The 57671-nt window shown below is 67.1% G+C and carries 55 protein-coding genes and 1 riboswitch (2 of these 56 only partly in view); of the genes, 28 read left to right on the forward strand and 27 right to left on the reverse strand.

Annotated features, from left to right (window positions below; genetic code table 11):
* Together AB0L82_RS24050 and AB0L82_RS24055 are read right to left on the reverse strand one after the other, a co-directional pair.
* Positions 1-2619 carry the 5' portion of an SMC family ATPase gene (locus AB0L82_RS24050; RefSeq protein WP_364640185.1) on the reverse strand. Its footprint begins 777 nt before the window's first position, so 2619 of the gene's 3396 nt are visible here — the first part of the coding sequence; the start codon lies at positions 2617-2619; its stop codon lies beyond the left edge, outside the window.
* 91 nt (positions 2620-2710) lie between these two features.
* Positions 2711-4009, reverse strand: a complete 1299-nt coding sequence (locus AB0L82_RS24055) for an exonuclease SbcCD subunit D (protein WP_364640188.1) — start codon at positions 4007-4009, stop codon at positions 2711-2713.
* 234 nt (positions 4010-4243) lie between these two features.
* Here AB0L82_RS24055 and AB0L82_RS24060 point away from each other — a divergent pair, with 234 nt between their 5' ends.
* Together AB0L82_RS24060 and AB0L82_RS24065 are read left to right on the forward strand one after the other, a co-directional pair.
* A complete protein-coding gene (locus tag AB0L82_RS24060) occupies positions 4244-5392 on the forward strand; it encodes a DNA recombination protein RmuC (RefSeq protein ID WP_364640191.1) in 1149 nt (382 codons plus the stop codon).
* Between the two features lie 77 nt (positions 5393-5469).
* Complete coding sequence (locus AB0L82_RS24065; RefSeq protein WP_364640194.1) at positions 5470-6438, forward strand: DUF6542 domain-containing protein; 969 nt, start codon at positions 5470-5472, stop codon at positions 6436-6438.
* 141 nt (positions 6439-6579) lie between these two features.
* Here the strand turns inward: AB0L82_RS24065 and AB0L82_RS24070 are convergent, their stop codons facing one another.
* Positions 6580-7581, reverse strand: a complete 1002-nt coding sequence (locus tag AB0L82_RS24070) for a 4-hydroxy-3-methylbut-2-enyl diphosphate reductase (protein WP_364640197.1) — start codon at positions 7579-7581, stop codon at positions 6580-6582.
* Positions 7582-7754: 173 nt separating this feature from the next.
* Here AB0L82_RS24070 and AB0L82_RS24075 point away from each other — a divergent pair, with 173 nt between their 5' ends.
* From AB0L82_RS24075 to AB0L82_RS24085, 3 genes are all read left to right on the forward strand, one after another.
* Positions 7755-8489, forward strand: a complete 735-nt coding sequence (locus AB0L82_RS24075; RefSeq protein WP_364640200.1) for a lipid droplet-associated protein — start codon at positions 7755-7757, stop codon at positions 8487-8489.
* 248 nt (positions 8490-8737) lie between these two features.
* Positions 8738-9964, forward strand: a complete 1227-nt coding sequence (gene xseA / locus AB0L82_RS24080; protein ID WP_364640521.1) for an exodeoxyribonuclease VII large subunit — start codon at positions 8738-8740, stop codon at positions 9962-9964.
* Positions 9961-10185, forward strand: a complete 225-nt coding sequence (locus AB0L82_RS24085; RefSeq protein ID WP_364640203.1) for an exodeoxyribonuclease VII small subunit — start codon at positions 9961-9963, stop codon at positions 10183-10185. Before xseA ends, AB0L82_RS24085 begins: the two co-directional genes overlap by 4 nt.
* Positions 10186-10190: 5 nt before the next feature.
* On the opposite strand, the gene AB0L82_RS24090 is transcribed toward AB0L82_RS24085, so the two are convergent.
* Positions 10191-10739: a DUF4245 domain-containing protein gene (locus tag AB0L82_RS24090; protein WP_364640206.1), complete on the reverse strand. Its 549-nt coding sequence runs from the start codon at positions 10737-10739 to the stop codon at positions 10191-10193.
* A 196-nt stretch (positions 10740-10935) separates the two neighbouring features.
* On the opposite strand from AB0L82_RS24090, the gene glpX reads away from it, so the two are divergent.
* Both glpX and AB0L82_RS24100 read left to right on the forward strand, forming a co-directional pair.
* Positions 10936-11979: a class II fructose-bisphosphatase gene (gene glpX / locus AB0L82_RS24095; RefSeq protein WP_364640208.1), complete on the forward strand. Its 1044-nt coding sequence runs from the start codon at positions 10936-10938 to the stop codon at positions 11977-11979.
* 189 nt (positions 11980-12168) lie between these two features.
* The gene (locus AB0L82_RS24100; RefSeq protein ID WP_364640211.1) at positions 12169-13575 is read left to right on the forward strand and encodes a class II fumarate hydratase; all 1407 of its coding nucleotides are present in this window, start codon (positions 12169-12171) and stop codon (positions 13573-13575) included.
* 78 nt (positions 13576-13653) lie between these two features.
* Here the strand turns inward: AB0L82_RS24100 and AB0L82_RS24105 are convergent, their stop codons facing one another.
* Positions 13654-14838, reverse strand: coding sequence for an FAD-dependent monooxygenase (locus AB0L82_RS24105; protein ID WP_364640214.1), 1185 nt, complete (start codon positions 14836-14838; stop codon positions 13654-13656).
* A gap of 103 nt (positions 14839-14941) precedes the next feature.
* Here AB0L82_RS24105 and AB0L82_RS24110 point away from each other — a divergent pair, with 103 nt between their 5' ends.
* On the forward strand, positions 14942-15673 hold the full coding sequence (locus AB0L82_RS24110) for a TetR/AcrR family transcriptional regulator (RefSeq protein WP_364640217.1): 732 nt from the start codon (positions 14942-14944) through the stop codon (positions 15671-15673).
* A 35-nt stretch (positions 15674-15708) separates the two neighbouring features.
* Positions 15709-16131 (forward strand): limonene-1,2-epoxide hydrolase family protein, encoded by a 423-nt coding sequence (locus AB0L82_RS24115; protein WP_364640220.1) that lies wholly within the window; start codon positions 15709-15711, stop codon positions 16129-16131.
* Positions 16132-16200: 69 nt separating this feature from the next.
* On the opposite strand, the gene AB0L82_RS24120 is transcribed toward AB0L82_RS24115, so the two are convergent.
* From AB0L82_RS24120 to AB0L82_RS24135, 4 genes are all read right to left on the reverse strand, one after another.
* A complete protein-coding gene (locus AB0L82_RS24120; protein ID WP_364640223.1) occupies positions 16201-17058 on the reverse strand; it encodes an acyl-ACP desaturase in 858 nt (285 codons plus the stop codon).
* A gap of 161 nt (positions 17059-17219) precedes the next feature.
* The gene (locus AB0L82_RS24125; protein ID WP_364640226.1) at positions 17220-17741 is read right to left on the reverse strand and encodes an esterase; all 522 of its coding nucleotides are present in this window, start codon (positions 17739-17741) and stop codon (positions 17220-17222) included.
* 209 nt (positions 17742-17950) lie between these two features.
* Positions 17951-19243: a PhoH family protein gene (locus tag AB0L82_RS24130; protein WP_364640524.1), complete on the reverse strand. Its 1293-nt coding sequence runs from the start codon at positions 19241-19243 to the stop codon at positions 17951-17953.
* Positions 19244-19580: 337 nt separating this feature from the next.
* Positions 19581-19967 (reverse strand): DUF488 family protein, encoded by a 387-nt coding sequence (locus AB0L82_RS24135; protein ID WP_364640229.1) that lies wholly within the window; start codon positions 19965-19967, stop codon positions 19581-19583.
* 21 nt (positions 19968-19988) lie between these two features.
* On the opposite strand from AB0L82_RS24135, the gene AB0L82_RS24140 reads away from it, so the two are divergent.
* Together AB0L82_RS24140 and AB0L82_RS24145 are read left to right on the forward strand one after the other, a co-directional pair.
* On the forward strand, positions 19989-20261 hold the full coding sequence (locus AB0L82_RS24140) for a hypothetical protein (RefSeq protein WP_364640232.1): 273 nt from the start codon (positions 19989-19991) through the stop codon (positions 20259-20261).
* Positions 20262-20340: 79 nt separating this feature from the next.
* Entirely contained in the window at positions 20341-20691 is a 351-nt protein-coding gene (locus AB0L82_RS24145) for a glutaredoxin domain-containing protein (protein WP_364640235.1), read from the forward strand.
* A 67-nt stretch (positions 20692-20758) separates the two neighbouring features.
* On the opposite strand, the gene glyA is transcribed toward AB0L82_RS24145, so the two are convergent.
* A complete protein-coding gene (gene glyA / locus AB0L82_RS24150; RefSeq protein ID WP_364640238.1) occupies positions 20759-22054 on the reverse strand; it encodes a serine hydroxymethyltransferase in 1296 nt (431 codons plus the stop codon).
* Positions 22055-22171: 117 nt separating this feature from the next.
* A riboswitch (ZMP/ZTP riboswitch) is annotated at positions 22172-22257 on the reverse strand.
* 46 nt (positions 22258-22303) lie between these two features.
* A complete protein-coding gene (locus AB0L82_RS24155) occupies positions 22304-23500 on the reverse strand; it encodes a DUF885 domain-containing protein (protein ID WP_364640241.1) in 1197 nt (398 codons plus the stop codon).
* Positions 23501-23723: 223 nt separating this feature from the next.
* On the opposite strand from AB0L82_RS24155, the gene coaA reads away from it, so the two are divergent.
* Entirely contained in the window at positions 23724-24656 is a 933-nt protein-coding gene (coaA, locus tag AB0L82_RS24160; protein WP_364640244.1) for a type I pantothenate kinase, read from the forward strand.
* Between the two features lie 3 nt (positions 24657-24659).
* Here coaA and AB0L82_RS24165 read toward each other — a convergent pair whose 3' ends face one another.
* Both AB0L82_RS24165 and AB0L82_RS24170 read right to left on the reverse strand, forming a co-directional pair.
* Positions 24660-25253, reverse strand: coding sequence for a hypothetical protein (locus AB0L82_RS24165; RefSeq protein ID WP_364640247.1), 594 nt, complete (start codon positions 25251-25253; stop codon positions 24660-24662).
* A gap of 117 nt (positions 25254-25370) precedes the next feature.
* Positions 25371-26150 (reverse strand): isoprenyl transferase, encoded by a 780-nt coding sequence (locus AB0L82_RS24170; RefSeq protein ID WP_364640250.1) that lies wholly within the window; start codon positions 26148-26150, stop codon positions 25371-25373.
* Positions 26151-26467: 317 nt separating this feature from the next.
* Between AB0L82_RS24170 and AB0L82_RS24175 the strand changes: the two genes are divergently transcribed.
* From AB0L82_RS24175 to AB0L82_RS24185, 3 genes are all read left to right on the forward strand, one after another.
* Positions 26468-27148 (forward strand): hemolysin III family protein, encoded by a 681-nt coding sequence (locus AB0L82_RS24175; protein WP_364640527.1) that lies wholly within the window; start codon positions 26468-26470, stop codon positions 27146-27148.
* 169 nt (positions 27149-27317) lie between these two features.
* A complete protein-coding gene (locus AB0L82_RS24180; protein ID WP_364640252.1) occupies positions 27318-28907 on the forward strand; it encodes an adenylate/guanylate cyclase domain-containing protein in 1590 nt (529 codons plus the stop codon).
* Between the two features lie 248 nt (positions 28908-29155).
* The gene (locus tag AB0L82_RS24185; protein WP_364640255.1) at positions 29156-29623 is read left to right on the forward strand and encodes a hypothetical protein; all 468 of its coding nucleotides are present in this window, start codon (positions 29156-29158) and stop codon (positions 29621-29623) included.
* A 45-nt stretch (positions 29624-29668) separates the two neighbouring features.
* On the opposite strand, the gene AB0L82_RS24190 is transcribed toward AB0L82_RS24185, so the two are convergent.
* Positions 29669-31765: a thioredoxin domain-containing protein gene (locus tag AB0L82_RS24190; protein WP_364640258.1), complete on the reverse strand. Its 2097-nt coding sequence runs from the start codon at positions 31763-31765 to the stop codon at positions 29669-29671.
* 238 nt (positions 31766-32003) lie between these two features.
* Here AB0L82_RS24190 and AB0L82_RS24195 point away from each other — a divergent pair, with 238 nt between their 5' ends.
* Positions 32004-33380, forward strand: coding sequence for a cytochrome P450 (locus tag AB0L82_RS24195; protein WP_364640261.1), 1377 nt, complete (start codon positions 32004-32006; stop codon positions 33378-33380).
* Here the strand turns inward: AB0L82_RS24195 and AB0L82_RS24200 are convergent.
* From AB0L82_RS24200 to AB0L82_RS24235, 8 genes are all read right to left on the reverse strand, one after another.
* On the reverse strand, positions 33370-34206 hold the full coding sequence (locus AB0L82_RS24200; protein WP_364640264.1) for an ABC transporter permease: 837 nt from the start codon (positions 34204-34206) through the stop codon (positions 33370-33372). The genes AB0L82_RS24195 and AB0L82_RS24200 overlap by 11 nt on opposite strands.
* Positions 34203-34940, reverse strand: a complete 738-nt coding sequence (locus tag AB0L82_RS24205; RefSeq protein WP_364640267.1) for an ATP-binding cassette domain-containing protein — start codon at positions 34938-34940, stop codon at positions 34203-34205. Before AB0L82_RS24205 ends, AB0L82_RS24200 begins: the two co-directional genes overlap by 4 nt.
* Before the next feature lie 15 nt (positions 34941-34955).
* Positions 34956-35441, reverse strand: coding sequence for a hypothetical protein (locus tag AB0L82_RS24210; protein WP_364640271.1), 486 nt, complete (start codon positions 35439-35441; stop codon positions 34956-34958).
* A 33-nt stretch (positions 35442-35474) separates the two neighbouring features.
* A complete protein-coding gene (locus AB0L82_RS24215; protein ID WP_364640274.1) occupies positions 35475-36287 on the reverse strand; it encodes an SAM-dependent methyltransferase in 813 nt (270 codons plus the stop codon).
* A 146-nt stretch (positions 36288-36433) separates the two neighbouring features.
* Positions 36434-37525, reverse strand: coding sequence for a hypothetical protein (locus AB0L82_RS24220; RefSeq protein ID WP_364640277.1), 1092 nt, complete (start codon positions 37523-37525; stop codon positions 36434-36436).
* 72 nt (positions 37526-37597) lie between these two features.
* On the reverse strand, positions 37598-39058 hold the full coding sequence (locus AB0L82_RS24225; protein ID WP_364640280.1) for a hypothetical protein: 1461 nt from the start codon (positions 39056-39058) through the stop codon (positions 37598-37600).
* Positions 39059-39135: 77 nt separating this feature from the next.
* Positions 39136-40320 (reverse strand): family 2 encapsulin nanocompartment cargo protein terpene cyclase, encoded by a 1185-nt coding sequence (locus tag AB0L82_RS24230; RefSeq protein WP_364640283.1) that lies wholly within the window; start codon positions 40318-40320, stop codon positions 39136-39138.
* Between the two features lie 126 nt (positions 40321-40446).
* On the reverse strand, positions 40447-40908 hold the full coding sequence (locus tag AB0L82_RS24235) for a phage tail protein (protein ID WP_364640286.1): 462 nt from the start codon (positions 40906-40908) through the stop codon (positions 40447-40449).
* 60 nt (positions 40909-40968) lie between these two features.
* Here AB0L82_RS24235 and AB0L82_RS24240 point away from each other — a divergent pair, with 60 nt between their 5' ends.
* From AB0L82_RS24240 to AB0L82_RS24260, 5 genes are all read left to right on the forward strand, one after another.
* Positions 40969-41277, forward strand: coding sequence for a hypothetical protein (locus tag AB0L82_RS24240; RefSeq protein WP_364640289.1), 309 nt, complete (start codon positions 40969-40971; stop codon positions 41275-41277).
* Positions 41278-41344: 67 nt separating this feature from the next.
* Positions 41345-42193, forward strand: a complete 849-nt coding sequence (locus tag AB0L82_RS24245) for an acyl-CoA thioesterase domain-containing protein (RefSeq protein ID WP_364640292.1) — start codon at positions 41345-41347, stop codon at positions 42191-42193.
* 308 nt (positions 42194-42501) lie between these two features.
* Positions 42502-43692, forward strand: a complete 1191-nt coding sequence (locus tag AB0L82_RS24250) for a family 1 glycosylhydrolase (RefSeq protein ID WP_364640530.1) — start codon at positions 42502-42504, stop codon at positions 43690-43692.
* A gap of 412 nt (positions 43693-44104) precedes the next feature.
* Entirely contained in the window at positions 44105-45109 is a 1005-nt protein-coding gene (locus tag AB0L82_RS24255; RefSeq protein ID WP_364640295.1) for an AraC family transcriptional regulator, read from the forward strand.
* Between the two features lie 198 nt (positions 45110-45307).
* Positions 45308-46399 (forward strand): ATP-binding protein, encoded by a 1092-nt coding sequence (locus AB0L82_RS24260; protein ID WP_364640298.1) that lies wholly within the window; start codon positions 45308-45310, stop codon positions 46397-46399.
* Positions 46400-46404: 5 nt separating this feature from the next.
* Here the strand turns inward: AB0L82_RS24260 and AB0L82_RS24265 are convergent, their stop codons facing one another.
* Entirely contained in the window at positions 46405-46875 is a 471-nt protein-coding gene (locus AB0L82_RS24265) for a hypothetical protein (protein WP_364640302.1), read from the reverse strand.
* Between the two features lie 105 nt (positions 46876-46980).
* Positions 46981-47613 (reverse strand): DUF4097 family beta strand repeat-containing protein, encoded by a 633-nt coding sequence (locus AB0L82_RS24270; RefSeq protein ID WP_364640305.1) that lies wholly within the window; start codon positions 47611-47613, stop codon positions 46981-46983.
* A gap of 173 nt (positions 47614-47786) precedes the next feature.
* Here AB0L82_RS24270 and AB0L82_RS24275 point away from each other — a divergent pair, with 173 nt between their 5' ends.
* Together AB0L82_RS24275 and AB0L82_RS24280 are read left to right on the forward strand one after the other, a co-directional pair.
* Positions 47787-48725, forward strand: a complete 939-nt coding sequence (locus AB0L82_RS24275; protein WP_364640308.1) for an ATP-binding cassette domain-containing protein — start codon at positions 47787-47789, stop codon at positions 48723-48725.
* Complete coding sequence (locus tag AB0L82_RS24280; RefSeq protein WP_364640311.1) at positions 48725-49474, forward strand: ABC transporter permease; 750 nt, start codon at positions 48725-48727, stop codon at positions 49472-49474. The genes AB0L82_RS24275 and AB0L82_RS24280 overlap by 1 nt, the downstream gene beginning before the upstream one ends.
* On the opposite strand, the gene AB0L82_RS24285 is transcribed toward AB0L82_RS24280, so the two are convergent.
* Entirely contained in the window at positions 49458-52631 is a 3174-nt protein-coding gene (locus tag AB0L82_RS24285) for a BTAD domain-containing putative transcriptional regulator (protein WP_364640314.1), read from the reverse strand. The two genes, AB0L82_RS24280 and AB0L82_RS24285, sit on opposite strands and share 17 nt — an antisense overlap.
* A 91-nt stretch (positions 52632-52722) precedes the next feature.
* Here AB0L82_RS24285 and AB0L82_RS24290 point away from each other — a divergent pair, with 91 nt between their 5' ends.
* From AB0L82_RS24290 to AB0L82_RS24310, 5 genes are all read left to right on the forward strand, one after another.
* A complete protein-coding gene (locus AB0L82_RS24290; protein WP_364640317.1) occupies positions 52723-53979 on the forward strand; it encodes a cytochrome P450 in 1257 nt (418 codons plus the stop codon).
* Between the two features lie 275 nt (positions 53980-54254).
* On the forward strand, positions 54255-54707 hold the full coding sequence (locus AB0L82_RS24295) for a GtrA family protein (protein WP_364640533.1): 453 nt from the start codon (positions 54255-54257) through the stop codon (positions 54705-54707).
* 22 nt (positions 54708-54729) lie between these two features.
* Entirely contained in the window at positions 54730-55365 is a 636-nt protein-coding gene (locus AB0L82_RS24300; RefSeq protein ID WP_364640320.1) for a TetR/AcrR family transcriptional regulator, read from the forward strand.
* A 70-nt stretch (positions 55366-55435) separates the two neighbouring features.
* On the forward strand, positions 55436-55864 hold the full coding sequence (locus AB0L82_RS24305; RefSeq protein ID WP_364640323.1) for a nitroreductase family deazaflavin-dependent oxidoreductase: 429 nt from the start codon (positions 55436-55438) through the stop codon (positions 55862-55864).
* 220 nt (positions 55865-56084) lie between these two features.
* Positions 56085-56777 (forward strand): alpha/beta hydrolase, encoded by a 693-nt coding sequence (locus AB0L82_RS24310; RefSeq protein ID WP_364640326.1) that lies wholly within the window; start codon positions 56085-56087, stop codon positions 56775-56777.
* A gap of 88 nt (positions 56778-56865) precedes the next feature.
* Here AB0L82_RS24310 and AB0L82_RS24315 read toward each other — a convergent pair whose 3' ends face one another.
* Both AB0L82_RS24315 and mca read right to left on the reverse strand, forming a co-directional pair.
* Positions 56866-57129, reverse strand: coding sequence for a hypothetical protein (locus AB0L82_RS24315; protein WP_364640536.1), 264 nt, complete (start codon positions 57127-57129; stop codon positions 56866-56868).
* A protein-coding gene (mca, locus tag AB0L82_RS24320) for a mycothiol conjugate amidase Mca (RefSeq protein ID WP_364640539.1) crosses the window boundary here: on the reverse strand, positions 57129-57671 show its 3' portion. 372 nt of this gene lie beyond the right edge of the window; the window shows 543 of its 915 coding nt (coding positions 373-915); its start codon lies beyond the right edge, outside the window; its stop codon occupies positions 57129-57131. Before mca ends, AB0L82_RS24315 begins: the two co-directional genes overlap by 1 nt.

Raw genomic sequence — 57671 nt, forward strand, 5'->3', positions numbered from 1 at the left:
GGCACGGTCGGCGGCGATGAGCTCGGCTTCGATATCGGCCTGCCGTTGCGCGGTCCGCGACGCCGCCTCGACCGCGCGGGCGTACTCGCCCAGGACGGCGTAGTCCGGACCGGTCTCGCCCATGACCGGCGGCGCGGTATCGACCAAACCCGCTTCGTAGGACAGCTTTTCGACGCGCAGCGCGAGGGCGGCCACCTGTTCACGGGCCAGGGCCGCGGCGGCGCGCGCCTCCCGCAGCGTGGTGGCACCGGCCACGAGCGCGTCCAAGCGGGCGCGGCGGCGCTCCACGGTGCCGTCCGCGCCGGCGGCCGTGGTCAGGCGCTCGGTGAGTTCGGCGAGCCTGCGATCGGTGGCGATAATGCGTTCCATCGCCGCGCTGCCGCGACTTTCGCAGTCGCGCAACTCTTCCTGCAGTCCGGATTCCTCGGTCCGCAGGCGTTGCAGTTCCACGGTGAGACCGTTCGCCAGCTCGGCGCGGCCGCGGGCTTCGTTCCACCGCGTCTCGGCGGCCGCCAATCCGGTGGCCAGTTCCGCCTTATCGGCGTCACCGCCCCGTTCGACCAGCACTTCGATCGCGCGCTCCAATTCGGCGACCTGCTGTCCGGCGCGATCACGGGCGGCTTCAGCTGCCCGCTCGGCCTGTAGCGCGGCCTCCTCGGCCTCCTTGGAAACCGCCTGCGCGGCGGGCTGCGCCGGGGCCGGATGCTCCGCCGACCCGCACACCGCGCACGGTTCCGAATCGACCAGTGCCCCGGCCAATTCCGCCGCCATCCCGGCCAGCCGATGCTCGCGCAGGGCGAGCGTATGCTCCCGCGCGTCCAGATGCTTCGTGCGCGCCGACTCGAAAACCGCTGCCGCACTAACCAGTTCCCCGCGCCGCCGCTCCAGTTCCAACGCGGCCTGCGCGGCGGTGCGCAAGCGTTCCCGCTCCGCCTCCAGCACCGGCAGACCCGCCGCCGCATCGGCGGCATCGCGCAACCGAACCTCCACCCCCGCAATGGCTTCCGGCAATTTCGCGCGCCGCTCGGACACCTTCGACAGCTGCCCGGCAAGCTCCTGCTGCTCCCGCCGCAATCGCGACAGCTCCCCCATCAGCCGTTTGGCCGAATCCGCGTCCGAGCGCACCTCGTCCAGCGCGCCCATCTGCGCACTCCACCGCTGCGCGGCAGCCTCGAGCCCCCGGCCCACAGCCCGCGCCGACGAGCTCTCATCGCGCGCGGAATCCGGCGCGTGCGGGCCATTCGCATGACGGTCGACGGCGTCGGCGGCCCCCGGCGCTTCGGCCTGCGGGCGGCCGTGGACAGCCTGCCCATCCGCCGATTCGTTCGGCTGCCGGTCGTTCTCGCCGTGGCCACTGCCCACCCCGGCGGCAGGAAGGACATCGAGGGGGTCCGGCTCCGCATCCGCACCACCACGATGATCGGGCGTATGCCATGAGTCACCGTCGCGATCGGACACGGGGACCCCGAGCGGCCCGATCGACTCGAGATCCAGTGCGAAGTCGCTGCCGGAGAGTTCGGCTGTCGCGAGGTCGGTTGCGGCCCAATGTGTTCCGTCGAGTTCGGCGGATGGGGGTTCCAGCAGGCGGGTGGCGAGGTGCTCGGCGGCGCGGACGGCTTCCTTGTCGCGGCGGTTCAGGGTCACCGCCGCGGCGCGGGCTTCCGCGACGGCGGCGTGTGCCGGTTCCGCGCGGCGGGCGCGGTCGAGTTCGGCTTGCAGGGCGTCGCGGTGGGGTGCGGACGCGGCATGGGTGGCGAGCTGGGTGGTTGCCTCGGCGTGCCGGGCACGCAGGGCGTGCAGGCGGCGCTGGTCTTCGGCGGCGGCACGGGCGCGGTTCGAGATGTGCTGGCGCTGTTCGCGTTCGGCGGTGGTGGCGGTGAGGTCGGTGCGCGCGGATTCGAGCAGGGCGCGGGACCATTCATTGGATTCGAGCAGGCCCGCGGTTTCAGTGGCGGGCAGACCGGCGGCGGTCACGACCTGGCCGATGAGGCGGTCGATGGTGGCCTTGCGGGCGTCCAGGTCGGCGCTGCCCGCGCGGCGCTTATCGTTCAGCCACTGTTCGGCGGTGCCGAAACGTTCTGTGTCGAAGAGCTTTTCGAGGAGTTTCTCGCGGTCCTCGTTATCGGCGCGCAGGAAGCGGGCGAAATCGCCCTGGGGCAGCAGCACCACCTGGAAGAACTGGTCGGCGCTCATGCCGAGCAGACGCAGGATCTCCTCACCGATATCCGGGATGCGGGACAGATGCTGGCCGCGGCCGTCGAGCCATTCCAGGGTGGCCGACGCGTTCTCCTTGACCCAGCCGCTCTTCGCGCGCGAACTGGGGCGCTGGAATTCCGGCGAACGGGTCAGGCGCAGGCGGCGGCCGCCGAGGGTGGCCTCCAATTGCACGCGCGGCGGGGTCTGTTCATCGGCGTGATCGGAGTGCAGGCGCTTCTCACCGCGCGCGCCGGGCACGCTGCCGTAGAGCGCGAAGGCGACCGCGTCCAGGACGGTGGTCTTACCCGCGCCGGTCTGGCCGTGCAGCAGGAACAGGCCGTCGGCGCCGAGCTCATCGAAATCCACGACGGCGGTCTCCGCGAACGGACCGAATGCCGTCAGCTCCAAACGATGCAGCCGCACGCGCCGTCCCCTTCCGCCTCCACGCACCATCCAACAACCCGTCGCACGCGACCGTCCCCGGGACACGCCGTCGCGGCTCGGAAATTACCGCTCATGCGGTCAACTCGCCTGCGCCACCGTCGGATTCGGGCGGAGTCAGCCCGAAAAGTTCGGGATCGCCGTCCAATTCGCCTTCCCCGGATAGCCGGGTCCCACCATCGTCGGCGATCGGCTTATCCTCGGCAACCGATTGCCGCGCGGGCGCACGGGTCGGCCCGTCCTGCTCCCGCACGGCGGCGGCGAGGGCGCGTTCGAGCCAGGTCATCTCACCCGAGGTGGGAGTACCGCGCACATCGGTGAGGAAGCTCTGGGCGATCTCGGTATCGCGGCGGCCGTGCACCCGTTCGCGGTAGTGCAATTCCGGATTGCCTTCCGGACGCACCCATTCCACGTGCACGGCATGCGGAAAACGCTCGCGCAGGCGGCGCAGCGCGTCGACCGGGCGGGCTTGGTCGGTGAGGGTCGCGGAGACGTAATCCGATTCGGCGGCCGCGTGTTCCGGCGCTTCCAGCAATTCCTCCAGCGTGCCGCTGAGCTGGCTGAGCCCGCGCACCACCGGAAGTTCGTGCCGCGTCACCGCCGACAGGCCGTCGGCGTCGAGGTCGATGACCCACACCGCCTTGCGATGCGACCGCTCACCGAACGAATACGGCAGCGGGGAACCGGAATACCGCACCGACTCGGACAGGATCTGCGGGGAGTGCAGATGGCCGAGCGCCACATAGTCGATGCCCTCGAACGCCCCGAGCGGCACCGTCTCCACCCCGCCCACCGAAATGGAGCGCTCGGAACCGGTCGCCTCACCGCCCACCACGAAGGCGTGCGCGAGCACCACCGAGCGGACTCCGGTGCGCGCGGCGAGATCGCCCCGGATCAATCCCATGGCGGCATCCAGAATCTCGGCGTGCGAACGCGCCTGCGGCACGCCCAGTTCCGCGCGCGTGATTTCCGGCTCCAGGTATGGGATTCCGTAGAAAGCCACCTCTCCGTGCAAATCGGACACCATTACCGGCCGCGCCACTTCGGCTATGCCGCAACGCAGATGCAATCCGCCCGCCGCCGCGAAAGTCCCGAGCGCGCCCAGCCGCGTCGGTGAATCGTGATTGCCCGACGTAGCCACAATGACCGCGCCCGCCGCGCGAATCGCCTCGAACCCCCGATTGCACACCGCGATGGCGTCCGCGCTCGGAATGGACCGGTCGTACACATCCCCCGGCAACACCACCACATCCACCCGCTCCGCCGTCACCAACTCGGCAATGGCGCGCAGCGCGCACTCCTGATCGCCCAGCAGATCGACACCGTGAAAGGTGCGGCCGATATGCCAGTCGGAGGTGTGCAGGATTCGCATGCCGCCGACGGTAGGCGATCGCCCCGACAGAATCACCGATACCCTCGCGAGCCGCTCGGAACTCGCCGGTGTTATCGCGCGCCGGGCGATATGCGCTTCGGACATATCCGGCGAGTTCTCCGGACTCGCGAAATCCGTTGTCGCGGCTTGTAGCCGCGAATTCCGGATGCGGTGCCGCTCGGAGGTTGCCGGCCTTCGCGACTTTGTCGGTGGGATGGGGCAAACTCGCGTGCCATGACCGCATCGATGCTGTTCGCGTTGTTGTTGGTGTTCATCGCGGGGCTCGCCGTCGGCTGGCTCGGGCATTCCGCGCGGGCGGGGCAGCGGGCGGCCGTGGCGGAGGCGCGGCTGGGGGCCATGCGCGATAACGAGCGGTTGTTGCATCAGTCACTGGGGGCCGCGAGTGAGGATGCGGCGCGGCGGCATTCGCATGCGGTAGGGGCGATGATGGAACCGCTGCGGGAAGCGGTGGGGACGCTCAACCGGCATATCCAAGAAGTCGAGCACAATCGCATCAACGCGTATTCCGGTCTGCGCGAACAGGTCGCGGGAATGCAGCGCACCTCGCATCAACTGTCCACGCAGACCTCGCAATTGGTGGCGGCGCTGCGCGCGCCGCAGGTGCGCGGGCGGTGGGGTGAGATCCAGCTGGAGCGGGTGGTCGAACTCGCGGGCATGACCCGGCATTGCGATTTCGACACCCAGGTCACCCGGCGCGCGGGCAGCACGGGCAGCACCGAGGGCGTGGTGCGGCCGGACATGGTGGTGCGGCTCGCGGGCGGCCGGCACATCGTGGTGGACGCCAAGGTCCCGTGCACCGCCTATCTCGAGGCGGCCGCCACCGAGGATCCGCGCGAGCGCGACAACCATCTGGCCCGGCATGCCAAACATCTGCGCAATCACGTCGATCAGCTGGCGGCCAAGGAGTACTGGGCGGCCTTCGACCCCTCCCCCGAATTCGTGATCCTCTTCGTACCGGGCGATCCGTTCCTCGATGCCGCGCTGGGCGCTGATCCCGGTCTGCTCGAATACGCCTTCGGCCGCAATGTCGTGCTGTCCACGCCCACCACGCTCATGGCACTGCTGCGCACGGTGGCCCTGGGCTGGCGGCAGGAGGCCATGTCTCAGGACATGGCGGTGATCCAGCAGTTGGGCCGGGAACTGTATGCCCGGCTCGGCACCACGGGTCGTCATCTGGATCGGCTCGGGGCGCAATTGGGCAAGGCGGTGGATTCGTTCAATTTCACCGTGGCGTCCATGGAGACACGCGTGATGGTGACCGCTCGCAAACTTCATGATCTGGAGATTTCAGACACCCCGGTGGAGGAAATTCAGCGGGTGGAAACCTGGCCGAGGGCGGTGGGTTTCGCCGAAAAGGACTAATACGCTTGACGCGCTCGAGTATCTCCGCATGATGTCGCCTACCTCGCGGAACCGTCACATGCTTTAGTGTGCTTGACGTGGCAGTTACCCAGCGCGAGCGAGCAGAGGTGCCCCCGTCGCACCGTTCGATCCTGCCGACGGTCCCCGGCGTCCCCGCCGGCGCCGCGGTGCTCACTGCCGTGACCTGCACCTTCATCGGATTCCTGATCGACACCATGGGTGGCGATGAGCTGACGGGCACCTTCGCCTCGCTGTATGTGATCGGCTGTGTACTGGCCGCGCTCATCGTGCGATACCGCGGACTCTTCACCACGATGGTGGTGCCGCCGCTACTGCTCTTCCTGGCCGTCCCGCTGGCGTATCAGCAGATGCTCGGCAACTCGGCGGGCGGATTCAAGGTCAAGGAAATCCTGCTGAATCTGGCCATCCCGCTGGTGAATCGGTTCCCCACCATGGCGCTGGCCACCGTGCTGGTGCTGATCATCGGCGCGATCCGGGTCGCCATGCACCGTCGCGAGCAGCAGGGCGATTCGGGTGGCGCGTCATTCAAGCCGCGCGCCCGCACCGCTCGCCCGACCGGAGCCGCCCGCGCCCAGCGCGCCGGAGCGGCCGACACCAAGGAACCCGCCAGACGACGCTTCCGGTCCGGCGCGGACGAGCAGGACGGCGACGCCGCCGAGTCGACCGCGGCCACGCGCCGCCCCGCCGGACGGGTGGCGTCCCGCCCGCCGCGAGTCGGCGCGGACCGCCAGCCCGCCTCCGGCCAGGCCGCCGGTCGGCAGTCGGCCGCGCGCCAGTCCGGCAACGATCGCAAGCGCACCCCGCCCGCCGATCGCAAGCCGAACCCGGACCGCAAACCCACCGGCGACCGCAAGCCCCCGGGCGAGCGCCGCGCCAATCCGGCCGAACGCGCGAACCCCGCCGACCGTGCCAACCCGGCCGGAACCGAAGGCCGCCGTCGCCGCGCCCAGACCCCGGAGATGCCGCCGCACCCGCGCCCCAATGTGCGCTACCGCGAACGCGATTCGGGCCGCGTCGAACGTTGAGCTCTGTTTTCTGCCCTCCGCTTCGCTACGGGCGGGGTTGGGGAGGGCGGTATTCGGGGGATCGCATCCCAGCTTTCAACGCAGAAATCCCCGTATCCCGCGACTCGTTCGCTGGGTACGGGGATTTCTTTTCGCGGCGAATCAGCTGCGCGCGGTACGCAATTCGCGCGGCAGCGAGAAGACCAGGGTCTCATTGGCGGTGGTGACCGGCTGCACTTCGCCGTAGCCGTAGGTGGCGAGCATGTCCAGCACACCCTCGACCAGAATCTCCGGCACCGACGCGCCCGAGGTGAGGCCGACCGTGCGCACGCCCTCGAACCAGGACGGATCGATCTCGCGGGCGTAGTCCACCAGGTATGCGGCGCGCGCGCCCGCGGTCAGCGCGACCTCGACCAGCCGCACCGAATTGGAGGAGTTGCGCGAACCGACCACGATCACCAGATCGCAGGCCGGGGCCATGGCCTTCACCGCGGTCTGACGATTCGAGGTGGCGTAGCAGATGTCATCGCTCGGCGGATCCTGCAGATTCGGGAACTTGGCCCGCAGCCGGTGCACGGTCTCCATGGTCTCGTCGACCGAGAGCGTGGTCTGCGAGAGCCAGATCACCTTGTTCTCATCGCGCACGGTGATCTTGTCGACCGCGTCCGGGCCGTCCACCAGCTGCACGTGATCGGGCGCTTCACCCGCGGTGCCCTCGACCTCTTCATGCCCTTCGTGCCCGATGAGCAGAATGTCGAAGTCGTCCCGCGCGAACCGCTTGGCCTCCTGGTGCACCTTGGTGACCAACGGGCAGGTGGCGTCGATGGTGTGCAGATTCCGCTCGGCGGCGGATTCGTGCACCGCCGGGGACACCCCGTGCGCCGAGAACACCACGAGCGCGCCCTCGGGCACCTCATCGGTCTCGTCGACGAAGATCACACCCCGGTCCCGCAGCGTCTCCACCACATGCCGGTTGTGCACGATCTCCTTGCGCACATAGATAGGCGCACCATGCTTTTCGAGCGCCTTCTCCACCGTGACCACCGCGCGGTCGACACCGGCGCAGTAACCCCGAGGTTCGGCGAGCAGCACTCGTTTCGGCGCGTCGGCATCCACACCGGCGGACCGTACGATTCCGACATTCAAAGGGATAGCCGAGGACATGCGTCCCAGCCTACTGGGCGCCTATGGCCGCCGCTCCCCGGCTATTACCGGCAACACATTCGCCTCCCCGTCGCCGCACCACCGATGTGATGAAGCGAAGCAGAATCGGCTCACAATCACATTCCGTCTCATCTCACCTTTGCATCACACGGCGTTTCGGGCAGGCTAGGACCATGTTCCGACCTCCGTTCCTAGCCCGGGTCGCCGCCGGGGCTGCTGTCTATGCCTTAGAGGAAACTCGCCGGCTACCGACCAGTGCAATCAATTTCCCGATCACCGCGATCAGTCAGCTGCTGCAGACGACCATGCATCTGCAGCAGTTCGTGACCAGCCTCGCTCTCAAGGGTGACGCCGTATTCGACCGTTTGGTCAACCAGCCGGAAGAACAGCCGGCGTGGGCCACGTTCGATGAGGATGAGGCATTCGAGCAAACCCCCAGCGCCGCGCCGGAATCGGCACGCAAGAGCAGTTTCGATCTGTTCGAGCCGGTGAATTCGGCCGAGGAGGAGCCGGTCGCGGCCGCCTCCGAACCGATTCTCGCCATCGTCGAACCGGCCGAGATCGCGCCGGAACCGGTTGCGGCCCAGCCCGAACCGGAAATCGCCGAGACCGTCGCGGTGGTGGCCGAGCCGGTCGCCGCCGAGCCGGAGACCGTCGAAACCGCCGCTCCCGCAACGGCTTCCAAGGCGCCCACCAATGGTCACAACGGCAGTGCCGCGGTGACCGAGCCCGAGGTGGCCACCCGCTACGACTACACCAATATGACCCTGGCTCAGCTGCGTGCCCGGCTGCGCATGCTCACCGTCGAGGATCTGGCCGCGCTGCTCGATTACGAACAGCACACCCGCGACCGCGCCCCGTTCGTCACCATGCTGACGAATCGGATCGCGACCGTTCAGGCCAAGTGACACGGTTCCCTTAGCGCCGACTGCCCGGGCCGGGTACGCCCGGACGGTCGGCGCTCTGTCATTTCCGGCGCAAGAGTCGCATCGCCGCACGGATTCCATCGCACGAGCGGACTTTCGGCGGGTGTGAGCACCGTACGTCGGTGCCTACTGCCAGAATCGGTGCGGTGACCCCCGACCAACCTGCCCAGGCGGCGCAACCGGCAGCACCGGCCCCTCCGCCGAAGCCGTCCAGTACCGCCGACAATCCGATGCCGGTGCGCACCATCGCCGTCAAGGTGGCGCAGTGGATCGACCGGCTGGGCGCGGTCTGGGTCGAGGGCCAGATCACCCAGATCAATCTGCGTCCCGGCACCCGCACGGCGTTCCTGGTGCTGCGCGATACCGCCGCCGATATGTCGCTCTCGGTCACCTGCGATCCGGATCTGCTGCGCAAATCCCCGGTGCCGCTGCAGGAGGGCAGCCGGGTGGTGGTCTACGGCAAGCTGTCGTTCTTTACCGCGCGCGGCACGGTGTCCCTGCGCGTCACCGAGATTCGCCCCGTCGGCATCGGTGAACTGCTCGCCCGCATCGAACGGCTCAAGGCGCTGCTGGCGGCCGAGGGACTCTTCGATCCCCGGCTGAAGCGGCCGATTCCGTTCCTGCCCAATAAGATCGGGCTCATCACCGGTCGCGCCAGCGCCGCCGAACACGATGTGGTGACGGTGGCGACGCAGCGCTGGCCCGCCGTGCGCTTCGATATTCGCAATACCGCCGTACAGGGCGCGACCGCCGTCCCCCAGATGCTGGAGGCGCTCGCCGCGCTGGACGCCGATCCGGAGATCGATGTGATCGTATTGGCGCGCGGCGGCGGCAGTGTCGAGGATCTGCTGCCGTTCTCGGATGAAACACTGTGCCGCGCAATAGTTTCCGCGGCCACGCCGATCGTCAGCGCGATCGGCCACGAGCCGGACAACCCGCTCAGCGACTATGTCGCGGATCTGCGCGCGGCGACCCCCACCGATGCCGCCAAGCGCATCGTCCCCGACGCCGCCGCCGAGGCCGCGCTGCTGCGTGAACTCCAGGCCCGCGCCGCCGCCGCGCTGCGCGGCTGGGTGGATCGCGAATCCCGTGCGCTGCAACAGCTTCGCTCGCGCCCGGTACTCGCCGAACCGCTGCGACTACTCGATCAGCGGCACGATGAGGTGGAGCGCTTCCGCACCGCCACCCGCCGCGCCATCAACCAGAGCCTGAGCACCGAATCCACCGCGACCCGGCACCTGCGGGAGAAGCTCTCGGCGCTCGGCCCCGCCGCCACGCTCGCGCGCGGGTACGCGGTGGTGCAGAAGGTGCTCGGCAAGGAACGCGAAGTGGTGCGATCCATCGAGGACGCGCCCGCGGGCAGTCAGCTCCGCATCCGAGTGGCGGACGGCGCGCTGACCGCCGCCGCCCTCGGCTCCCAATCCCTCGGCCCGCGAAAGGAATCCACCGAAAAATGACGGACACCGACCTCACCGAAATCGCCGGTTTCGGCTATGAACGCGCCCGTGACGAACTCGTCAACGTGGTGAAGATGCTCGAACAGGGCGGCCTGGATCTGGATGATTCGCTCACGCTGTGGGAGCGCGGCGAGGCCCTCGCCAATCGCTGCGAGGAACACCTCGCCGGAGCGCGCAAGCGCGTGGAAGACGCCCTGGCGCACCGGTCCCAGGAGAGCTGAGCCGCCTACTTCGGCAGCGGCTGGGCGCTGGTGACCGCGGTGGCCAAGGTGGTGAAGGCTCCGTTGTTGCCCGCGCCCTTGATCAATACGCGGGTGTCGCCGTAGTCGGCGATCCAGGCGGGTTCGGTGCCGGGTTCGGCGTAGACGACCCATTTGCGATCGCCGATCTGCTGTACGCCGGTGGCGTAGCGGGTGCCCGCGACCTTGCGCGCCAAGGCTTCCTCGGTGGCATTGGATTGCGTCACCTGCATATAGCTGCCCTGCGGGGTGATGTAGCCGACCGTGCTGGAGACGCCGGGTTCCCGATTGCCGGAGTTGGCTTTCCAGTCCGCGGGCAGCACGGGTTCGCGAATGCCGAACGGGAGCTGCTTCGCGTCATCGGTGAATGCGCTGTGCGCGTCGAAGTTCGGGATGTTCCCCGCCTTCGGGCCGCCCGCGGTGAAGCTGCACTGGCTGGCGATGCCGGCGATGGCCAGGCAGATCAGGACCAGGGGAAAGAGGGACCAGAACAGGTCTTTCCAGTCGTTCAGGATCCGCGGCTTGGTGTTCGGCACGCCCCCAGTATCCACGGGAGGGGAATGCGACCCACCTCACAGGGCCGCTGCGGGAGTCCTCGCACCCGCGCGCCGTCAAGCGGCGCATCCGTAAAGGTCCAGGACCGGTGCGGAAGTGAAACGTCAGTACTTGGTTGGGCCGCGAAAGCGCAATGCGACAATTTACCCAGCAGTTGACAACCAAGGAGGCACCGTAATGACGGCACCCACGCCCGCACCCAGCCGCCGCGAGGCCCCGGACCGCAATCTCGCATTGGAGTTGGTCCGGGTCACCGAGGCCGGCGCAATGGCCGCGGGACGCTGGGTCGGACGCGGTGACAAGGAGGGCGGCGACGGCGCGGCCGTCGACGCCATGCGCCAGCTGGTGTCGACCGTTTCGATGCGCGGCATCGTGGTCATCGGCGAGGGCGAGAAGGACGAAGCGCCCATGCTCTACAACGGCGAACTCGTCGGCAACGGTGAGGGCGCGGAACTCGACTTCGCGGTCGATCCGATCGACGGCACCACGCTGATGTCCAAGGGCTCGCCCGGCGCCATCTCCGTGCTCGCGGTCGCCGAGCGCGGCGCGATGTTCGATCCGTCGGCCGTGTTCTACATGGAGAAGATCGCCGTCGGCCCGGACGCCGCCGATGTCATCGACCTATCGGCCCCCATCGCGGAGAACCTGCGCCGCGTGGCCAAGGCCAAGAACTCCTCGGTCTCGGACCTCACGGTCTGCATCCTGGATCGCCCCCGGCACGCCAAGCATATGAGCGAAGTTCGTGAGGCCGGTGCGCGCATCCGCCTCATCTCCGACGGTGACGTCGCGGGCGCGATCGCCTGTGCCCGCCCCGAATCCGGCGTCGACCTGCTGATCGGCATCGGCGGCACCCCCGAGGGCATTATCGCCGCCGCGGCCATGCGCTGTATGGGCGGTGCGCTGCAGGCCAAGCTGGCCCCGACCGATGACGCCGAGCGGCAGAAGGCCATCGACGCGGGCCACGATCTCGATCGTGTGCTCACCACCGAGGACCTGGTCTCCGGTGAGGACATCTTCTTCAGCGCCACCGGTGTCACCGACGGTGATCTGCTGCGCGGCGTGCGCTACTACGGCGGCGGCGCGTACACCCAGTCCATCGTCATGCGCGCCAAGTCCGGCACCGTGCGCATGGTGGACGCCTACCACCGCCTGACCAAGCTGCGCGAATACGCCTCGGTCGATTTCGTCGGCGACGAGGATGCCACTCCCCCGATGTTCTGAACATCGAATCCGGCACCGGGGCAACGCCTTCGGTGACCGGAGCCGGATCATGACGGCCGCCGTGCGATGGATGCGCGGCGGCCGTCGCCGTATCCGGCGGTGGATCCCGCCGTATTCCGGGTCCGCGTGTGCTGATTGCCTCAGGCGTGGCACCCCCACGCACCCCCGTCCCGGCCTAGGGTCGAATCCATGACCGACGACACCCAGTACCGCATCGAACATGACACGATGGGCGAAGTCCGCGTCCCAGTACAGGCGTTGTGGCGCGCGCAAACCCAGCGTGCGGTGGAGAACTTCCCCATCAGCGGCCGCGGCCTGGAGCGTGCGCAGATCCGCGCGCTCGGCCTGCTGAAAGCCGCCTGCGCCACCGTGAACCGGGATCTGGGCCTGCTCGATCCGATCAAGGCCGACGCGATCGTGGCCGCCGCCACCGAGATCGCCGACGGCAAACATGACGATCAGTTCCCCATCGACGTCTTCCAGACCGGTTCGGGCACCAGCTCGAATATGAACGCCAACGAGGTGATCGCGAGTATCGCCGCGCGCGAGGGCGTCACCGTGCATCCCAATGACGATGTGAACATGTCGCAGTCGTCGAACGACACCTTCCCCACCGCAACGCATGTCGCGGCGACCGAGGCCGTGGTGAAGGATCTCGTTCCGGCGCTGGATCATCTGCGGCTGGCACTGCTGGACAAGTCGGTGGAGTGGCGCGATGTGGTGAAGTCCGGTCGCACGCATCTCATGGACGCGGTGCCGATCACCCTGGGTCAGGAGTTCAGCGGATACACCCGGCAGGTGAGCGCCGGTATCGAGCGTCTGCTGACCACGCTGCCCCGGCTGGGCGAGCTGGCCATCGGCGGCACCGCGGTCGGCACCGGGTTGAACGCGCCCGATGGCTTCGGCGCGAAAGTCGTTGTGGAACTGAAGAAGTCGACGGATCTGGACGCCCTCTCGGAGGCCCGCAATCACTTCGAGGCGCAGGCCGCGCGCGACGGTCTGGTGGAGCTGTCCGGTGCGCTGCGCACCGTCGCCATCAGCCTCACCAAGATCGCCAATGATGTGCGCTGGATGGGCTCCGGGCCGCTCACCGGACTCGCCGAGCTTCAGCTGCCGGATTTGCAGCCCGGTTCGTCGATCATGCCCGGCAAGGTGAATCCGGTTCTCCCGGAAGCGGTTACGCAGGTCGCCGCGCAGGTCATCGGCAATGACGCGACCATCGCCTGGGGCGGCGGCAATGGCGCGTTCGAGCTGAACGTGTACATCCCGGTGATGGCGCGCAATGTGCTGGAGTCGATTCGACTGCTGGCCAACGTTTCTCGTCTGTTCGCCGATAAGTGCATCGTCGGCCTGGTCGCGAACGAGGAGCGGCTGCGCCGCCTCGCGGAGTCCTCCCCCTCCATCGTGACGCCGCTGAATTCGGCCATCGGTTACGAGGAAGCCGCCGCCGTGGCGAAGGAAGCGGTCAAGGCGCACAAGACGATTCGCCAGACCGTCATCGATCGCGGTCTGATCGGCGATAACCTGTCCGAGGCGGAACTCGATCGCCGTCTCGACGTGCTGTCCATGGCCAAGGTCGAGGACAAGAAGGACTGACGCGCTCCGGCGACAAGGGAGCGGACCCGGTGGCGAGTGCCATCGGGTCCGCTCCCGTTTGCGATCAATGCTCGTATCTCAGCGTGCCGCAAGGATTTCCGGGTAGTTCTTCAGTTCGATGTCGTTCTTGGACTTCTCGGTGGTCTTCATCATCCGATCGAAGGCCCACGAGGTCAGGAACCAATTGCGCACGCGCAGGCCGAGCGCGGTCTTGGGGGCCAGGAACGGTCCGGCGTTCGCGCCGCCCGCCAGCTTGCTGTAGCGCTTCATCATCTCCTGATAGCGCGGGAAGGCGACGGTGTGATCACCGTCGGCGGCCGCCAATTCACCGGCCAGCACGTATGCGCCGACCACCGCGAGCCCGGTGCCGAATCCAGCCATGGTGTTGCCGTAACCGGCGTCGCCGAGCAGCGCGACGCGGCCCTTGACGAAATCCTTCATGGTCACCTTGGCGATGGAGTCCAGGAAGAAGCCCTTCAGACCCGGCAGTTCGGCGAGCATCCCGGGCACCTCCCAGCCGAGCCCGGCGAACTTCTCGGCGAGGATGCGGCGCTGGGCATCGAGATCGTCGCGGTCGAAATCCAGCTTGGGCGAAGCGAACAGGTACATCTGCCCGGCCTTGGAACTGCCCAGCGATGCGAGTCGGCCGGGGGTGTTCAGGGCGTAGGAGACGGCCCGCTCGCGGGGCGCGTCCGGATGCGCTTCCCAGTTCGAGGCCCCCGCGATGGAGTAGTAGTGGCCCTGGTGCTTGACGAACTTCTCCTCGGGGCCGAAGGCCAGTTTGCGCACCCGGGAGTGGATGCCGTCCGCGCCGATGACCAGGTCGAAGGTGCGGGCGGGGGCGTGGGCGAATTCGACGCGCACGCCGTCGGCGGTCTCGTCCAGGGCGGTGATGGTGTCGTCGAAGAGGTATTCGCACCGGTCCGCGGTGCGCTCGTACATGACCTCGGACAGGTCGCCGCGCAGGATCTCGATATCGCCGCCGGTGAAATCGCCTGAGATGAGCGCTTTTTGGTTGCCCGCCTCGTCGACGATGACGATATCGGTCTTACCGGTCTGACGAGCCTTGACGTCCTCCAGGATGCCCATGCGCTCGAGCACGGTCATATGGGTGTGACCGGTGAAGTCGACGGCCTGGCCGCCCTGCCGCAGCGCGGGGGCCTTCTCCACGACGGTGACCGTGAAGCCGTAGCGATCGAGCCAGTAGGCCAGGGCCGGGCCCGCGATGGAAGCGCCCGAGATGAGAACGGTGGTCTTACGCATGATGCCTATCCTTCGTTAATTGCGTCCGTCGGCCGCTGTTGTTAATTAGCGTATGCTGGACGCAGAAGAACGTCAAGCGACAGTTTTCGGAAGGATGGCGACGATGCCGGCACCGACCTCGTTCGAACTGCTCTGGGGCGCACCCGCGAAACCCAAACGCGGACCGAAACCCTCGCTCACGCTGGAGCGGATCGTCACCGAGGCCATCGCGCTCGCCGATACCGAGGGACTCGCGAACCTGTCCATGCAGCGCCTGGCCGAGCGCATCGGCTGCGCGAAGATGGCGCTCTACCGGTACGTGCCGGGCAAGACCGAACTCATCGCGCTCATGATCGACGCCGCCCTCGGAGCACCGCCGGAACCGATTGCGGCCCCGGCGAATTCGGCCGAACCGTGGCGCGACTACCTGCGGCTGTGGACCGAATCCATCGCCGAGCGCTACGACGCGCACCCGTGGGCGCTGGAACTGACGCCCGGTATCCGGCCCATGGGACCGAACGAAATGGGCTGGCTCGAAAGCAGTCTCACCGCACTCGACGGCAGCGGTCTCGACGCCGCCGAACGCTTCGACGCCACGGTGCTGTTGATCGGCCACGCCCGCGCCCTGATCCAGCAGGTCGGCGGCGGCAACGGCGACGCGGATATGGAAGCGCAACTGGTCCGGGAGATGGGCGCGGTGCTGGTGGAGCACGGCGAGCGTTTCCCGCACGTGGCCGAGGCGCTCGCCGAACAGGCGATGCGACCGGACGACGACACCGGCCGGAACAACGCCCTGAGCTTCGGCATCGAACGGATCCTGGATGGGCTCGGCGTGCTGATCGACAGCCGCAAGTAGCCACAGCGGGCGGCGCTTCGGCTTAGGCTCAATCCATGTCGGAGATACCTGAGTTGCAGCAGGATGCGGTCACCACGGTGCGGGAGTTCTTCGCCGCGATGGAGATGAAGGCCGTCACCGAGGCCCTCGAACTGGCCGATCCCGGCATCGTCTGGAAGAACACCTCGCTACCGGATGTGCGCGGGATCGACCGGGTGCGGTGGGTGCTGGACAAGCTCGCCAACCCGCGCTACGGATTCCGCGTGGATATGCACCACATCGCCGCGGACGAGGACGGCGTGGTGCTCACCGAGCGCACCGACTATCTGCGCTTCGGACCGGTGGAGATCGCGTTCTGGGTGTGCGGCACCTTCGAACTCAGCGATGGCCGAATCACGCTGTGGCACGACCACTTCAGCTGGGAGAACTTCCTGCGCGGCACCGTGGCCGGGCTGTTCCGAGCCGCACTCTCCCGCTGAGGTCCGCCGCGAAACGCAAAACCGGCTGCCCCGAATCGGGACAGCCGGCGTATCCACGACGGTGTGGAATCAGGGTCGCAGGTGCTCCAGTTCGGCGCGGGCCTTCTCACCGGCTTCGCTGAAGTCGGTGCGGGTGAAGATCTTCCACTGTTCCAGCAGCGGGCCGAAGACCAGCGCGGGCTCGTTCGCGCTGTCGTAGATACCCGCCTCGGCGAGCACCTCGTCACTGGTCTTGCCGTCGGCGAGCTTGACCACGGGCACGTGGAAGTCGGCGACCCGGTCGGCGATGGCGCGCACGGCCTGATCCGGAACCACGTCGAGGGCGGCCGCGACGATATTCGCGAAGAACACCGCCTGCAGTTCGTCATCGGCGGCCAGGCGCTCGGCGATGGACGCCACGATCGGATCGTCCGCGGTGGCGGCGGTATTGCGATGCCGCACGGCCGCTGCCAGCTCTTCGAAGGCGCAGGTGGCCAGCACATCGATCAGATGCATGGCGGGACGGCGGAAGCTCTCGGTCATATGCGCCATGCGCAGGCGCTCGAGACCGATCGGATCGACCGCGCGGGTCACCATGAGGTAGTTGCGGATCAGGATCTCGTGCCGGTTCTCCTCGGCGGTCCAGCGGCCGACCCAGCGCCACCAGGCGCCGGTCCGCAGGTACATGCCGATCTCCCGGTGATAGGAGGGCAGATTGTCGGCAATCAGCACGCTCACCGTGAGGGCGAGCTTGGAGACCTCGCTGAGCTCGGATTGCCCGGGCTCCCAATCGGTTCCGCCGAGGAACTCGAAATTGCGGCCGTCATCCCACGGCACGTAGTCATGGGGCTGCCATTCGGCGGCCGCCGCGATATGGCGGGTGAGGTTCGCCTCCACCTCTGCCGCGAGCCAGTCCAACAGTTCCCGGTCGGCCAATTGCTTCTGCACGGAGACAACCTAGCGGCTGCGGAGCAAACGTGGGGATCTTCGCCTCGCATTCACAATCGCTATCGCCGTCCCGTTGGTATCCGCACAGGAAAACGACGGGTCAGCGCGGTCCGGGGCGGGGAAGGCTCCGGACCGCGCCGTCCACTATCGGCTGGGAACGCTCACTTCTCGGTGACGGTGGTCTTGTTGTCGACCCAGGTGATGGTGCCGCCGGTGAACTCGCTCTGCTTACCGCCGGTGATATCGGTCTCGTCGGTGGTCGGGTAGCCGAGTTTGCCGCTCGGGCCGCCGTTCTCCTCCCACGCCTTGCGAATCTCGCCCCACACCACGTGGATTCCGGTGGCCGGGCTGCTGACGATCGCGCCGCCCGCGAATTCCTGCATCTTGCCGCCGCCGGGGCCCTCCTGCTGTGCGCCGGTGGGCAGGCCGAGCGGGCCTGTCACGCCGCCCATTTCGTTGTACTTGGCCAGGAAGTCACCGGCGACGGTGACCTCGGCGCCATCGCGGGTGGCGATCTTGGTTTCGGTGGCGTGCTCGGTGGTGGTCTCGGCCATCACCGTGGTGCTGGTGGTCGCCGTATCGGATTTCGAATCCTTGTCGTCCTTATCGCAGCCCGCGGTGAAGGCGGTGATGACTGCGAGGGCCGCGATGAAACCGGCCGAACGTCGAGCGAAGGTGTGCATTGCATCCTCTCGATAACCCGGGCCAGGTACTCGGCAATCTTTCGGCGAATACACACTTCTCACCGAATCGACCGACGAGCAGGTATTTTACCGGAATATACCCTGCGGATTATGAGATGAAACACATGCCATGAATTTGCCCGACCGAGTCGGCGAATCGACTCGGCCGGGCAAGGGTTTTCACGGGTTTCGAGCGGACCGAAAACGCTTTACGCGTTGGGGCCGAACTCCTCCAGCATCTCGGTGACCAGCGCCGCGATCGGCGAACGCTCACTGCGGGTCAGGGTGATGTGCGCGAAGAGCGGATGCCCCTTGAGCTTCTCGATCACCGCGGCGACACCGTCGTGCCGCCCGACTCGCAGATTGTCGCGCTGGGCCACATCGTGCGTGAGCACCACCCGCGATCCACTGCCCAAACGGCTCAGCACCGTGAGCAGCACATTGCGTTCGAGGGACTGCGCCTCGTCCACGATCACGAAGGAATCGTGTAGCGACCGCCCGCGAATGTGAGTGAGCGGCAACACCTCCAGCATGCCGCGCGCCTGCACCTCCTCCATCACCTCCGGGCTGGCGAGCCCGTCCAGGGTGTCGAAGACGGCCTGCGCCCACGGCCCCATCTTCTCGCTCTCGGAGCCGGGCAGGTAGCCCAGATCCTGGCCGCCGACCGCGTACAGCGGACGGAAGACCACTACCTTGCGATGGGTGCGGCGTTCCAGCACCGCTTCCAGGCCCGCGGTCAGCGCGAGCGCGGACTTGCCGGTTCCGGCGCGGCCGCCCATCGACACGATGCCGATGCTCTCGTCCAGCAGCAGGTCCAGGGCGATGCGCTGTTCGGCGGAACGGCCGTGCAGGCCGAACGCCTCCCGATCACCGCGCACCAGCTGCACCCGCTTATCCGGCGAGACGCGGGCCAGTGCGCTGCCCCGGGCGCTCAGTAGCCGAATACCGGTGTGGCACGGCATATCCCGGGCCTCATCCAGATCGATCACCGAATCGCTGTAGAGCTTGTCGACGATTTCGGAGCCCACCTCCATCTCCACCATGCCGGTCCAGCCGGAGGTGACGACATCCTGTGCGTGATATTCCTCGGCCCGCAGGCCGACCGCGCTCGCCTTGACGCGCATCGGAATGTCCTTGGATACCAGTACGACTCGCTGACCCTCGGCCGCGAAGTTGAGCGCGCAGGCGAGAATCCTGGAATCGTTGCTGTCGGTGCGGAATCCGACGGGCAGCACATTCGGATCGGTGTGGTTCAACTCCACCTGGAGTGTCCCGCCACCGGTTCCGACCGGTATCCGCTGATCAAGCCGACCGTGGGCCAGACGAAGATCGTCCAGCATCCGAAGTGCCTCGCGGGCAAACCAGCCCAGTTCGTGGTGGTGACGTTTTGCCTCGAGTTCACTGATGACCACGAGCGGCAGCACCACGTGATGCTCGCCGAAGCGTGTCAGTGCCCAAGGGTCGGAGAGCAGTACCGACGTATCCACGACGAAGGTTTTCAGTCCTGATTCGGACGACTGCGAGGCGCGAACTCCCGGACCTGTGGTGCGCGTGCCCCGGTTGGAGGCGGCGCTCGGGGTGGGAGCGTTGACGGAGCGTGCATCAGTCACGGTGGGCTCCTTTGCCACTCGCGCGGCACCGCGCAAGCGTTCTCGCTGGGCCGGTCGGGCTCTAGGGTCGTACGACCCGAGGGCCGGGTGCCGGCCCCCTCGCACTGAGTTGCTCAGTCACGATCAGGACCTCCCGTACGAACCACACCTACGCGGCCCGCACAACCGACGCTACATTCGAAATCGCGATCCGGCTTCCCGACTGGCAGGCACATTGGTGAAGAACTCGTTAACGCGGTCCCCCTCTGGGCGTTTCGTCCAATTCATCGAGCAGGATCGGGACGTGACTGTGCTCAGGCACTTTCACCGCCGTCACCAGCGTCAACGGTTCCGCGGCGGCCTCGCGGCGCAAACGCGCCAAAGCGGCCTGCGCTGGGTCCGCGGCGAGTTCAACTCGATACCGTGTCTCGAATTCGGCGCGTCGCGTGTCCGGATCGTCGTGATACCACTTCCGGAGTTCGTTCGAGGGCGTCACCTCCTTCACCCATTCGTCGATCGCCGCCGCCTGTTTGCTGACCCCGCGCGGCCACAGCCGATCCACCAGCACCCGGCGGCCGTCATCGGCCGCGGGCGCGTCGTACACACGCTTGACCCGGTACCTCGGTTGCTGTGCCATCGGTCCATTACAGTCGAGGTCATGGCCGATACACAGGAACTCGAGGCGCTCTCCACCAAGGATTTGCACGACCGAGCAGTGAAGCTCGCGGTTCGCCACGGTGATGTGAAGTTCCTCTGGGAGCTGCTCAAGTCCATCCCCGCCGCCGAGGCCGCCGCGGGCGATCTGGGCGAGAGCGAGGCCGACATCAAGTACGTGCTGCCCATGCTGGACGACTACGTACACGCGGGCGAAGGCGAGATCGGCGAGGTGCTGCGCCCGATGTACATCGACTACCTGACCAAACGCTCCTAGTCGATAGCTGTGCGGTACCGCCGGAACCGGTACCGCGATGGTGTTCGCGGGCAATCCCTTTCGGCTCTAGAATCCGGACATGACCGCTGAGACCACCCCGGAGCTGGTCGTCTATCGACGCCCGGGCTGCCCCTTCTGCGCTCGCCTGCGCCGGGTGCTCAATCGCAACGGGATCGTCTACAGCGAGATCGATATCTGGGACGATCCGGAGGCCGCGGCGTTCGTCCGCAAGGTCGCCGACGGCAATGAGGCGGTGCCGACGGTGAAGCTGACAATCGGTGCGCAGGAGCGCTATTGGGTCAATCCGCGACCGCAGTGGCTGCTCACGGTGATCAATACCGACGCCCCCGCCTTGACCGGCGGCCCGAAGAGCTACTGGCCGATCCGCCGCGACGACCTCCCCCGTCCGCGTCCGCCGCAGGCCACCTGACCCCTCCGCAAAGCAGAAGGCCCGCAGCGACTTCGATCGCTGCGGGCCCTGTTGCCTATGGCTGGACTCAGCCGAGCAGGCGCCAGTCCTCCAGGCCCTCGTAGAGGGGGAACTGCTGGGCCAGCGTGGAGACGCGCTGACGCAGCGAATCCAGATCGGCGGAGCCGGTGAGAGCGGCCGCGATGATCTCGGCTACCTCGGTGAACTCGGTATCGCCGAAGCCGCGGGTGGCCAGCGCCGGGGTGCCGATGCGCAGACCCGAGGTGACCATCGGCGGGCGCGGGTCGAACGGAACGGCGTTGCGGTTCACGGTGATTCCGATTTCGTGCAGCAGATCCTCGCCCTGCTGACCGTCCAGCTGCGAGTTGCGCAGGTCCACCAGGACCAGGTGCACATCGGTGCCGCCGGTGAGCACGTTGATGCCCTTGGCGGTGCAGTCGGCGGCGGTCAGGCGCTCGGCCAGGATCTTCGCACCGGACAGGGTGCGCTCCTGGCGCTCCTTGAACTCGGGGGTGCCGGCGATCTTGAACGACACGGCCTTGGCGGCGATGGCGTGCATCAGCGGCCCACCCTGCTGACCCGGGAAGACCGCCGAGTTCAGCTTCTTGGCGAACTCCTGCTTGGCCAGGATCAGACCGGAGCGGGGACCGCCCAGGGTCTTGTGCACGGTGGAGGACACCACATCGGCGTGCGGCACCGGCGACGGGTGCAGCCCGGCCGCGACCAGACCGGCGAAGTGCGCCATATCGATCCACAGGTACGCGCCGACCTCATCGGCGATCTCGCGGAAGGCCGCGAAATCCAGGTGCCGCGGGTACGCGGACCAGCCGGCGACGATCACCTTGGGGCGGGTGTCGCGGGCGATCTTGCGCACCTCGTCCATATCGACGCGGTGGTCTTCCTTGCTGACGCCGTAGGCGTGCACCTCGTACAGCTTGCCCGAGAAGTTCAGGCGCATACCGTGCGTGAGGTGACCGCCGTGCGCGAGATCCAGGCCGAGCAGCTTCTCGCCCGGGCTCATCAGCGCCATCAGCACCGCGGCATTGGCCTGCGCACCCGAATGCGGTTGCACGTTGGCGTAATCCGCGCCGAACAGCTCGGTCACGCGGGCGCGGGCGAGATCCTCGACGATGTCGACGTTCTCGCAGCCGCCGTAGTAGCGGCGGCCCGGGTAGCCCTCGGCGTACTTGTTGGTGAGCACGCTGCCCTGCGCCTGCAGGACCGCGCGCGGCACGAAGTTCTCCGAGGCGATCATCTCGAGGGTGTCGCGCTGGCGCGCGAGCTCGCCGCCCATCGCGGCAGCGACCTCGGGATCGAGCTCAGCGAGGGACTGGGAATTGACAGAGGAGGTCGTCTGCGTCACGGGGCCGAGTGTATTGGCCACGCCCGGAGTGTCGGCCAGGGGGTTCTGTGTGTCTTGATGCTGATTCATCGCAACCTCCGTGCTCGGAGGATTCTCGGGGGTGCCGAAAGTCCTCACGCCCAGCACCCAGGCGCGCGGTGCGGGACTTCGGTGCTTCCCGGTGGTTACTTCCACCTCAGAGTGCGCCAGTCGCGGTGATGTCAGCTTATCCTGCAGCCGACCATGCTTCGGACTCGCACTTCGCGATGCTCACATTCGGCGGATCGCGCCGGGGGTGAGGGGTTCGTCGAGGAGGCGGCGGAAGCGGTCGGAGCGATCGGCTGAATCGGGGGCCTGATCGAGCCAGCCGCCGAGCAGGCGGTAGCCCTCCACATAGGTGGAGATGTAGGCGCGCCACAGCGGTGAGGACAGGAAGCGCAGGGATTGGCGGGCGCGCTCGGGGGTGACCAGGCTCCAGCGCTGCAGGAATTCCGCGACCTCGCCCTCACCGCGATGCCGGTCGTGCAGCAGTAGCGCGGCATCCTGGCGCACGCCCAGCAGTTTCGCCGAGGCGGTCGAAATGCGTTCCGCGCGTTCACCATCGAAGCGCAGCCCGAGATCGGCGTAGATCTCCTGCGCCCAGCGGCCCCAGCCCGGGCCGACGATGGACTTCAGCGCCAGATCGGCCAGCCCCTCGGCCATCAGGCACTGCGGGGTGTTGACCACGAACAGGGTCTGCTCATCCTGACCCGCGCCCACCAGTCCGGCTTCCTTGCGGCAGTGCTCGGTGTGATGGCCCGGATACGATTCGTGCGCGATCAGCTGCGGCAGCTGTGACAGATGCTGTTTCAGGTCGGAGTTGATGGCCACCCGGGACTGATAGTTGCCCAGGTAGTAATTGAAGCCGGACCACGGCTTATCCCCCACCACTTCGTATTCCACGCGTTCGTGATCGGGCAGCGGATAACGTTCGCGCACCAACTCGCGCAGCGCACTGGAGAACGCGTCCACACATTCGCGCAGCCGTTCGGGCGGAATCTCATCGCCGCGGCGATGCGCGGTGATGCGGTCGAACAGCGATCCCTCACCCGGCAGCACCTCGTCGAGTTGCCGATGCGCCTCGCGATAGTCGTCCTCATCGCCGGGTGCGATATCGACGTCGAAATACGCGCGCACCTCATCGATGAAGGAGATGTCATCGCCCGCGAATTTGCGCGCGGAGCATTCCAGCGCGCGCAGGTGCGCGTCCAGGAATTCGGTGCGCTCGGGTGCGAGGCCCGCGTCCGGCAGGTCTTTCAGCAGCGCCGCGGCTTTGTGCGCGAGCGCGCGCGGCTCCGGCTTCGGCGCGTTCTCGCTCTCCCGGCGCAGTGCCGGATCACCGGTGTAGGCATCGACGAAACCCTCCTCCAACCGGTCGAAAGCCAGACCGAGACGCAGGTATTCGGTGACCAGTGGATGCGCTGCCATAACAGGCGACTGTATTGGATCGCACGGCTTCCGGTGACGTGGACGCCGACGCGGCTATGGCATATGTCACGCCGGTTACTGGTGAGTAGCAACACCTGGTGTTCACCGCCCTGTTGGACCCGAGCACAATTCGGCTATGCGTGGAGTGGTTACCGGTTCGCCGGACTCGGCGGCGGGACGAACTCCCCGAGACTGTTGTCGCCCGACCCTGGGACGTGGATAAATGGCACGGATGAGCGAGCCGAGTCCCTACGTGGAATTCGACCGGAAGCAGTGGCGCACACTGCGCAAGTCGACTCCCCTGGTGCTCACCGAGGAAGAACTGACCGGCCTGCGCGGCCTGGGCGAGCAGATCGACCTCGAAGAGGTCGCCGAGGTCTACCTGCCGCTGGCGCGGCTCATCCATCTACAGGTCGCCGCCAAGCAGCGATTGTTCGCCGCCACCGCGACCTTCCTGGGCGAAAGCCATCCGGACCGCCAGGTGCCGTACGTGATCGGCGTGGCCGGATCGGTCGCGGTTGGCAAATCGACCACCGCCCGTGTGCTGCAGGCGCTGCTGGCCCGCTGGGATCACCATCCCCGAGTGGATCTGGTCACCACCGACGGATTCCTCTATCCGACAGCCGAACTCACCCGGCGCGGCATCATGCACCGCAAGGGTTTCCCGGAGTCCTATGACCGGCGCAAGCTGCTGCGCTTCGTCACCGAGGTGAAATCCGGTGCGCCCGAGGTGTGCGCGCCGGTGTACTCGCATATCGCCTACGACATCGTGCCCGGCGAATACCACTGCGTGCGCCAGCCCGACATCCTCATCGTCGAGGGTCTGAACGTGCTGCAAACCGGTCCGCGACTGATGGTGTCGGACCTGTTCGACTTCTCCGTCTACGTCGACGCCCGCATCGAGGACATCGAGAAGTGGTACGTACAGCGCTTCCTGTCACTGCGCAAGACCGCCTTCACCGATCCGAACTCCGCGTTCCACCACTACGCGAATTTCAATGATCAGGAAGCCACCAACCAGGCGAAAGAGATCTGGCACAACACCAATCGGCCGAACCTGGTGGAGAACATCCTGCCGACCCGGCCGCGCGCGACCCTGGTGCTGCGCAAGGATTCCGATCACACCATCAACCGGCTGCGGCTCCGTAAGCTCTGAACCTCATAGTCGCCACGCCGCGTCCAGGCGCGCCGCCACATCGATATCGGTGGCGGCCTGGATATTCGGCTTGCAGATCTCCTCGGCGATATAGCGCGCCACGAAGCGGCGGATCTCATGATCGACGCTGGCCAGAATGCGCAGCAGCTCACCGCGCCGGGACGCGCTGGCCACATTGATGCGCACATTGCTCGGCTGCGGTTCGGCGATTTCGATGAGCACCCGCAGTGGTTCGGCGGTGCGCACGGTGAGATGCAGGTGAATGGTGCCGTCCACATGGAACGGATAGCGGTCCACCGACAGGTCGATGAGCAGATCGACATCCAGCGGGATCACCAGATCGTACGAAATGTATTCCTGCGGTTCACGATTCAAGCGCGGCTGACCCAGGCGCACGGCGGCGGAGAGTTTCGCGATGCGTCCCGGCCCCACCCCGATCGGGCCGAATTCGAAAGCCTCGCCGGTGAGTTTCTCGAATGCCCCCGAAATGCGTTCCGGTGACGCCGCGTATTCCAGGAACCGGCGGCCGAACTCCTCATAACTGAGGTAGGACTCCACATCCGCCGGGCCACTCTGCCCTTGGTTCAGCTCACTCATGCACTCCGACGGTACGGCAGCGACGCGCTCGCGAACCACGGAAGCCATTGCACTGCAATGTAACTGTGCCAAGTTCGATGTCAATCACAGCAACCCGCCGGAGCGGAGCGGAGGCAATCAGACACCGAAGCGGCGGTGCCGGGCCGCGAAATCGCGCAGGGCGCGCAGGAAATCCACCCGCCGGAACTCGGGCCAGTACGCCTCGGTGAACCAGATCTCCGAATAGGCGCTCTGCCACAGCAGGAATCCGGAGAGCCGCTGCTCACCGGAGGTGCGAATGACCAGATCCGGATCCGGCTGGCCGGAGGTGTAGAGGTGCTGGCCGATGGCGTCCACGGTGATGGACTGCACCAGATCCTCGCCGTGCTCCCCCGCGTCGATCTCCTGGCGGACCAGCGAGCGCACCGCGTCGGTGATCTCCTGCCGGCCGCCGTAGCCGATGGCCACATTCACGTGCACGCCGTCGCGGCCCTCGGTGCGTTTGGCGGCCTCCCGCAATCGCCCGGCCACATCCTCGGGCAACTGATCGAGCGCGCCGACGATGCGGACGCTCGAATTCTGTTCCGGCGCGGACAATTCGTCGACCACATCGGTGATCACCTCGAAGAGCGTCTCCAGCTCTTCGCGATCGCGGCGCAGATTCTCGGTCGAGAGCAGATAGACGGTGACCATCTCGATGCCGGACTCACCGCACCAGCCGACCAGTTCGGCGATCTTGAGCGCCCCCACCCGATGCCCGTGACTCACATCGGTGAAGCCGTTCTCGCGTGCCCAGCGTCTATTGCCGTCGCACATCACCGCCACATGCCTGGGATGCTGCCGACCGGCCAGTTGCTTGGACAACCTGGCTTCGTAAATGCGATAAGGGAGTCCACGCACCTGACTCGCAAGCTTCACGCCGAGGAACACTACGCCTTCTCGGCAACGGCCGAAGCGACCGGGACAGTGGTGTGAAACGCCCACGACGCCGGATATGTACCGGCCTGCCCCGACTGCGCGGATCCGTCCGGGTAGGCGTTCGATACGCACGCCGACCGGCCGCACCCCACGGTTCACGACCAATCGGACATTGCGGAGTCGTGCGCCACTTCCGTGATCCGGGACGGCTAACCTACGGTACCGTAGGTTACTCAGGAGGTAACTTCGTGTCCGACACTGTGCAACCATCCGCCCCGGTGGCGGAGGCTTCCGGCGGTAGCGACCGGGAGGCCGGACTGGTGGACAAGACGCTCGACACCGTCCGGGAAGAGCTCGCGCTTATCAAGCCGCGCATGCGGGGGTGGATTCACGCCTGGGCGGTCGGCATTGCCGCCATCGCGGTGATCGTGCTGGTGAGCGTCGCCACGACCGTTTCCGCGACCGCGGTGTGGTCGACGGCCGTCTACGGGCTGACCGTCTGCGGCGTCTTCGGCATCAGCGCCACCTATCACCGGGTGAACTGGCGCACCGCGCGCGCCCGCATGTGGATGAAGCGGGCCGATCACTCGATGATCTTCCTTTTCATCGCGGGCTCGTACACCCCGTTCGCACTGCTCGGGGTGCGCGGCAGGGCCGGAACCATTCTGCTGACCGTCGTCTGGATCGGCGCGCTGGCGGGGGTGGCGCTGAAGATGTTGTGGCCCACCGCTCCCCGCTGGGTCGGGGTGCCGCTGTATCTGCTGCTGGGCTGGGCCATCGTGCCGGTCGCGGGGACGCTCATCTCGAATGTGGGCTGGGCTCCGGTCCTGCTGCTGCTCGCGGGCGGGATCGCGTACAGCGTCGGCGGCATCCTCTACGCCGCGCGCTGGCCGGACCCGTGGCCGGAGGTGTTCGGCCATCACGAGTTCTTCCATGCCGCAACGGTGATCGCCGCGCTCTGCCACTACATCGCGGTCTGGCTGGTGCTGCTTCGCTGAGCGGGACACGAGCGGTTACTCGCGGAGCAATTACTCACAAAGGTGCCATCCAGGGCGAAAGATCTCTAAAGTCCTGAGCAATAGCCGGACGACACCCTAGGCATGCCACCGCGATGACACCCACCCGCACACCCGACACGGCCGTCGCCTCGGCGACGCCTCTGGCGACGTGATCAGCAGGGTCATCCTGTGGGCGCTGCGCGCGCGATGGGGATTGTCGGCCGTGGTCATGGCGTGCAACCTCAGCGGCCTCGCGGTGATCACCATCGAACTCTGGCTCAGCGGCTTCTTCGGCCGGCTCGGCTCGGATTGGCTGAGCACCTTCGTGCAGGTGTCCATCTATCCGACCATCGGCGCGGCCATCGGCATCGTGCTCGCGGTGCGCGACCGGACGCACTATTTCGGCTGGCTGGATCAGCGGCGCGCGCCGACCGAATCCGAGGCGCGGCGGCTGCTGCAACTGCCCATGGGCATTACGGTGCGGGCGCTGGCCATCTGGATTCCGGGCGTGATCATCGCGGCGGCGCTGTTCGCGCACGCCACCGCACCGCGCAATTTCGCGGTCGTGCTGTCCATGTTCACGCTCGGCGCGCTGGAATCGGCGGCCATCACCTATCTGATCGTGGACCGGCTGATCCGCCCAACCATTCCGGTGGTCGCGGAGGTGCTGGACGATACCGCGCACTGGAGTTCCACCGTGCTGATGCGGGTGCTGGTCACCTTCGCGGTGGTGGGCGCGGTGCCGCTGCTCATGATGATCACCGTGCTGGCCGATCCGACGCCGGAGTACACCGACCGCATTCGCACCGCCATATATCTTGCGGTGGTGGGGCTTTCGGCCGGATCGGTGGCGACGGCGGCGCTGTCGCGCGCGGTCGCCACCCCCATGCATACGCTGCGGGACGCCCTGGATCGCATCGCGCGCGGCGAACTCGACGTGCGGGTGCCGATCGGCAGCACCAGCGAGATCGGGCGGCTCGAACATTCGGTGAACGAGCTCGCCGCGAATCTCGCTGAGCGCGAACGCATGTTGACGGTTTTCGGCCGCCACGTCGGCACCGAGGTCGCCGAACGGGCGCTCTCCGGCACCGGCGACACCACCGGCGTCACCGACCTGAACGGCGACACCCGCGTGGTGACAGCGCTTTTCGTCGATGTCACCGGATCCGTGGCCCTGGCAACCGAACTCGCCCCGCACGATTTCGTCACCAAGCTGAACCGGCTGCTGTCCATCGTGGTCGCCGCCACCGAGGAGAACCACGGCCTGGTCAACAAGTTCGAAGGCGATGCGGCCCTGTGCATTTTCGGCGCACCCATCGCCCTGGACGATAACGCCACCCCGGCCCTGCGGGCGGCCCGCCGCATCCGCGATGAGGTCACCGCCGCCGGCGAACTCGATATCGGCATCGGCGTCGCACGCGGCATGGTCTTCGCCGGCGATGTCGGCGCGGACACCCGCCTGGAATTCACCGTGATCGGCGATGCCGTCAACGAGGCGGCCCGCCTCACCACCGAGGCCAAACAAACCCCCCGCCGCATCCTGGCCAGTCAGGCCGTCATCGACGCCGCCGCCGAGTTCGAGCGCAGCAAGTGGGTGCTGCACGACACCCTCCACCTCCGCGGCCGCAAGGAGCCCACTCCAGGGTGGACCGACGTTCCGGTCCGCACGTCAGGCCACCGCAACGGCACCGTCCCGCGGGTCGAGCCGGAGCAGGTCGCACCCCCGGTCGCGACCGCCGACCTGGCAAACGATCACTAGTCATGCACGGCATTCGCGGCATAGTCGGAGCGCTGCGAGAATCTCGAGATAAACACGCCCGGAACTGTAGGTCCGCGCCTGTGGCGGGGCAATGGAATATGAGCGCGCCACACTGCGGGGTGGGGCCGCCGATCACTGCCCACGGGCATCCCGGATGAGCTGACCAGGGTTTCGTACTACTCGGGGACTACGCGGATCGGTACCTGTGGGGGATTCGCGGGCGGGGTGCGCAGGATCACGCTGGGAGCATGACCGAAGTCAGTGCTTCGCATCGCTTCCCCACCGCTCCGGAACCCGTACGTGCCCCGCTGCTCTCGCTGGCCTTCCGGGCCATTGTCATCGCGCTGCTGGCCGGGGTCGGTGAGACGGTGCTGCGCGCGGGCATCGCGCTCGCGGATCCGGATACCACTGCGGGCGGACTGGTCTATGGGCTGCTCATTCGCAGCGCCATCTACCTGGCCGTGCTGACCGCCGCCGTCCGCATGGTCGCCGGAGTCCCCTGGGCGCGAATGGCTCTCATCATCGGACTGGGCACGGTCGGCCTGGCGTCACTGGTCGCCGAACCGATCGGCGCGGTGTTCACCGGACACGTGGCGATCGAGTGGAGCGCCGGAAACATCGCGATCGGGGTGCTCCGCGCCGTGCACATCGTCGCGGTGCTGGTCGCGGTGCCCGCCATGGTGCGCGCGGGTGCACAACTCCGCCGCCACGCGTAATCGCCTGCCGCACAAGCGGTGTGACGGCAGGCGAGGCGCGTCGGATCAGGCCGGGGGTGTGAGTGCGGCGCGCACCTCCGCCACCGTGGTGACCGGGAGATCGCAGACCGAGCCGCGGCAGACGTAGGCGGCGGACAGGTCGTTCACCGGCGGGCGATCGGCGAGCAGCGGTTGTGAATCCTGTTCTCCGGAAATGATGACCGAGCCGCCGGGGGCCGCTACGCGGGCGGCGGTGAGCAGGCAGGCGGCCCAGCCGTCCAGGTCCGCGTCACCCGCCGAGACGGCCACCTGGATGGGACCGCGCAGCGCGGCTTCGACGACCGCGAGCCAATGTCCCGCCGAGCGTGGGGCTTTGGCGAGCAGCACCGCACCGCGCGCCAGGGTCTGGTCGGCGAGCTCGCGGTAGCGGATCGCCTGCTCCGGTGTGCTGAGCGCGGCGGCGGTGAGCAGTGCGTCCGCGAGAACCGAAGTGCCGGAAGGGGTTGCGCCGTCGATCGGATCGCGGGGCCGGGTCACCAGGGTTTCGGCGTCATCGGCGGTGTCGAACCAGCTGCCGGGCGTTTCCGGATCGGCGAAGTGCGTGATGGCCGCATCGAGTACGCGATGCGCCTGTTCCAGCCAATCACCGCTGCTGGTCTGGTGCAGGGTGAGCAATCCCAGTGCGAGCCAGGCGTAATCCTCCAGCACGCCGGGCGCAGCCCCGGCGACACCGCCGAGTGAGGCACGGCAGGGGCGCCCGTCCCGCACGTGTGTATCGAGCAGGAAGCGCGCGCACCGCTCGGCGGCGGCGATCCACACCGGATTCAAGTGTGCCGCACCGGCTTCCGCGAGCGCGGTGATCGCCATGCCGTTCCAGGCGGTGACCACCTTGTCATCGCGTTCGGGTTGCGGGCGGCGGCCGCGGGCATCGCTCAATACGCCCCGAATGCGTTCGAAGCGTTCGTAATCCGAGGCGTCGGGATCGGTGTATCGGGTGAGCACCGAAGTCCCGTGCTCGAACGTTCCCGCCGTGGTGACGCCGAAAAGCTCTGCGACCCAGGCCCCGTCGATCGCGCCGAGCACCCCGTTCAGCTCCGCCGGAGTCCATACATACGTGGCTCCCTCGACCCCGGGCTGCCCTTCCTCCAGATACGTATCCGCGTCCAGCGCCGAAGCGAACCCGCCCTGCTCGGTACCGAGATCCTCCAGCAGGAAGTTCACCGTCTCGCGAGTCACCCTGAGCGCCAAGGGTTCCGACGCGTCCGGCTCCGCCAGCGGATCCCGCCAGGGCGCGTCCTGCCCGTCCTGCGCCCGCCGCGCGAGATGCGAGTAGACCCGCAACAGCTGCGCGTTGTCGTACAGCATCTTCTCGAAATGCGGCACCACCCAGGCCGCGTCCACCGAATACCGCGCGAATCCCCCGCGCAACTGGTCATAGATCCCACCCCGGGCCATGGCCTCGGCGGTGAACGAAACCACCTGCCGCACAGCGTCGTTCCCGGTCCGCTCATAGTCCCGCAGCAGCCCCTCCAACAGCGCCGACGGCGGGAACTTCGGTGCGCCGCCGAACCCCCCGTGCTGGTTATCCACATCCTTCAACACGGCCGTGACCGCGTGATCGAGCAGTTCCGGGCCGATCCGCACCGTGCTGTCCGGCAATCCGGCGGCCTGCTGCCGCAACGCCTCCCCCACCTGCGCCGCCGCCTGATCCACCTCATCCCGGCGATTCACCCAGGTCTCGGTGAGCGCGGTCAGCACCTGCGTGAACGAGGGCATCCCGTGCCGGGGCGTCTTCGGGTAATACGTCCCGCAATAGAACGGCTCCCCCTCGGGCGTCAGGAAGCACGTCATCGGCCACCCGCCCTGCCCGGTCATGGCAACGGTGGCATTCATGTACACCGCGTCCAGATCGGGCCGCTCCTCCCGATCCACCTTGATACACACGAAATTCGCGTTCATCAGCGCCGCGGTCTCCGCGTCCTCGAACGACTCGTGCGCCATGACATGACACCAATGGCAGCTGGCGTACCCGATGGAGAGCAGGATGGGAACATCGCGGGCGGCGGCCTCCGCGAGCGCATCGGCGTCCCATTCGCGCCAGTCCACCGGATTGCCGGCGTGTTGGCGCAGGTAGGGCGAGGTCGCTCCAGCCAATCGATTCACACCCGTCAACCTTCCTCGGTCGAACTCGCAGACAACACGCTCGGTCGATATGAAGCGTAGTGCGCCCGCAGCGGCCGAGACATCGGCTGTGGCCCTCGGAATGAATGGCGTTCGGGTCGTTGGCGTTTCGGCAAAAGGCGGCGGTCGGTTCGTGATCGCGACTACCGTAGGGGGTAGCTGGACGACATGCCTCGGTGATCGAGCTCGGTTGTTGTCACCTACTCCCGCAGGAGTCCCTGTGCAGACGGCGAAGAACGCGCTATTCGGCACGAGCCGACCCCGCCGGAACCTACGACGCGCGGCGGATCTTCGTGACGTCCCGCGCGGACCCGGACGGGTGCCGGTGCTCGGGCACGGTTGGCGACTGTGGCGGGATCCGGTCCAGTTCATGGTGGATCTGGCCGCGACCGGGAAAATCGCGCGGGTCGATATCGGCAGCCGGGTCGTCTATGTCATCACCGATTTCGAACTGCTGCATCGGGTGCTGGTGGAGAACTCCGACGCCTATGAGCGCGGGCTCCTCTTCGAACGCATCCGCCTCATCTTCGAGGAATCGCTGATTGTCGCGGATGGTCAGCAGCACAGGGACCTTCGCCGTCTGGTGCAACCGGCGTTCCATCGACCGGAGCTGGAAGGCCACACGCCGACCGTGCAGCGCAACGCGGACGCACTGGCGAGTTCGTGGCAGCCGGGACAGATCGTCGAAATCCGTTCCGCACTACTGGATTTGGTGATCACCGATCTGCTCGGTTCGATGTTCTCGCATGAACCGGAGCCCGGGGAGCTGCGCTTCATCTCGGGTCTGATCGGGGACATAGGCGCGGGTGCAATCGTGGGCAGTGTGCTGCCGAAGCGACTGGCGAGCATGCCGCTACCGGTGAACCGCAAATTCCTGTCGGCCGGAACACGACTGCGGGACTACTGCCGGGACCTGCTCGTCGCGCGCCGGACCGGCGGTGAGCGCCGCAACGATCTGCTCGACATCCTGCTGTATGCGCCGGATGGCGCACACCGCAGTGACAAGCTCCTGGCTGAGCAGGCCGTGACGGTACTCTTCGGCGGCATCGACGCCTTGACCGCCACGCTGACCTGGTCGCTGTACGAGTTGTCCCGGCGTCCCGAGGTGGCGTCGAGATTGCGGAACGAGATCCTCGACGCGGGCGACCTCGACCCTCGAAAACTCGATCAGCTCGAATACCTGAACCGCTTCCTGAACGAAGTCACCCGAATCCATTCGCCACTGCTGCAGACCAGGCGCAGTGTCACCACGGTCGAGCTCGATGGTTTCGAGTTTCCCGCCGGGACCGATATCGGCTACAGCATCGCCGCGATTCACCGCGATCCGCATATCTTCCCCGACCCGCACACCTTCGATCCGGACCGGTGGTCGCCGTCGAGATCCGGGCCGAAATGCCGGAGCTTCGTTCCGTTCAGCATGGGCAATCAGATGTGTGTCGGCAGAAATTTCGCATGGGTGGTCTTGCAGACGACCCTGCAGAGTCTGCTGTCGCGGTGGGAGTTCGGGCCGGTGGAAACCGGGAAGCTGCCGCGTGCCATGGGGCCGATCCCCGGCATGGGCAGACTTCCGCTCGAGATTCGCTCGGCTACTGCTTGATTCGGGTGACCGTCGTCCTGCGAAGACCGGATACGCGGCGAATCAGGATGGGCAGCACGACCGCCGCGATGAAGAGGGTGACGGCGACCAGGATGAAGTAGAGCAGCGATCCATTGCGTCCGAAGCGGGGCTGGAACGCGACCTGCTGACCGGTCGCGGCGACGGCGTTGAGGAATGGGGCGTAGGCCTGCACGGTGAATCCGTGCGGAAGCAGATTCATCGCGCTCTCGGCCACGTACACCCAGAACAGCAGCACGGCGACGGCCGCGGACGGAGCGCGGATCAGCGACCCCACCGCGATGCCCACCCCGCACGCGGCGAACGCGTAGACCGGGACCGTCCAGAGGAATCGGATACCGGCCGAATCGGTAATGTCAACGGCCCCATAGAGTTCGGGGAACTGATGGGGCAGCGTGACCATCACGACAACGAGTAGCACAAGGGTGGATATCGCCGCGATCGCGCCGTAGTAGATCCACCGGGCCAATGCGACCGTCCAGAGCCGGGGGAACAGGAAGGTGCCGAGATCGCTTGTCCTGCCACGCCTTTGGGTGCCGTGGGCGTAGGCGGCGGTGACCATCATGACCGATACGGAAAAGGTCATCACCCAGTACACGGAGTTGACGGTGGAGACCGGGGCCACGAAACGCTGTCCGGGCAGGGTCGCGAGTCGTTCTGCGACAGCGGCGATGCCGAACGTAACTGCCAGCGGCAGCACGAAGGTCAGCGGGACGGCGACGGTCCACAGGAATCCGCGTCCGGTGGTGCGGGTCCATTCGGCGGCGACGCCGCGGTAGACGAGGGTGGCCGCACCGGGGCCGCTCATGAGGCCGCGCCCGACGCGAGGCGGCCGGGTACCCCGGCGATGCGCACGTAGGCGTCTTCGAGGCCGGTCTCGCCGGGCTCCAGTGTGCTCATGAGGTGGGCGAAAGGCCGGTCGGCCAGCACCCCCCGATTGCCGAGGATGACGATGTGATCGGCATTGCGCTCGACCTCGTCGAGCAGGTGTGAGGCAACCAGGACGCAGGTCCCGGCATCGGCGAGGTCGCGCAGCAGTTCACGAATCCAGCGGATGCCCGCGATGTCGAGGCCGTTCAGTGGTTCGTCGAGCAGCAGGGTCCGAGGCGCACCGAGCAATGCGGCGGCGATGCCGACGCGTTGCAGCATGCCGAGCGAATAGTGCCCGAGCCGGCGGTCGGCGACGCCGACCAGATCGACGATCTCGAGCACCTCGCCGACCCGGCCGACCGGTATGCCGCGGGCACGAGCGATCCAGCGCAGATGCCTGCGCGCGGTATGGCGTGGGTCGAAAGCCCGGTAGTCCAGGTGCATTCCGAGCGTCGCGGGCGTGGTCCGATGGGCTCGGACCACGGTGTCATCGACGCGGATGGTCCCGGCGGCGGGCGCGATGAGGCCGCAGAGGGACCGCAACAGTGTGGTCTTGCCGGTGCCGTTGAGACCGATCAGGTAGGTGATCGCCCCGTCCGCCACGCTCAGTTCGGGGACTTCGAGGACGGTCACGCCCGGATAGCCCAGGGTGAGGTCACGAATATCGATCACGGTGCTCGGAGCCGGTCAGAAATCGCAGGACATCGACAGGCCCACGGCCTTGATGCCCTCGCACACGGAGCTGTTGGAGAGCTTCCACACCCCGTCGATACGCTTCCAGACCACCCGCGCGGTGATATCCGGGCGCCCCACCGACCTGGTGCGCAGCATCGCCGTGTGCACATTGCCGTCATGGGTTTCCGGACCGCTGATCTCATTGGATCCGTACGGAGCCCGGAACATGCCGGTGTTGAAGAGGGCGTCCGCGACCGGGACCGCGCCCATCCCGCCTTCCATATTGGCCGCCTTGGCCTCGTCGGAGACGCCGGGCGTCTCGATCAGGAATACGACCTGATCGTGGAGATCATCAAGGGTGGGAACGTCTTTGGTGAGTAGGAACGCACCGGGTGCGGCGGAGGCGACGGGGGCACTGACAATCGAGGCGCCGGTCGTGACGGCGGCGACCGTCATGATCGACGACACGGCACCGGCGACAACATTCAAGGACTTCATCTCTTCATCCTTTTGATCGGCTTGGCGACTTCCTCAGGGTTTGCGGCCGATGGCGCCGAGTATGACCATCCCCGTCTCCGGCAGGTCGGGGCGGAGCCACTGCTGTACCGGCACCACACCGGGTTCGAACAACTCGAAGCCGGCCAGATACGACTCCGTCTCGGCCGTGGACCGGAAGGCGACCTGGGCCGAGGTGTTGGCGGTGCCGGCGAGCACCTGGAGTATCTCCGGGGACGAATCGCTGGAACCGTGACTGATCGCCAGATAACTACCCGATGCCACCCGATCACGAAAGGCGGCGACGACCTCGGCGGGGCGCTCGTCGTCCATCACGTAATGCAGCACACCGGAGAACAGCAGGGCTACCGGCTCATCGAAGTCGAGCAGATCGCGCTCGGCGATCTCATCGAGAATGTCACCGGGACAACGAATATCGCCGAGCAGCGCGGTGGTTCCGGGAGGTCCGGCGAGCAGTGCGTCGCAGTGGGTGACCACGACGGGGTCGTAGTCGACGTACACCACCTGCGCCGTCGGCTGGATCTCCCGAGCCGCCTCGTGCACGCTGGGCGAGATCGGAATCCCCGAGCCGAGATCGAGGAACTGACGAATGCCCGCCTCGGCGGCCAGCTGGACCGCTTTGATCAGAAAACCTCGGGTGAACAACACCAAAGCCCCGAGTTCGGGCACTTCAGCGAGCATCCGACCGGCCAACTTGCGGTCGGTCTCGTAGTTGTCCTTCCCGCCCAGCAAGTAGTCATACACCCGGGCGGAGCTCAGCTCATTGGGGTCGAGCGAATCCGGTTTCCGCCTGAGCTCCGACGCAGGCCTCTCGGTACCTTCGGCCACAGATGTAACCGTAGCCGACCACCACCCCGGGTGTAGGCCACTCCGGAGATCTGCTGTCGCCGGGATGCGCACCCGAACGAGTCATCGGCGTACCGCGCTCCGGCACAACACGATCCGATCGTCCAACAGGTCGACCGGTACGTACCTCAACCGTCGTCGCGAACCGGGCTCGGATCCGTTTGCGCCAATGCGACCGCATGCGCGACCGCGGACCGCGCCCGGTCGACGGTCGCGTATCGGCCCAGACCGCAAGGGGCCGCGACATCCAACCGGCCGCCGTAGGCCGACTCCGCCGCCGCCAATGCCTGCCGGGCCTGCGCGAGCGGTTGCGCCGCATGCGCGAGTCCGGCGATAACCGTTGTGGTGGAAGGTAATTCGAGGCGCGCCAACGGGGCATAATACCGCGGCCGGACCGGCGCCTGTTTACCGTCGCCGATGGGCAGGTGGACGAAATCGAGATGTCTGCCCGCGGGCCAGTGGCGCGCTATGGCGTTCGCCAGCGTGACGACCGCCGCCGCCGACCTCGGTCGCACGGCCGGTTTGTCATCGAGGCTGCCGTAGCAGAGATGCACTCCGAAATGGGCGTCGTGCGGGGCCCGTGCGACCAGGCGCGCGATCGCGCGACCGGCCGCGGTGGCCAGGCCCTGACGCAGCGGCGCGGGCGTCCCCGCGCACAGCAGTGTCTCGGCCGCCAGCTCGAGCTGGAATACGACATTGCCCCGCATCGCCTCCTGGATGCGGACGATCTCCCTGACCGTGGCGTCGAGAATCGGGCGATAATAGGGAAACCCTTTGCGCAACAGCAGCATTCGCGCCTCAAAGGCGATGAACCCGATGACGAACGGGGTCGGGATGCCCACCTGCAAGCGAAGTCCGGGATCGGTTCGGCGCAGCTCTGCCAGCGCGTCCGCGGCCCGTCCGGCTTCCCGCGCATACCCGAGCGCGGCGTCGATATCGGACTCGGCCATCGATCGGCCCGGGCGCAGCCGGAAGGTGTCGCGGGAGCGTAGCGTCGACCAATCACCGCTGCGCACCGGAGCCAGCGCGGGGATCTCACCGAACCGGTCGATGATGGGCCTGACGTACCACTGGGCGCGATACGGATCAGCTTCACAGCCGGGAACCATGCCGTCGAGAAAATCACCGGCCGTATCGACGGCGAATGCCATCGCCCGCTCCGGACTATCCAACTGTGCGGGCAGGCTGCCCACGAAGTGAACCCGACGCTCGCGCTGCACAGCGCCAGTCTCGCATATCGGCCGTCCCAGAACATGGGTGTCGGCAAAGAAGATTCGAGTCTTCCACCGCCGTCAGCCCAACGTGGATACCCAGCTCAGGCTGGTGTCCGTACGGCCGAGTATGCCGATGACCTGGCCGGCGGGTGGGCCCGATTCCTTGCGCGTCACCACGAAATGCGCGCCGGTGGCCAATTCGGCTGGGGTGCAGACATATTCGGCGGTGACGAGCAGTTCCATGCGTTTGGCCTCGTCGGCGCAGACCCGGGTGCCGCTGCGCGCTCCGGCGAGCACGAGGAAGACGACGTCTCCCCATGCCTCGTGGGGCTTGCGCTCCAGCACGATCGGCCGGGTTCCGGCGACCTTGGTCATCGCGTCCAACGTGGTATCGAGGCCGACCGTGCCGGGGCGGCGATTGGCCAGGGAGTGGGTCAGGCCGCTGACCACGAGCCCGATGACCAGCAGGGCGACACCGGCGTAACGCAATGCGGCCGCGCCGGTGAATTCGAGTTCCGCGATCCGGCGGTTGAGCTCGATCAGCAGTAGCGCGAACATGAAAAGCGGTATGGCGTAGGAGAAGTAGCCGATGTACGGCTCATTGATCTGATCGATGCCGATCATCGCGTATATCGCCATCAGCAGCAGGGCCGCCGCGCAGACCCGGAGACCGCTCCGCAGGAATTCCTCACCGCGAGCGAACTTCGCCACGAGCGCGAAGAGCACGAGCAGGATGACGATGCCGAGGATGCGGTTCGGCCCCCAGAACTGCACCGTGTACCAGGCCGCCGTCCACGGCGCGTGAATTCCGTGCCCGCCGCCGTAGATGGCGTATTTCGCGAGTTCGCCCGGGAAATGCACGATTCCGTCCAGCACGATGGTCGAGGCGAATGCCGCGGCGATTATGCCGAACAACCACCAATCCCTCTTGGCGACCTCGACTTTGCGCCGCCAGATCAGAAAGAGCGCCGCGCCGCCGAGCAACGGCACGAAGAACAGGAACTCCGCGTGCCCGTGAATGAGCAATCCGCCCGCGAGGGCCAGCACCCACAGGTGTTCGGTGCGCCCGGCCACCACCGAGGTGACCGCCACCAGCAACAGCAGGAACGGCGCGAAATACACGTACGGCATCCAGAGTCCGCTGAGCAGATCGCGGTACACCGTGACGAACAGCAGACTGGCACCGCCGATCCCGGCGATGAGCGGCCAGGACGGATACCAGCTGTGGATGACGCTCAATGCCAGCGCCACCAGTGCGGCATTGAGCAGCAGAATGGCGATCGCCTGCCCATTCCAGGGTGTCGGCACCCAATGCAGCAGATCGTGGAAAAGCCATTCGCCGAAGGCTTGTACGTATACGAATGAGGGACCGGGATGATGAAAACCGACCCTGGAGTAGTTGCCCACCAGCAGATCGAAATGTTTTGCCGAGAGCACCAGGATGGAGACGGTCCCCGCGTCCCCCTCCTCGTGCACGGACTGGGTAAAAAGGTCACGACTGCTGGTCAGCAGTGCCGTGGCATATGCGATCCAAGCCACGAAGAAAACTCTCACGGGCCCGGAGCCTATCGGCTGAAACGTTGGTCGTCCTAACGCCCGCCGAGGTCAGCGGCCGACTACCGATAGCGCGGGTTGGTGTTATGCCATTCGAACGAGCCGCCCATCCAGTTGCGGACGCCGTGCAGGAAGCTCTGCAGCTCGGGTGACGGGATCGATTGCAGGGCACGGTGTCCGGCCTCGAAATCGCGGACCATGGTGTTGTGCAGGTCCACAACCGTTTCGGTGGCGGCGGCGATCGAGCAGCCGCGGTCGGCGGCGATCTGCAGCACCATATTCGAGACGGGGTTCTCGTCGGCGGCGTCCTTCTTCACCGAGAAGAGGTCGTTCACCAGAACGCAGGCCGTGCCCGCCTGGAAGGCGGCGCGGCGGACCCGATCGTCGTAGAACAGGTTGGACGGGACCTCGTAGCCGACCACCGGATCGATCAGGGTCATGGAGGTGTAGAAGGTGTCGTGCTGGCGGGCGGCGAGGTACTCCCAGGCGGCGGGCGGCTCACCGGTGTGCCGCCAAGCGGCGTACGCGGTCCACGACACGAACATGGAAAACGTTGCGTAGCAGGCGCGTTGCACCTGATCGGGGGTGGCGTGCCGGCGCAGGTGCGCGATTGCCGAACGGAAGGCGCGCAACACCCGGTCGGTATGCAGCTCCTCGTTCAGCGGTTCGCTGAACTCACCCGCGTCGGGCAGCGGGTCGAGGGCGGCCATGGCGAGGGTGAGGCGCTGGGGCAGGCGGACCGGATCCGCGCCGAGGGCCGAATCGTCGGCGTAGTAGTCGTCGGCCATCCACCAGGCGGTGTTCATCTGCGCGGCAACCAGCAGCCGGTCGGGATCGTCGGAATCGCTGTGCGCCAGCATGACCAGGCGGCCGTAGCCGGTCTTGCGGAGTTTCCCGATCTCCTCGGGGGTGAAGCCGATCGATTCCGCCCAGTGAGCCAGCCGATCGTCCACCTCGTCGGCGAGGCGATCGTCGATGCGGGCGGCGGGCGGGCAGTACAGCGGCGGCGCGGACCCGTCACCCCAGTCCAGCAGCTGATAGGGCTCGATATCGGCGGTCAACCGCCGCAACGGAATCCGGAACGCGCTCTCGCCGAGGCGGGGTACGCCGGGTACACAGTGGTCCGCCGTATCGAGCTCGGGGACAACGGGTTTCGACTCCGGAATCGAGGCGGATTCCGATACCGCCGCGAAACGCTTGGCGAGCTGGGTGCCGAGCCCGCTCGGACCGCTGTCGAGACTTGTCATCATGCTCTCCTGCCACGCGGAATCATCAGGTCCAGGCAACGCACAGAGTGACCGCATCGACTATCGGACCTGAGCACCCGCCCGCGCAGCCGTTCGACCGATTCCGGTCCTGGCGACACGCCGGGATCAGTACTCGTTCTTGATGACGAAGTAGGAGCCGCGGATGGTGCCCGCCAGCTTGGACTTCTGGCGCGCGAACTTGAACGCGTCGAGTTCGGCGGGGATCTCCATACCGTCCGAGAGCTTGAATCCGACCGCGCGTTTTCCGGCGTCGGCGAGGGTGTACATGACGTTGATCGACAGGCCGTCCTGGTAGAACACGTACGCCATGCGAATGCCCTCGACCTCGAACTCCGTCGCCTCCAGCGGGCGCGCGGCGATGACGATCCCGCGTTCCTGCTCGAGGATCCCGCTCACCCAGTCGACGGTCGGGCGCGCCTCGTCCGCGGGTTCCACGGTGAAGACGTGGTTGTACTTGTTCTTGAAGTACCGGGCCTCGTTCGCGCGCAGACCGGCGAGTGCGTCCGCGACCGGTGAGGACTCCAGGCCGACGGTCGACACGGAGTCGAAATTCACGACATACGACATGAAGAACTCCTCAGCGTGTGTATATCCGTGCATATCCGGAACCGTCAGCATAGGAGAGATATGAGCTGGAACGAGGTACCCGAGGTCAGTGATCGGCAGATCCTTGCCGCGCTGCGCCCGCTGTACGAGCCCACCCGGGAACGCGCCCGGCTGGCGGAGGTGGTGGAACGGCTGCGCGAGGCCACCGATGCGGAGGAGATCGCCGAGCGCGATCGCTGCGGAAACCGCATGGCCGAATTGGATCGGGATATCTGCGTGCGATCGGTCGAGGCGCTGGATCGGATCGGGCTCTGGCATGCGGCCGGAATGATCGAGGCGGCGCTCAGCCTGCCGCCGGAGGTGTTGGAACAGTACGGTTCCGCGAGCTGAGGCGGGGGCGTCCCGCTCAGCGCTCCTCGCGTTCCCCCGCATGGGAAGGGTGTGCGAGCATTTCGCCATGGCTGGTGGAACACATTTATGGCCGGTCGTCGATCTGACCGATCTGCTCGACGTACTCGATCTCGGCGATATCGGCCCCGGGCGATTCCGGGCCCGGAATGTGAGTTCCACCCTGCCGACCACGCTCGGCAGTCAGACGCTGGCCCAGGCCGTGATCGCCGCCGAGCGCACGGTGCCGCATATGGCGGTGCAATCACTGCACGGGGTTTTCCCGCGCGGCGGGTTCGCCGATCGGGATGTCGAGGTGGACGTCGAGATCGTGCAATCGGGACGGGCGCTCGCGACCGTGCAGGTGACCTTCCGGCAGCAGGAGCGCGAGCATGCGCGAGTGCTGGCCATGCTGAGCGTCGACGAACCCGACTTCCTTTCGCACGGTGCGGAATTGCCCGCCGGACTGCCCGGACCCGAGGACTGCGATGAGCTGCCGTGCGCGCTGCTGCCGTGGGAGGTCCGCACGGTCGGCGGGGCCGAGGCGGTGGCGCTCGACCTCGCGGGACCGCCGTCGCTGGATGTGTGGATGCGCTGCGAGAAGGCCCCCGACCTGCCCGGCGTGAACCGGGCGCTGCTGGCGCACGGCAGTGAGGGTTTCCTCGGACCGGTCGCCATGCGCCCGTACCCGCAGGCCGAGATCGCCAGGCGCGGTGGACGTTCGGCCGCGGCCATGCTCGCGCAGACCATTACCTTCCACCGCCCGTTCACGCTGCACGATTGGCTGCTGCTGCGCTGCGAGAGCCCGTTCGCGGGGGCCGGGCGCATGTTCACCCGGATCCAGATATTCACGCGCGCGGGCGAATTGGTGGCGTCGGTGGACGCGCACGGCCTGATGCGCGGCGGCGAACGGCCGTAATCCCTCCGCGCGCCGATTACGGCCCGTGCTGGACGATTGACCAGTATGGTCTTGGGCACCAGCGCGGCCATGTCGGGGACGCGCTGGGTCGCGCTGGAGGATGTACTGGAATGAGACGATCTCGACTGGTCCGGGCCGTATTGGCGGCCGTGGCGATCACATTGGCGGCATCCGGCGCGGCTGGAGCCGCGCCCACCGGGAGCGGGGGGTCCGGATCCGGAAGCGGGTCGGGGTCGGGGAGTTCCAGCGGATCCGGGACGGGTAGTTCCGGAGCGCCGACCACCGTGCCCGCCCTCGGGTCCGGGTTCATGTGGGGTGTGTCCATGGCGGGTTTCCAATCCGAAGGTCATGCGCCCGATAGCAATTGGAGCCGATACGCGAAGTCCGGCAAGGCCCGGGACACGTACGGGGATTCGGTGGACTTCTTCGACCGGTATGCCGAGGACATCGATCTGGCGGCCGGGCTGGGGGTGAAGGTCTATCGGCTCAGCATCGAATGGGCGCGGGTGCAGCCGCGCCCGGATGTGTGGGACGAGAACGACTTCCGGTTCTACGACGAGGTGCTGGCCAAGATTCGGGCCGCCGGTATGCGGCCCATGCTGACCCTCGATCACTGGGTGATTCCCGGATGGGAAGCCGATCGGGGCGGCTGGAAGAGCAAGAACATGGTGTCGGACTGGCTGGCCAATATGCGGCGGGTGGTGGACCGCTACGCGGGGTACAACCCGCTGTGGGTGACCATCAATGAGCCGATGGGCTATGTGGCGCAATCGATCAAGATCGGCGATATCGGCGTGCTGGACGCGCTGCCGATGTTCGATCGGCTGGTCCAGGCGCACAGCACGATCTACGACTACATCCACCAGCGCCAGCCGGGCGCACAGGTGACCAGCAATATCGCGCAGTACCCGATCGTGCAGAACCTGACCGATCTGCTGTTCGCCGATCGCGTGCACGGCAAACTCGATTACGTCGGCATCGACTTCTATTACGGTGCGTCCCTGTCGAATCCGCCCGGCACCGCCCTGCTCGGCGACGAACTGTGGAAGAACGCCATCGAACCCGAGGGCATCTACTACGACCTGCGCACCTACGCCGAGAAATTCCCCGGACTCCCCCTCTACGTGGTGGAGAACGGTATGCCCACCGACAGCGGCCTCCCCCGCTGGGACGGCTACGACCGCGCGGACCACCTGCGCGACACCGTCTACTGGATCCAGCGCGCCAAAGCCGACGGCATCAACGTGATCGGCTACAACTACTGGAGCATCACCGACAACTACGAATGGGGCAGCTACGCACCACGTTTCGGCCTCTACACCGTCGACGTCAAATCCGACCCCGCCCTCACCCGCCGCCCCACCACCGCCGTCGCCGCCTACCGCGACATCACCACCCACACCGGCGTCCCCGCCGACTACCGCCCCACCCGCACCCCAGCCCTCTGCTCGATCGTCACCCCACTGGAAAGCTGCCTACGCCCGGTCTCGGTCCCGTAGCCGACCACGGCAACGCGGTCGGGCGGATCCCCCGAACCGGTTTGCGGAACGGTCGCCACGACATTCGACACAGAATCGTCTGAGGCAATCTCACCGTCAACTCACCGATGCCACCATCCCGGGCATTTCCCGAAATTTCCCGCGAGCCTCCTCAGCTCCAGATCTCCAATATCGGCACTACCAGCGAATACGATGGTCCGAAGGGTTGCCGCTCCGACTGTCGATCTCAGACGGACGCGGGCGGTCGGTGCTGTGCATAACATTTCCGGGTGCAGTTTGTGCCACACTGGCAACCGGAAAGGCGAGCCGAACCACCAACCCTCTGGGACGGTGGCCGGTCCGAGGAGTCGATGAGGACTACAGCACCATGTTCGATTGGGATCTCTTGCGCAATACCTCCAGCGTCCACGTGATGACACGGCTCGCGGAGGAACGAGGAATGCGGGCGACCGCCTGCCTGACGGGTACCGGGCTACCGACTGAGACGGTGAACCATCCGAATGCCCAGGTCACCGCCCGGCAGGAGCTCACCCTGATCCGGAATGTGCTCGCTCACTTCGGCGATGAACCCGGACTGGGGGTGGACGCGGGCAGCCGGTATCGCATATCTCGCCACGGACCACTCGGTTTGGCACTGCTCAGCAGCCGGACCCTGCGCGATGCCATCGGAATCGCGCTGCGCTCGGTCGAACTGGCTTTCATGTTCGGACAGTTGACCTTCGAGGAATCCGACGATGAGGCACGACTGGTCTACGACGACCGCGAGGTGCCCGAGGACGTGCGGGATTTCGTCACGGACCGGGTGCTGACCGGTATCCAGATGATCGGCACCGAACTCTTCTCGGCCGGAATCCCGCTGCACCGCATCGGCTTCCGGCACCAGCGGCCCGCCGACACCGCCCGCTATCGCCGGGTGTTCGACCTGGAGCCGACCTTCGGTGCCGCCCGCAATGAGATCGCTTTCCAGGCCGCTTTCCTGGATCTGCCACTGCCGCGGGCGAACGAATCGGCCCGCAGCACCTGCGAGCAGATGTGCCGTGACCTGCTGACCCGGCGGCACGCCCGGACCGGCGTCGCGGGCGAGGTGCGCGGTCTGCTGGTACGCACCCCCGGCGAGATCCCGGATCAGGTGTCGGTGGCCGCCGAACTCTTCGTCAGCCCGCGCACACTGTCCCGACGGCTCGCCGAGGAGGGCACTTCCTTCCGCATACTGCTCGACGAGGTGCGCCAGGCACTGTCCGAGGAACTGCTCGAACACACCGAGATGACCACCGAACAAGTCTCGGCGCGACTCGGGTACGCGGAGGCGGCTTCGTTCATTCGGGCCTTCCGGCGTTGGAAGGGTTGTCCGCCACAGGAATACCGCGCGCGGCGGGGACGCGCGGGCACGCGACTGCCGGAGCCGGAGCTCGTCTAGCCTCCGGCTCCACACCCGCCCGGCGACGCGCCGTCGTATGACACCGCACCGACCGCATGCCGATTCGGATCCGGCTAGCGGTTCGGCGCGGCGATGCCGCAGGCCTCGAAGGCCGCCTTGGCCTTGGCGATCTGATCGTCGCTGGCCTTCGGCGATATCTATCTCGGAATCCGAAGCGCCGACGGCACTCTCACCACCGTGCAGGGACCGAGCAATGATCCCGACCTCATCCCCGATCTGAAAGGCGTCGGCGATCTCCCGAAACCCACGGGCAGGCCGACGATCTCCGGAAACGCCTCGGAGGTGCGCGTGGTGACCGTCCGCAACGGTCCCGTCGACGTCGTCATCGCCATATCCGCGCAGAGCGCGCACGATGCCACCGAGCGCCTGATCATCACCCTGATCATCGCGGGCCTCGCGCTCACCGTGGTGGTGGGCTCGGTGGTCGGCTGGGTGCATCGCCTCGGACTCGTGCCCATCGCGCGCATGACCGAGGCCGCCGACGCCATCACCGCGGGGGCCACCAAACGCCGCATCGACGCGGGTCCGCCCGGCACCGAGGCCGACCGGCTCGCCAAGGCCCTCAATACGATGATCGACACCACCCGGGCGACCGAGGATCGCATGCGCCGCTTCGTCGCCGACGCCTCACACGAATTGCGCACCCCGCTCACGACCTTGCGCGGGTACTCCGCCCTGCACTCATCGGGGGCAGATGAGGTGCACGATGCCATGCGGCGCATCAATGACGAGGCGCAGCGCATGAGCCGCATCGTCGAAGCCCTGCTCGATCTCAATAATCTCGACAATCTCGATGAACACGGCCTCACCGATCGCGGACCCGTCGACGTCGTGCCGCTCATCACCGCCATCGTCGACGATCTGCATGTCATCGCACCCGGCCGCAGCATCGAAATAGAGTCCCCCACTTCGGCTTTCGCCGACGCGGTACCGGACCGGGTGACCCAGGCCGTACTGTCCCTGGCGACGAATGCCTTACGCCACACCCCGCACGACGCCCCGATCACCATTCGCGTCACCGCCGCGAACGCCGTGCGCATCGCGGTCATCGACCACGGCCCCGGCATCCCGCCCGAACATCTCCCGCACCTGTTCGACCGCTTCTACCGGGTGGATACCGGCCGGGCGCGCAGCGCGGGCGGCAACGGCCTGGGCCTGGCCATCGTCGCCGCGATCATGCACGCGCACAACGGCACTCACGGGGTCGACGCCCAACCGGACGTCGGCAGCACCTTCTGGATCGAATTCCGCACCGCCGCAACCGGATAGCCGACTCACTTGGCCGGAGCATCGCAGACCGGCGGTGCGCTGCGCTCCAATTGCAGCAGGCTGCAAAAGGTTTGGGCGCTGACCTTCCAGGAACCGTCGATGCGGATCGCCTCACCGTGCCGGTTGGGCAGCAGCGGGAAGCCGTGCTTCTTGATGGTGAAGGTCACCGCGGCGCGATCCGGCCCGGTGCTGTCGACCTGGGCGACCGAGGCCGACGCACCCCCGGCTATCGACGAATTCGCCTGGGATTTCAGGGTTTCCTCGAACGCCTGACCGTTCTCGACCAGCGCCATCTTCTGATCGACGGGCAGCGAACTGTCGAAGAAGTGCTCGAAGGTCGTGGTCACCGCGTCCACCTCGGAGGCGGGGGCCGAGGATTCGGAGTGGCCGCCGCACGCTCCGGCGAGGAGCATCGGGGCGGCGCAGAGCGCGAGCACCCGCGCGGCGGCGTCGATTCGTCCCGCCGAACTCCACATCGATGCCCTCCAGCTGCTCGTCGGTCAACTGTTTTCCCAGGTCAGGCTATCCGCCGAGGGATGATTCAGTGGGATCGACGCGCGCGGCGGCACCGGTGCGGCCGATCACGCGGCGCTGTGGTGAACGATGATGTTGCCGTACGAGTTTCGGGCGTGCACCTGCACGGTGCCGGCATCGGCGGCGACCGGGGCCAGCTGGTTGCGGACCGAACCGTGCTGGGTATTGGTCTCCAGCTGTACCGCGCTGCCGGGGTGCACGCCCACCTCCAGCTCACCCATGGAGGTCTCCAGCCGCAGCACCCCGTTCGAGGCGTCGCCGACCCGGATATCACCCTTCGCGGTGCGCGCGGTCACCGCACCGCGCGGGCTGTCCACGATGATGTCGCCGCAGGAGACCTCCAGATCGGAGCCGTCGAACGCACCGCTGGCCACTAATTTGCCCATCGCCAGCGTGGCCGCGAGCTGCGAACCGGTGGGCGCCTCGATGATCACCTCGATCGCGGCATTGCCGCCGAACGGGCTGTAGGTGCGCCAGCTCTTCGGCGTCTTCACGGTCAAGCGGCCCGCGCTGAAATCGACCTTGATCTGCTTGGCGGCGCGCACATCATCCTTATCGGACGGGTTGGCCGGGCGGACCTGAACCACGGTGTCGGACCGATCCGAGGCGATGATATGCACGCTGCCCGAGGGCACGTCGACGGTGAGGGCGATGGGGGCGGGGGTCTGGAAGGTGGTCATGGCGGTACTCCTGTTCGAGCGGGTGTGCCGCCTCGATCGAGTGCGACGAGAACTACGATCGCCGGGCGTCCTGACACCGCCCGGTCACCGCGCTGACACCACCGCCACCGCCGAAATCACCGTGTCAGGAGCGTGACAGCCGGGTGTCAGGCCGGACCCCGAAAGTTTGTGCCATGACGAACTCAGCAATCGCGGTCCAGGGACTGCGAAAGGCATACGGGGACAAGGTCGTGCTCGACGGCATCGACCTGACCGTCCCGGCGGGCACGGTGTTCTCGCTGCTCGGCCCGAACGGGGCGGGCAAGACCACCACGGTGAACGTACTGACCACACTCATCAAGGCCGACAGCGGATCGATTCGAGTCGCCGGACACGACCTTTCCACCGAGGCCAAGGCGGTCCGCGCGGCCATCGGGGTCACCGGTCAGTTCGCGGCGGTCGACGAACTGCTGACCGGGCAGGAGAACCTCCAGCTGATGGTGGACCTGCACGGGATCGGCGGTAAGGACGGTAAGCGGATCGTCGCGGACCTGCTGGACCGCTTCGAGCTGACCGAGGCCGCCCGCAAGCACGCCTCCACCTACTCCGGCGGTATGCGCCGCAAACTCGATCTGGCCATGACCCTGGTCGGCACCCCCAGTGTCATCTTTCTCGACGAGCCCACCACCGGATTGGATCCGCGCAGCCGGCGCACCATGTGGTCCATCATCGGCGATCTGGTCGCCGAGGGCGTGACCATCTTCCTCACCACCCAGTACCTGGAGGAGGCCGATCAGCTCGCCGACCAGGTCGCGGTGCTCGATCAGGGCCGCATCGTCGCGCACGGCACCCCGGACGAACTCAAGCGCCAACTGCCCGGCACCCATGTCCGCCTGCGGTTCAGCGATCCCACCCAACTCGCTTCCGCCGCAACGGTTTTCCCCGAATCAACGGTGGACGAGGAGAACCTGACCCTGCGGGTGCCCAGCGACACCGGCACCAATTCGCTACGCGCACTGCTGGACCGGCTCGATCAGCACCATCTCGCCGCGGCGGAATTCTCCGTGCACACACCCGATCTCGATGACGTTTTCCTCGCCCTGACGGGCCGTACCACGGAGGTGGCAGCGTAATGAGCGCCAAGTCCCCAGCAATTGTCATGTTGCGCCGCAACTTCAAGCACATCGCCCGGAACCCCACCTCGGTGTTCAACGCGGTGCTGATGCCCATCATCATCATGCTGATGTTCGTGTACATGTTCGGCGACGCCTTCAACGTCGGCGTCGACTACATCGACTACGCGACGCCCGGCCTCATCCTGCTCGCCGTCTGCTACGGCCTCGGCGGCACCGCCACCGCGGTGAACTCGGATATGACCAAGGGCATCATCAACCGGTTCAAGGTCATGGACGTCTCCCGCGGCGCGGTGCTGACCGGTCACGTGGTGGCCAGCGTGCTCACCAATATCATTGCCATCGCGGCCCTGATCGGCGTCGCGTTCCTGCTCGGCTTCAACCCGTCCGCCAGTGCCGTGGACTGGCTCGGCGTCGCCGGAATGGTGGTCCTGCTCGGCGTCGCCACCGGCTGGTTCACCGTCGCCCTCGGCCTATTCGCCAAATCCCCGGAGACGGCGGGCATGGCTTCGGTGCCGCTGGTCATGCTGCCCTTCTTCAGCAGCGCGATCGTCCCCGCCGACAAGATGGGCCCGGGACTCAAGCAGTTCGCCGAGTACCAGCCCTTCACCCCGATCATCGAAACCATGCGCGGACTGCTCAACGGCTCCCCGGACGGTGGCAAGGCCCTGATCGCCATCGCCTGGTGCGCCGGCATCGCGATCATCGGATACTTCTGGGCCTCGGCCACTTTCACGAAGCGAGCGTGACCGTAACCAATTCCCGCCAGTCAGCCCGCGCACCCTGCTCCATCGCCTCGGTGAACTTATTGTCACCGAGGCGATTTCGCGTTTCCGCCTCGATGCGGGCCACATCGGGCTGGGATCGATCCGGCAGCCCGCGCACCGCGGCACTCGCCGCCAGCAATCGCGCGGCCTGTTCGTAATCCTGTTCGCGCAGCGACAAATCCGCGATGCCGAGCACCGCCTGGGCGATCTGCGGCGCGTGCCCCGCCTCCAGCGCCGCCTCGTATGCCGCCGCCCGGTGCGTGCGGGCCACATCGAGATCCTCGGCCAGATAACCCAGCAGGTCCTGAATGATCGAACGCACGATCCCACGATCGGCGCTCTCCCCCAAAATCGCGGTGGCCACATCCAATTGGCGGTACACCTGCTCCGCGTCACCGCTCCAGCGCGCCAGCTCCGCCTTCGACAGCGCCAGATCGGCGAGCACATTCGGCCACGCCACCCGCTCCATGGATCGGTCCGCCTGTGCCATGGCCGCCGCGCTCGCCTCGAAATCGCCCAGCAGCCAATACAATTGGGCCTGCCGCGACAGCATCGGCACCGCGTCCTCGCTGGCGCCGATCTCCTCGACCACCACGATCGCCTGCTCGTAATACGCGCACGCGGCGGCGAACTCACCGCGCATGGCGATGCGATTCGCCAGCATGGTCAGGGCGAACGAAATCCCCCAGCGGTCGCCGATTTCCCGGAATTCGGCGAGCCCCTGCTCCAGATGGCCGTCGACCTCCCGGCCGTCCTGCCCGAGTTGGACGCGCAGATTGCCCAACTGCAATCGCGCCAGCGCCCGCACCCACGGATCGGTATCGTCCAGCAGCGTCTCCCAGGCGGGCAGGAACGCGTCCGGCGCTTCCAGCATGCGCTCCAGTGGAGCGGCGAATCGCGCCGCGGGATGGCGGATCTCGACCCGCCGGGTGATCTCGTACGCCTTGTGGATCCACTCCTGGGCCTGATACTGATCGCCCTGCCGCCCCGAACTCAGGAACTGCACGACGAACGAATACACCACGGCCCGAGCCTCATCGGAGACCTCGCCGGACAGCGCGGTGGCCGCCATGATCAGCTCATTGCCCTCGGCCTTGTATCCGGCCAGCCACCAGTACCAGCCCGCCGCCGCGGCCAGCCGCATGGCCCCGTTCACCTCCTCGGCCGCGATGGCGCCGCGCATGGCGGCGGCGATATTGTCGTGCTCGGCATCGAGCAGGCGCAGCCAGTCCAACTGCTGGGCCCGGCGCAACTGCGGTTCCGCGATCTCGGCGAACGCGGTGAAATACGCGAGATGGTTGCGGCGCAACGATTCCGACTCGCCCGCCTCGGCCAGCCGCTGTTCGGCGTACTCCTTGATGGTGCCGAGCATGCGATAGCGCGGCGCGCTGTCACCGCCGGTGACCACCAGCAGCGACTTCTCGGTCAGCGCGGTGAGCAGGTCGTACACCTCGTACTGTTCGACCAGCGCGCCCGGCTGGCCGCCGATATCCGCGCACACCCGTTCGGCCGCCTCCAGGCCCGCACCACCCGCGAACACCGAAAGCCGGCGCAGCACAACGCGTTCGGGCTCGGTCAGCAGTTCCCAGCTCCAGTCCACCACCGCGCGCAGCGTCTTGTGCCGAGGCAGTGCGGTGCGGCTGCCGCCGGTCAGCAGGCGGAAGCGGTCATCGAGCCGATGCGCCAGCTGATCCAGGGACATGGTGCGCAATCGGGCCGCGGCGAGTTCGATGGCCAGCGGCATACCGTCCAGCGCCCGGCACACCCGCGCCAGCGTCGCGCGGGTGTGCGCATCATCGGCGAGGTCATTGCGCACCGCGGCCGCACGATCGCGCAGCAGCTGGATCGCCGGTGCGGATTCGATCTCCGCCGGATCGGCATCCGACTGCGGCAGCGTCAGCGGGGCCACCGGCCACAGCGCCTCACCGGTGATGCCGAGCGGTTCCCGGCTGGTCGCCAGAATCCGCAGCCGACGGCATTCGCCGAGCGCTCGATGGGCGAAGATCGCCGCGGACTCGATCACATGCTCGCAGTTGTCCAGGATCAGCAGCATCGACCGATCACGCAGTGCGGCAATGGCCCGATCCATCGCCTCCGCGTCCGGAGCCTCGCCGTGCAGGGCATCGCGTAGCCGGAGTGCGGCCAAAGTCGCCTGTGCGACATGGTTTCCGCTCGCGTGATCACCGTCCGCGCCGATGGGCGCGAGCTCGACCACCCAGACACCGTCCGGGAAATCGCCGAGCAGCGTGCGCGCGGTCTCGGTGGACAGCCGGGTCTTGCCCGAGCCACCCGGACCGATCAGGGTGGTGAGCCGATGGTCGCCGATGAGCGTGCGCACCACCTCGATATCGCCGTCCTTGCCGATATAGCTGGTCAGCTCCTCGCGCAGATTGTCCCTGCGGTGCTCCTCGCGCCGCACGGCCAGCTCACCGCGCAGCAGCGCCATATGCAGGGCCGCCAATTCCGGTGACGGATCGACGCCCAGCTCATCACCGAGGGTTTCGCGCAACCGCTCGTAGACGCGCAGGGCCTCGGTATCGCGGCCGCTGGCAACCAGAGCCCGCATCAGCGCCGCGACCAGTCGTTCGCGCATCGGGTGCGCGGCAACCGAATCGGTCAGTTCGGTGACCAGATCAGCGCCGTGGCCGAGCCCGATCTCCGCGTCGAAGCGATCCTCCATGGCGGCCAGGCGCAAACCCTCCAGCCGGGTGACCGCCGCGTCGAACGCCCCGCTCTCCTGTAAACCGATGTCCTGCATGGGCGTACCGCGCCACAGCGCGAGCGCCTCGCGCAGCCGGCGCGGATCCTCATCCCGGCGTGCCTGGGCGACAAGGTTTTCGAAACGCACGGCATCCACGGCATCGGGGGGCACCGCCAGCCGGTATCCATCGGCCTGGCCCTCCACCACGCCCTCCGGCAGTACCTTGCGCAATCGGGAAACCAAGCGCTGCAAGGCGTTCGCGGCGTCGGCGGGCGGATTCTCGCCCCAGATCCAATCGATGAGCGACGCCTTCGGGACCGCGTGACCCGGTTGCAACGCGAGCGCGATCAACAGCCCGCGCAACCGCGCACCCGGTACATCGGCGATCACTCCGTCGGCCGAACGCACCTCGAATGGTCCAAGTATCCCGATCTGCACCCGGCTGATCCTGCCATGGTCGATCGACCAGGGTCACCGCGTGTCAGAGCCGTGACAGGCCCATGTCAGGCCCGGCGGCGACCGTGATCCCATGACTCACACGGCTTCCATCCCCTCCGGTCTCCCCATGGACCGCAATGCCGGACCCTTCGCCCCGCCCCGCGAGATCACCGAATTGCGCACCGCCCGCCCGGTCAGCCCGCTGCTCTTCCCGGACGGCCACCGCGGCTGGCTGATCACCGGATACGACGCGGTACGCCAGGTCATGTCCGATACCCGATTCAGTTCGCGACAGGACATCGGCATCGTGCACGTGCCCTACGAGACGCCCGGCATGCCCGCCGCCACCGAACCGTCCCCGCAGACCCCGGGCCTGTTCATCGCCATGGACCCGCCGGACCACACCCGGCTGCGGCGGCTGCTGACCGGCGCGTTCACCGTCAAGCGCATGAAGGAGTTGCAGCAGCACATCATCGATATCACCGAGCGGCAGCTCGACGAGATGGCGCGGCTGACCCCGCCGATCGACCTGGTCAAGGAATTCGCGCTGCCGGTGCCGTCGCTGGTGATCTGCGAACTGCTCGGGGTGCCGTACGCGGATCGGGCCGCCTTCCAGGTCAATACGGCGCAATTCCTGATCAAGGATCAGGCGCTCGAGGACAAGATGGCGGCCTACGGCGCGATGACCAGCTACCTGGCCGGATTGGTGGTGGGCAAGCGGGCCGAACCCGGCGAGGACATCCTGTCCGATCTGGCCCGCAACGAGGACCTCGGCATCGACGAACTGGTCGGCATCTCCTTCCTGCTGCTGCTCGCGGGCCACGAAACCACCGCGAACATGCTGGCGCTGGGCACCTTCGCGCTGCTCGAACATCCCGAACAACTCGCCGAACTGCGCGAGAACCCGGACCTGATGCCCGGCGCGGTGGAGGAACTGCTGCGCTATCTGACCGTGGCCGACATCTTCTACCGCTACGCCACCGAGGACCTCGAGGTCGGCGGCGAGCTCATCGAGCAGGGCTCGACCGTCGTGGTCTCGCTGCTCGCCGCCAACCGCGATCCGCGCCGCTTCGACGACGCCGACACCTTCGATATCCACCGCGAGACCGGCGGCCGCCTCGCCTTCGGCCACGGCATCCACGCCTGCCTGGGCATGCAGCTGGCCCGCATCGAAATGCGCGCCGGTTTCGAGGGACTGCTGCGCCGCTTCCCGACCCTCGAACTCGCCATCCCCGCCGACCGGGTGCGACTGCGCACCGATATGAATATCTATGGCGTGCACGAACTTCCGGTCACCTGGACCGAATCCGCCACGCACACCGTGCACATCCGATCCGACGGGCAGTGATCGACCCGACGCCATAGCACCGATTCCCAGCCCCGGCCGATCAGCCGGGGCTTTCGGCGTTCGGCCGGGAGTTCGGGCATCGCGCCGGGAGTCCGGGCGGATCAGCGCAACGTCGTGACCAGGCCGGACAGCACGTCAGAGCGCTGTCAGCGCGACGACAGAGCGGTGTCAGCCGGGTTCGCGACAGTAATCACGTGAACAGCACCGCACTCGCCGCCCCCGGCTTCCGGACCGCCTACGGGGACACCGCATTCCTCGACAGCATCGACCGGACCATCGGCGCCTACCCGGTGCTGCGCGGCCAACTTCTCGATCGTTTCACCGGCGCGGGCCGCTTCCTGCGCGGCGATCACGCCATCGCACAACTCATCCGCTTCGCCGTGGTCGGCGGGGCCAGCAATATCGCCTACGTGCTGCTGTTCACCGCCATGACCGGGGTGGGACCGCTGGCCGCCAATATCGCGGGCTCGATCGTCAGCACGGTGATCGCCAACGAACTGCACCGCAGGCTCACCTTCCGCGCCGCGGCCCGGGTCACCTGGTTCACCGCGCAGTGGGAGGGCGGCGGCCTGGCCCTGGCCGGACTGGCGATCAGCACGGCCGCACTGGCCGCGCTCGGCCACCTCGCCCCCGGCCTCGGCGCACTCACCCAGGCCACCGCCATGATCGCGGTCATGGCCGCCATCGGCGGCGCACGCTTCCTGGCCCTGCGCGGCTTCGTCTTCTGAAATCGGGCACTACCCTGATCGGGTGGCTGTAAGCGGGACATCCTCACGGACCTACGACGGACTGCCGGTGGAGGACCGCCGGGCGGATCGGCGTACCCGATTCCTGACCGCCGGACTGGCGGTATTCGGCGAGAGCGGTTACCAGAACAGCTCGATCACCATGCTGTGCCGGGCCGCCGGGCTGGCCCGCAGCCAGTTCTACGAGCACTTCACCAATCGCGAGGATCTACTGCTCGCGGTCTACGACGAGATCCAGGAGGTGGCCCGCCGCGAGGTCGCCGCCGCCATCGCCGCCACCGGCGCACAGGACGGTCTCGCACCGACCCGGGCCGCGGTCATCGCCTTCGCCGAATCCGTCGGCCGCGACCCGCATCGCGCCCAGGTGACGTTCGTCGAAGTGGTCGGCGTCAGCGCCGCGGTGGAGGCGCACCGCATCGAACAGCGCGAGAAATGGGTCGACTTCTTCGCCGAGGAAATGCGAAAGACGTTCGGCCCCACCTTCGTTCCCCCCGGCGGCTATCGCGCCGCCGCCACCGGATTCATCGGCGCGCTGATGGCACTGGTGCATCAGTGGAGCACCTCGGTCCCGCGCCCCGAACTCACCGACGCCATCGCCGTGCTCACCTGCTTCCTGACCAGCCTCGCGGTGCCCCGGTAGCGATCCGGCCGATCACGCCGAACCGCGTGCCGCCCGGAACATGCCGCGCCGCACCGGAAGAATGCATGGCATGACCGAAACCCAGGACTGGAACAGCCAGATCATCAACGAATTCCGCGCCAATGAAGGCCGCGTCGGCGGACCGTTCGAAGGCGCGCCGATGACGCTGGTGCACAGCGTCGGACGCAAGAGCGGACGCCAGGTGGTGAGCCCGATGATGTACATGGCCGATGAGCAGGACCCCGAACTCATCTACGTCTTCGCCTCCAAGGCCGGGGCGCCCACCAACCCGGATTGGTACTACAACCTCACCACCGCCGGAAAGGGCGAGGTGGAGGTCGGCACCCAGACCTACCCGGTGACGGTGGCCGAGGTGACCGGGGCCGAACGCGACCGGATCTACGCCGAACAGGCCCGCCGCTATCCCGGATTCGCCGAGTACGAGGAGAAGACCGCGGGCATTCGCGTCATCCCCGTGCTGGCACTGCGCCGCGCCTGACACCGGGGGCCGCACGCGATACCGGCGCGGATGTGCCCCTTGGTGTTCCGAGACCGAAGCCGCCTCACCCCGAACAGGTGAGGCGCGCCCGCCGCACGCGCGCCTACCGTGAAACCGGACCCGGATAACGCTCGCGCCCGGGCACCCGCCATTCTCGAAGGGAATGCCGAACAGCTCATCAGCAGCACTTCCAGCATCACCACACCCGAAAGGCACGGTCATGGCTGACAAACCGGCAATCGTTCTGGTTCACGGATTCTGGGGCGGGGCCGCCCACTGGGCAAAGGTCATCGTCGAATTGCGGCAGCGCGGGTTCGGTGACCTGCACGCGGTGGAGAATCCACTCACCTCGCTCGCCGACGACGCCGAACGCACCCGCAAGATGGTGGCGCAGATCGACGGCCCGGTACTGCTGGTCGGACATTCCTACGGCGGCGCGGTCATCACCGAAGCCGGAAATTTGCCGAACGTGGCCGGACTGGTCTACATCGCGGCCTTCGCACCCGATGCGGGCGAGAGCCCGGGACAGATCAGCGAGGAACTGCCGCCCGCCGCCTTCGCCAATCTGGCCCCCGATTCGGACGGCTATCTGTGGGTCATGCAGGACAAATTCCAGGAGAGCTTCTGCCAGGACCTGCCCGATGACGAAGCCCTCGTCATGGCCGTCACCCAGAAGGCGCCACTGGCGTCGACCTTCGGCGATACCGTCACCGCACCCGCCTGGAAGGCGAAACCGACCTGGTACCAGGTGTCCACCGACGACCGCATGATCAATCCCGACAATGAGCGCCGCATGGCCGCGCGCATGCAACCGCGCGCGGTGATCGAATTGGCGGCGAGCCACGCCTCATTGGCATCGCAGCCGAAAGCGGTCACCGACCTGATCGTCGAGGCCGCCACCGAACTGAGCTGACGAAACCGGCAACGCCCGCCTCGAATCCCGAGGCGGGCGTTGGTCATTCGCTGCGACGCGGCCGAAAACCGTTCGGCGCGTTACCCGGTCAGCTGGTGGTGGACTCCGGCTTCGGGGCGTCCTGCTCCTGCTTGATGATGCCCCGCTCGGTGCCCTCGTCCGCTTCCTGATCCGGTTCCGGATGTTCCGGGGAGAAGGTGGCGGGCAGGTTCTTCAGGTGGCGGTTCATGCTCACCACCAGCAGGACCGTGCCGACCAGCAGCACCAGCACGATCACCAGGCCCAGGGGGGACGCCTTACCGAATTCGGGTCCGGTGGGGGCGTTCTGGGCCTGGGCGAGCAGGGTGAGCATCATCGGGTGGCGTCCTCGGTGTGGGCAGTCTCGGTGTCGGCAGCGTCTTCGGTGTCGGCATCGTCGATTCCCGCGAACAGGTCGGTCTCCGGGATGGCGGTGCGCACCCGGGTCTTCGCGAGCTCGAATTCCTCTGTGGGCCAGAGCTTCTGCTGCAGATCGACCGGGATGGCGAAGAACGCGCCATTGGGGTCGATCTGGGTCGCGTGCGCGCGCAGGGCGTCATCGCGCTGCGGGAAGTACTTGGCGCATTCGATCTGGGTGGTGACCCGGCCCATGATGTCGCCGCGATCGCGGGCGTAGCCGCGCATGCGGTCCATCCACTCCTGCATGGGGAACGGTTCGCCGCGGCGCTCGTACTCGTCCGCGAAGATCTCCAGGCGGGCCAGGCTGAAACCGTGGTTGTAGTACAGCTTGAGCGGCGTCCAGGGCTCGCCCGCGTCCGGAAAGCGCTCCGGATCGCCCGCCGCCTCGAACGCGGCGACCGAAACCTGGTGGCACATAATGTGATCCGGGTGCGGGTAGCCGCCCATCTCATCGTA

This window comes from Nocardia sp. NPDC052001, assembly GCF_040680615.1.
GTDB lineage: Bacteria > Actinomycetota > Actinomycetes > Mycobacteriales > Mycobacteriaceae > Nocardia.

Coding starts and splice junctions, on each gene's coding strand:
- AB0L82_RS24055 (WP_364640188.1), bottom strand. CDS start 4,009: ATGCGAATCCTGCACACCTCCGACTGGCATATCGGCCGCACCTTTCAC.
- AB0L82_RS24060 (WP_364640191.1), top strand. CDS start 4,244: ATGACCGCATCGATGCTGTTCGCGTTGTTGTTGGTGTTCATCGCGGGG.
- AB0L82_RS24070 (WP_364640197.1), bottom strand. CDS start 7,581: ATGTCCTCGGCTATCCCTTTGAATGTCGGAATCGTACGGTCCGCCGGT.
- AB0L82_RS24075 (WP_364640200.1), top strand. CDS start 7,755: ATGTTCCGACCTCCGTTCCTAGCCCGGGTCGCCGCCGGGGCTGCTGTC.
- xseA (WP_364640521.1), top strand. CDS start 8,738: ATGCCGGTGCGCACCATCGCCGTCAAGGTGGCGCAGTGGATCGACCGG.
- AB0L82_RS24085 (WP_364640203.1), top strand. CDS start 9,961: ATGACGGACACCGACCTCACCGAAATCGCCGGTTTCGGCTATGAACGC.
- glpX (WP_364640208.1), top strand. CDS start 10,936: ATGACGGCACCCACGCCCGCACCCAGCCGCCGCGAGGCCCCGGACCGC.
- AB0L82_RS24100 (WP_364640211.1), top strand. CDS start 12,169: ATGACCGACGACACCCAGTACCGCATCGAACATGACACGATGGGCGAA.
- AB0L82_RS24105 (WP_364640214.1), bottom strand. CDS start 14,838: ATGCGTAAGACCACCGTTCTCATCTCGGGCGCTTCCATCGCGGGCCCG.
- AB0L82_RS24110 (WP_364640217.1), top strand. CDS start 14,942: ATGCCGGCACCGACCTCGTTCGAACTGCTCTGGGGCGCACCCGCGAAA.
- AB0L82_RS24115 (WP_364640220.1), top strand. CDS start 15,709: ATGTCGGAGATACCTGAGTTGCAGCAGGATGCGGTCACCACGGTGCGG.
- AB0L82_RS24125 (WP_364640226.1), bottom strand. CDS start 17,741: ATGCACACCTTCGCTCGACGTTCGGCCGGTTTCATCGCGGCCCTCGCA.
- AB0L82_RS24135 (WP_364640229.1), bottom strand. CDS start 19,967: ATGGCACAGCAACCGAGGTACCGGGTCAAGCGTGTGTACGACGCGCCC.
- AB0L82_RS24140 (WP_364640232.1), top strand. CDS start 19,989: ATGGCCGATACACAGGAACTCGAGGCGCTCTCCACCAAGGATTTGCAC.
- AB0L82_RS24145 (WP_364640235.1), top strand. CDS start 20,341: ATGACCGCTGAGACCACCCCGGAGCTGGTCGTCTATCGACGCCCGGGC.
- AB0L82_RS24155 (WP_364640241.1), bottom strand. CDS start 23,500: ATGGCAGCGCATCCACTGGTCACCGAATACCTGCGTCTCGGTCTGGCT.
- coaA (WP_364640244.1), top strand. CDS start 23,724: ATGGCACGGATGAGCGAGCCGAGTCCCTACGTGGAATTCGACCGGAAG.
- AB0L82_RS24165 (WP_364640247.1), bottom strand. CDS start 25,253: ATGAGTGAGCTGAACCAAGGGCAGAGTGGCCCGGCGGATGTGGAGTCC.
- AB0L82_RS24185 (WP_364640255.1), top strand. CDS start 29,156: ATGACCGAAGTCAGTGCTTCGCATCGCTTCCCCACCGCTCCGGAACCC.
- AB0L82_RS24200 (WP_364640264.1), bottom strand. CDS start 34,206: ATGAGCGGCCCCGGTGCGGCCACCCTCGTCTACCGCGGCGTCGCCGCC.
- AB0L82_RS24210 (WP_364640271.1), bottom strand. CDS start 35,441: ATGAAGTCCTTGAATGTTGTCGCCGGTGCCGTGTCGTCGATCATGACG.
- AB0L82_RS24230 (WP_364640283.1), bottom strand. CDS start 40,320: ATGACAAGTCTCGACAGCGGTCCGAGCGGGCTCGGCACCCAGCTCGCC.
- AB0L82_RS24235 (WP_364640286.1), bottom strand. CDS start 40,908: ATGTCGTATGTCGTGAATTTCGACTCCGTGTCGACCGTCGGCCTGGAG.
- AB0L82_RS24240 (WP_364640289.1), top strand. CDS start 40,969: ATGAGCTGGAACGAGGTACCCGAGGTCAGTGATCGGCAGATCCTTGCC.
- AB0L82_RS24245 (WP_364640292.1), top strand. CDS start 41,345: ATGGCTGGTGGAACACATTTATGGCCGGTCGTCGATCTGACCGATCTG.
- AB0L82_RS24250 (WP_364640530.1), top strand. CDS start 42,502: ATGTGGGGTGTGTCCATGGCGGGTTTCCAATCCGAAGGTCATGCGCCC.
- AB0L82_RS24255 (WP_364640295.1), top strand. CDS start 44,105: ATGACACGGCTCGCGGAGGAACGAGGAATGCGGGCGACCGCCTGCCTG.
- AB0L82_RS24265 (WP_364640302.1), bottom strand. CDS start 46,875: ATGTGGAGTTCGGCGGGACGAATCGACGCCGCCGCGCGGGTGCTCGCG.
- AB0L82_RS24270 (WP_364640305.1), bottom strand. CDS start 47,613: ATGACCACCTTCCAGACCCCCGCCCCCATCGCCCTCACCGTCGACGTG.
- AB0L82_RS24275 (WP_364640308.1), top strand. CDS start 47,787: ATGACGAACTCAGCAATCGCGGTCCAGGGACTGCGAAAGGCATACGGG.
- AB0L82_RS24280 (WP_364640311.1), top strand. CDS start 48,725: ATGAGCGCCAAGTCCCCAGCAATTGTCATGTTGCGCCGCAACTTCAAG.
- AB0L82_RS24290 (WP_364640317.1), top strand. CDS start 52,723: ATGACTCACACGGCTTCCATCCCCTCCGGTCTCCCCATGGACCGCAAT.
- AB0L82_RS24305 (WP_364640323.1), top strand. CDS start 55,436: ATGACCGAAACCCAGGACTGGAACAGCCAGATCATCAACGAATTCCGC.
- AB0L82_RS24310 (WP_364640326.1), top strand. CDS start 56,085: ATGGCTGACAAACCGGCAATCGTTCTGGTTCACGGATTCTGGGGCGGG.
- AB0L82_RS24315 (WP_364640536.1), bottom strand. CDS start 57,129: ATGCTCACCCTGCTCGCCCAGGCCCAGAACGCCCCCACCGGACCCGAA.